This window comes from Roseibium sp. SCP14 (assembly GCF_040329475.1).
Taxonomy (GTDB): Bacteria; Pseudomonadota; Alphaproteobacteria; order Rhizobiales; family Stappiaceae; genus Roseibium.
Genome location: NZ_JBDZYH010000012.1, coordinates 115,343 through 169,792 on the forward strand (window position 1 = coordinate 115,343; position 54,450 = coordinate 169,792).

At 56.6% G+C, this 54,450-nt stretch carries 50 protein-coding genes (1 of these 50 running past the window's edge); 29 read left to right on the forward strand and 21 right to left on the reverse strand.

What is annotated here, in order from left to right:
* Together ABLQ08_RS29975 and ABLQ08_RS29980 are read left to right on the forward strand one after the other, a co-directional pair.
* Positions 1-1,127 carry the 3' portion of an alpha-hydroxy acid oxidase gene (locus tag ABLQ08_RS29975; RefSeq protein WP_352950200.1) on the forward strand. Its footprint begins 31 nt before the window's first position, so only the last 1,127 of its 1,158 coding nucleotides appear in the window; its start codon lies beyond the left edge, outside the window; it ends in the stop codon at positions 1,125-1,127.
* Positions 1,124-2,518, forward strand: a complete 1,395-nt coding sequence (locus ABLQ08_RS29980) for an FAD-binding oxidoreductase (protein ID WP_352950202.1) — start codon at positions 1,124-1,126, stop codon at positions 2,516-2,518. Before ABLQ08_RS29975 ends, ABLQ08_RS29980 begins: the two co-directional genes overlap by 4 nt.
* Before the next feature lie 27 nt (positions 2,519-2,545).
* Here the strand turns inward: ABLQ08_RS29980 and ABLQ08_RS29985 are convergent, their stop codons facing one another.
* The 3 genes from ABLQ08_RS29985 to ABLQ08_RS29995 are packed head-to-tail and all read right to left on the reverse strand — an operon-like array spanning position 2,546 to position 4,368.
* Entirely contained in the window at positions 2,546-3,085 is a 540-nt protein-coding gene (locus ABLQ08_RS29985) for a gamma carbonic anhydrase family protein (RefSeq protein WP_352950204.1), read from the reverse strand.
* Positions 3,082-3,750 (reverse strand): protocatechuate 3,4-dioxygenase subunit beta, encoded by a 669-nt coding sequence (locus ABLQ08_RS29990; RefSeq protein WP_352950206.1) that lies wholly within the window; start codon positions 3,748-3,750, stop codon positions 3,082-3,084. Before ABLQ08_RS29990 ends, ABLQ08_RS29985 begins: the two co-directional genes overlap by 4 nt.
* A 12-nt stretch (positions 3,751-3,762) precedes the next feature.
* Positions 3,763-4,368, reverse strand: coding sequence for a hypothetical protein (locus tag ABLQ08_RS29995; RefSeq protein ID WP_352950207.1), 606 nt, complete (start codon positions 4,366-4,368; stop codon positions 3,763-3,765).
* 77 nt (positions 4,369-4,445) lie between these two features.
* Here ABLQ08_RS29995 and ABLQ08_RS30000 point away from each other — a divergent pair, with 77 nt between their 5' ends.
* The gene (locus tag ABLQ08_RS30000; protein ID WP_352950208.1) at positions 4,446-5,237 is read left to right on the forward strand and encodes an IclR family transcriptional regulator; all 792 of its coding nucleotides are present in this window, start codon (positions 4,446-4,448) and stop codon (positions 5,235-5,237) included.
* A 2-nt stretch (positions 5,238-5,239) separates the two neighbouring features.
* On the opposite strand, the gene ABLQ08_RS30005 is transcribed toward ABLQ08_RS30000, so the two are convergent.
* Positions 5,240-6,124, reverse strand: a complete 885-nt coding sequence (locus ABLQ08_RS30005) for a 3-keto-5-aminohexanoate cleavage protein (RefSeq protein WP_352950210.1) — start codon at positions 6,122-6,124, stop codon at positions 5,240-5,242.
* Position 6,125: 1 nt separating this feature from the next.
* Positions 6,126-7,457 carry an aspartate aminotransferase family protein gene (locus ABLQ08_RS30010; protein WP_352950212.1) on the reverse strand — a complete coding sequence of 444 codons (1,332 nt, stop codon included), beginning with the start codon at positions 7,455-7,457 and terminating at the stop codon, positions 6,126-6,128.
* 107 nt (positions 7,458-7,564) lie between these two features.
* Here ABLQ08_RS30010 and ABLQ08_RS30015 point away from each other — a divergent pair, with 107 nt between their 5' ends.
* From ABLQ08_RS30015 to ABLQ08_RS30050, 8 genes are read left to right on the forward strand one after another with little or no spacing between them, the layout of a single operon-like run.
* On the forward strand, positions 7,565-8,731 hold the full coding sequence (locus tag ABLQ08_RS30015; RefSeq protein WP_352950214.1) for a CaiB/BaiF CoA transferase family protein: 1,167 nt from the start codon (positions 7,565-7,567) through the stop codon (positions 8,729-8,731).
* A complete protein-coding gene (locus ABLQ08_RS30020) occupies positions 8,728-9,615 on the forward strand; it encodes an SMP-30/gluconolactonase/LRE family protein (protein WP_352950216.1) in 888 nt (295 codons plus the stop codon). The genes ABLQ08_RS30015 and ABLQ08_RS30020 overlap by 4 nt, the downstream gene beginning before the upstream one ends.
* Positions 9,616-9,626: 11 nt before the next feature.
* Positions 9,627-10,526 carry a dihydrodipicolinate synthase family protein gene (locus tag ABLQ08_RS30025; RefSeq protein ID WP_352950218.1) on the forward strand — a complete coding sequence of 300 codons (900 nt, stop codon included), beginning with the start codon at positions 9,627-9,629 and terminating at the stop codon, positions 10,524-10,526.
* Positions 10,523-10,822: a (2Fe-2S)-binding protein gene (locus ABLQ08_RS30030; protein WP_352950220.1), complete on the forward strand. Its 300-nt coding sequence runs from the start codon at positions 10,523-10,525 to the stop codon at positions 10,820-10,822. The genes ABLQ08_RS30025 and ABLQ08_RS30030 overlap by 4 nt, the downstream gene beginning before the upstream one ends.
* Positions 10,819-12,240 (forward strand): NAD(P)/FAD-dependent oxidoreductase, encoded by a 1,422-nt coding sequence (locus ABLQ08_RS30035; protein ID WP_352950221.1) that lies wholly within the window; start codon positions 10,819-10,821, stop codon positions 12,238-12,240. Before ABLQ08_RS30030 ends, ABLQ08_RS30035 begins: the two co-directional genes overlap by 4 nt.
* Positions 12,237-13,337 carry an NAD(P)/FAD-dependent oxidoreductase gene (locus ABLQ08_RS30040; RefSeq protein WP_352950223.1) on the forward strand — a complete coding sequence of 367 codons (1,101 nt, stop codon included), beginning with the start codon at positions 12,237-12,239 and terminating at the stop codon, positions 13,335-13,337. The genes ABLQ08_RS30035 and ABLQ08_RS30040 overlap by 4 nt, the downstream gene beginning before the upstream one ends.
* On the forward strand, positions 13,334-14,119 hold the full coding sequence (locus tag ABLQ08_RS30045; protein WP_352950225.1) for an SDR family NAD(P)-dependent oxidoreductase: 786 nt from the start codon (positions 13,334-13,336) through the stop codon (positions 14,117-14,119). The genes ABLQ08_RS30040 and ABLQ08_RS30045 overlap by 4 nt, the downstream gene beginning before the upstream one ends.
* A gap of 14 nt (positions 14,120-14,133) precedes the next feature.
* Positions 14,134-15,336, forward strand: coding sequence for an amino acid aminotransferase (locus tag ABLQ08_RS30050; protein ID WP_352950227.1), 1,203 nt, complete (start codon positions 14,134-14,136; stop codon positions 15,334-15,336).
* A 20-nt stretch (positions 15,337-15,356) separates the two neighbouring features.
* Here the strand turns inward: ABLQ08_RS30050 and ABLQ08_RS30055 are convergent, their stop codons facing one another.
* The gene (locus tag ABLQ08_RS30055; RefSeq protein WP_352950229.1) at positions 15,357-15,719 is read right to left on the reverse strand and encodes a hypothetical protein; all 363 of its coding nucleotides are present in this window, start codon (positions 15,717-15,719) and stop codon (positions 15,357-15,359) included.
* The gene (locus ABLQ08_RS30060; protein WP_352950231.1) at positions 15,716-17,203 is read right to left on the reverse strand and encodes a PLP-dependent aminotransferase family protein; all 1,488 of its coding nucleotides are present in this window, start codon (positions 17,201-17,203) and stop codon (positions 15,716-15,718) included. Before ABLQ08_RS30060 ends, ABLQ08_RS30055 begins: the two co-directional genes overlap by 4 nt.
* 174 nt (positions 17,204-17,377) lie before the next feature.
* Here ABLQ08_RS30060 and ABLQ08_RS30065 point away from each other — a divergent pair, with 174 nt between their 5' ends.
* The 7 genes from ABLQ08_RS30065 (at position 17,378) to ABLQ08_RS30095 (ending at position 24,698) form a co-directional block, all read left to right on the forward strand.
* Positions 17,378-18,118, forward strand: a complete 741-nt coding sequence (locus ABLQ08_RS30065) for an enoyl-CoA hydratase/isomerase family protein (RefSeq protein WP_352950232.1) — start codon at positions 17,378-17,380, stop codon at positions 18,116-18,118.
* Between the two features lie 4 nt (positions 18,119-18,122).
* Positions 18,123-19,706: a CoA-transferase gene (locus ABLQ08_RS30070; RefSeq protein ID WP_352950234.1), complete on the forward strand. Its 1,584-nt coding sequence runs from the start codon at positions 18,123-18,125 to the stop codon at positions 19,704-19,706.
* 11 nt (positions 19,707-19,717) lie between these two features.
* Positions 19,718-21,067 carry an FAD-dependent oxidoreductase gene (locus ABLQ08_RS30075; protein WP_352950236.1) on the forward strand — a complete coding sequence of 450 codons (1,350 nt, stop codon included), beginning with the start codon at positions 19,718-19,720 and terminating at the stop codon, positions 21,065-21,067.
* Between the two features lie 102 nt (positions 21,068-21,169).
* Entirely contained in the window at positions 21,170-22,183 is a 1,014-nt protein-coding gene (gene dctP, locus ABLQ08_RS30080) for a TRAP transporter substrate-binding protein DctP (RefSeq protein WP_352950238.1), read from the forward strand.
* Between the two features lie 66 nt (positions 22,184-22,249).
* On the forward strand, positions 22,250-22,903 hold the full coding sequence (locus ABLQ08_RS30085) for a TRAP transporter small permease (RefSeq protein ID WP_352950239.1): 654 nt from the start codon (positions 22,250-22,252) through the stop codon (positions 22,901-22,903).
* Positions 22,900-24,204: a TRAP transporter large permease gene (locus tag ABLQ08_RS30090; RefSeq protein WP_352950241.1), complete on the forward strand. Its 1,305-nt coding sequence runs from the start codon at positions 22,900-22,902 to the stop codon at positions 24,202-24,204. The genes ABLQ08_RS30085 and ABLQ08_RS30090 overlap by 4 nt, the downstream gene beginning before the upstream one ends.
* A gap of 101 nt (positions 24,205-24,305) precedes the next feature.
* On the forward strand, positions 24,306-24,698 hold the full coding sequence (locus ABLQ08_RS30095) for a hypothetical protein (RefSeq protein ID WP_352950243.1): 393 nt from the start codon (positions 24,306-24,308) through the stop codon (positions 24,696-24,698).
* Between the two features lie 52 nt (positions 24,699-24,750).
* Here ABLQ08_RS30095 and ABLQ08_RS30100 read toward each other — a convergent pair whose 3' ends face one another.
* The 3 genes from ABLQ08_RS30100 to ABLQ08_RS30110 all read right to left on the reverse strand — a co-directional run bounded on the left by ABLQ08_RS30100 (position 24,751) and on the right by ABLQ08_RS30110 (position 27,989).
* The gene (locus tag ABLQ08_RS30100; RefSeq protein WP_352950245.1) at positions 24,751-25,413 is read right to left on the reverse strand and encodes an aspartate/glutamate racemase family protein; all 663 of its coding nucleotides are present in this window, start codon (positions 25,411-25,413) and stop codon (positions 24,751-24,753) included.
* Positions 25,414-25,506: 93 nt separating this feature from the next.
* On the reverse strand, positions 25,507-26,466 hold the full coding sequence (locus tag ABLQ08_RS30105; RefSeq protein WP_352950247.1) for an agmatinase: 960 nt from the start codon (positions 26,464-26,466) through the stop codon (positions 25,507-25,509).
* Positions 26,463-27,989, reverse strand: a complete 1,527-nt coding sequence (locus ABLQ08_RS30110) for an amidohydrolase family protein (protein ID WP_352950249.1) — start codon at positions 27,987-27,989, stop codon at positions 26,463-26,465. Before ABLQ08_RS30110 ends, ABLQ08_RS30105 begins: the two co-directional genes overlap by 4 nt.
* Before the next feature lie 105 nt (positions 27,990-28,094).
* On the opposite strand from ABLQ08_RS30110, the gene ABLQ08_RS30115 reads away from it, so the two are divergent.
* Positions 28,095-28,964, forward strand: coding sequence for a LysR substrate-binding domain-containing protein (locus ABLQ08_RS30115; RefSeq protein WP_352950251.1), 870 nt, complete (start codon positions 28,095-28,097; stop codon positions 28,962-28,964).
* 45 nt (positions 28,965-29,009) lie between these two features.
* Here ABLQ08_RS30115 and ABLQ08_RS30120 read toward each other — a convergent pair whose 3' ends face one another.
* Positions 29,010-29,840, reverse strand: a complete 831-nt coding sequence (locus ABLQ08_RS30120; protein ID WP_352950253.1) for a polysaccharide deacetylase family protein — start codon at positions 29,838-29,840, stop codon at positions 29,010-29,012.
* An 11-nt stretch (positions 29,841-29,851) separates the two neighbouring features.
* The gene (locus ABLQ08_RS30125) at positions 29,852-30,787 is read right to left on the reverse strand and encodes an N-carbamoyl-D-amino-acid hydrolase (protein ID WP_352950255.1); all 936 of its coding nucleotides are present in this window, start codon (positions 30,785-30,787) and stop codon (positions 29,852-29,854) included.
* A 366-nt stretch (positions 30,788-31,153) separates the two neighbouring features.
* Between ABLQ08_RS30125 and ABLQ08_RS30130 the strand changes: the two genes are divergently transcribed.
* The 8 genes from ABLQ08_RS30130 to speB all read left to right on the forward strand — a co-directional run bounded on the left by ABLQ08_RS30130 (position 31,154) and on the right by speB (position 39,538).
* Complete coding sequence (locus ABLQ08_RS30130; protein ID WP_352950257.1) at positions 31,154-32,227, forward strand: ABC transporter substrate-binding protein; 1,074 nt, start codon at positions 31,154-31,156, stop codon at positions 32,225-32,227.
* Between the two features lie 69 nt (positions 32,228-32,296).
* Positions 32,297-33,352: an ABC transporter ATP-binding protein gene (locus ABLQ08_RS30135; RefSeq protein WP_352950259.1), complete on the forward strand. Its 1,056-nt coding sequence runs from the start codon at positions 32,297-32,299 to the stop codon at positions 33,350-33,352.
* On the forward strand, positions 33,349-34,191 hold the full coding sequence (locus ABLQ08_RS30140; protein WP_352950261.1) for an ABC transporter permease: 843 nt from the start codon (positions 33,349-33,351) through the stop codon (positions 34,189-34,191). The genes ABLQ08_RS30135 and ABLQ08_RS30140 overlap by 4 nt, the downstream gene beginning before the upstream one ends.
* Before the next feature lie 11 nt (positions 34,192-34,202).
* A complete protein-coding gene (locus ABLQ08_RS30145) occupies positions 34,203-35,000 on the forward strand; it encodes an ABC transporter permease (RefSeq protein WP_352950263.1) in 798 nt (265 codons plus the stop codon).
* A 31-nt stretch (positions 35,001-35,031) separates the two neighbouring features.
* On the forward strand, positions 35,032-36,462 hold the full coding sequence (hydA, locus tag ABLQ08_RS30150; RefSeq protein WP_352950265.1) for a dihydropyrimidinase: 1,431 nt from the start codon (positions 35,032-35,034) through the stop codon (positions 36,460-36,462).
* A gap of 8 nt (positions 36,463-36,470) precedes the next feature.
* On the forward strand, positions 36,471-37,610 hold the full coding sequence (locus tag ABLQ08_RS30155; protein ID WP_352950267.1) for an NAD(P)/FAD-dependent oxidoreductase: 1,140 nt from the start codon (positions 36,471-36,473) through the stop codon (positions 37,608-37,610).
* A gap of 3 nt (positions 37,611-37,613) precedes the next feature.
* Entirely contained in the window at positions 37,614-38,546 is a 933-nt protein-coding gene (locus tag ABLQ08_RS30160; RefSeq protein WP_352950269.1) for an ornithine cyclodeaminase family protein, read from the forward strand.
* Positions 38,543-39,538 carry an agmatinase gene (gene speB / locus ABLQ08_RS30165; protein WP_352950271.1) on the forward strand — a complete coding sequence of 332 codons (996 nt, stop codon included), beginning with the start codon at positions 38,543-38,545 and terminating at the stop codon, positions 39,536-39,538. The genes ABLQ08_RS30160 and speB overlap by 4 nt, the downstream gene beginning before the upstream one ends.
* Before the next feature lie 39 nt (positions 39,539-39,577).
* Here the strand turns inward: speB and ABLQ08_RS30170 are convergent, their stop codons facing one another.
* Positions 39,578-40,840: an N-acyl amino acid synthase FeeM domain-containing protein gene (locus ABLQ08_RS30170; protein ID WP_352950273.1), complete on the reverse strand. Its 1,263-nt coding sequence runs from the start codon at positions 40,838-40,840 to the stop codon at positions 39,578-39,580.
* A gap of 275 nt (positions 40,841-41,115) precedes the next feature.
* On the opposite strand from ABLQ08_RS30170, the gene ABLQ08_RS30175 reads away from it, so the two are divergent.
* Positions 41,116-42,051: a ThiF family adenylyltransferase gene (locus ABLQ08_RS30175; protein ID WP_352950275.1), complete on the forward strand. Its 936-nt coding sequence runs from the start codon at positions 41,116-41,118 to the stop codon at positions 42,049-42,051.
* Between the two features lie 367 nt (positions 42,052-42,418).
* Here ABLQ08_RS30175 and ABLQ08_RS30180 read toward each other — a convergent pair whose 3' ends face one another.
* From ABLQ08_RS30180 to ABLQ08_RS30215, 8 genes are all read right to left on the reverse strand, one after another.
* The gene (locus ABLQ08_RS30180) at positions 42,419-43,111 is read right to left on the reverse strand and encodes a GntR family transcriptional regulator (RefSeq protein WP_352950277.1); all 693 of its coding nucleotides are present in this window, start codon (positions 43,109-43,111) and stop codon (positions 42,419-42,421) included.
* 94 nt (positions 43,112-43,205) lie between these two features.
* Positions 43,206-44,711: a tripartite tricarboxylate transporter permease gene (locus tag ABLQ08_RS30185; RefSeq protein WP_352950279.1), complete on the reverse strand. Its 1,506-nt coding sequence runs from the start codon at positions 44,709-44,711 to the stop codon at positions 43,206-43,208.
* 80 nt (positions 44,712-44,791) lie between these two features.
* The gene (locus ABLQ08_RS30190) at positions 44,792-45,301 is read right to left on the reverse strand and encodes a tripartite tricarboxylate transporter TctB family protein (protein ID WP_352950280.1); all 510 of its coding nucleotides are present in this window, start codon (positions 45,299-45,301) and stop codon (positions 44,792-44,794) included.
* A 24-nt stretch (positions 45,302-45,325) separates the two neighbouring features.
* On the reverse strand, positions 45,326-46,327 hold the full coding sequence (locus ABLQ08_RS30195; protein WP_352950282.1) for a Bug family tripartite tricarboxylate transporter substrate binding protein: 1,002 nt from the start codon (positions 46,325-46,327) through the stop codon (positions 45,326-45,328).
* Between the two features lie 62 nt (positions 46,328-46,389).
* On the reverse strand, positions 46,390-47,418 hold the full coding sequence (locus tag ABLQ08_RS30200) for a Gfo/Idh/MocA family protein (RefSeq protein ID WP_352950283.1): 1,029 nt from the start codon (positions 47,416-47,418) through the stop codon (positions 46,390-46,392).
* Between the two features lie 3 nt (positions 47,419-47,421).
* Entirely contained in the window at positions 47,422-48,456 is a 1,035-nt protein-coding gene (locus tag ABLQ08_RS30205) for a Gfo/Idh/MocA family protein (RefSeq protein WP_352950285.1), read from the reverse strand.
* A 451-nt stretch (positions 48,457-48,907) separates the two neighbouring features.
* Positions 48,908-52,612 (reverse strand): putative Ig domain-containing protein, encoded by a 3,705-nt coding sequence (locus ABLQ08_RS30210; RefSeq protein WP_352950286.1) that lies wholly within the window; start codon positions 52,610-52,612, stop codon positions 48,908-48,910.
* 332 nt (positions 52,613-52,944) lie between these two features.
* Complete coding sequence (locus ABLQ08_RS30215) at positions 52,945-53,640, reverse strand: hypothetical protein (protein WP_352950288.1); 696 nt, start codon at positions 53,638-53,640, stop codon at positions 52,945-52,947.
* 222 nt (positions 53,641-53,862) lie between these two features.
* On the opposite strand from ABLQ08_RS30215, the gene ABLQ08_RS30220 reads away from it, so the two are divergent.
* Positions 53,863-54,135 carry a hypothetical protein gene (locus tag ABLQ08_RS30220; protein WP_352950289.1) on the forward strand — a complete coding sequence of 91 codons (273 nt, stop codon included), beginning with the start codon at positions 53,863-53,865 and terminating at the stop codon, positions 54,133-54,135.
* Positions 54,136-54,450 lie beyond the last annotated feature (315 nt).

Below are 54,450 nucleotides of genomic sequence, written 5' to 3' on the forward strand. Positions count from 1 at the left end.
CCGATCTGGCGCGCAAGGCAAAACGGCGCATGCCCCACTTCGCCTGGGAATATCTGGACAGCGGCACCGGAGCGGAACGTCTTGTCGACGAGAACCGCTCGGCGTTGGACGCGATCAGGTTTGTCCCGGACTTTTGCAAGGGCGCAATCGAACCCGTGCTTGAAACCGAGCTGTTCGGGAAGACTTATTCGGCGCCGTTCGGGATTGCGCCGGTGGGTATGTCGGGCCTGATGTGGCCGGGAGCCGAACTCATCCTGGCGAGGGCCGCACGGGACAGGAACATTCCCTATTGTCTCAGCACTGTTGCCTGTGAAACGCCTGAAGAGGTTGCTCCGCTGACAGGAGGCAATGCCTGGTTTCAGCTCTATCCGCCACCTGACGCGCAGATCCGCAAGGACCTGGTAGGCAGGGCATGGTCCGCCGGGATAACAACACTTGTCGTCACGATTGACGTTCCTATCGGCAGCAGACGCGAACGTCAGTTGCGCGCCGGACTGACGGTTCCGCCACGCATTACTCCGCTGACGCTTTGGCATGTTGCCAAGCGGCCTGTCTGGGCGCTGGCAACGCTCGTCCACGGTCAACCCCGATTCAGGACACTGACGCCGTATTTCGACGCGTCCGAATTCAAGTCCGCAGGAACTCCCGTGGGCCGGATTGTCGGCGGGCGCCCGGACTGGAGCATGATCGAAGAGATCCGAAGCCTCTGGCAGGGCACCTTGATCGTCAAAGGCGTGATGTCCCGAGGGGATGCGGAAAGATCGGTTGCCTGCGGCGCCGACGGTCTTGTGGTTTCAAATCACGGTGGACGACAGTTTGATGGCGGACCCTCTGCGATCTCCCTGGTTCCCGGCATTCGGGAGCAGGTTGGGGACCGCTGCAAGATACTGTTCGACAGCGGCATCCGGGGTGGGCTTGATGTTGTGCGGGCACTTTCCATGGGCGCCGATTTCTGTCTCCTCGGGCGCGCGTTCCTTTATGGCGTTGCCGCGCTTGGCGCACGTGGCGCAGCGCATACTTATGACGTGCTTCGGGAGGATCTCCGCAACAACATGATCCAGTTGGGGGCCGGATCCATAGCGGATCTGAAGAACCAAACCCGCTGGCATATGGAAGAAAAAGCATGACGCAATCCAACATCCTTGATGCCCTGAAAACATGTCTCGGTCCCAATGGTTGGGTGTCTGCCGAAGACAGCGAGCAATTCGTCAGCGACATTCTAGGCAAGGGCGGTGAGTGCCTGCTTGTGGCGCGCCCCCAATCGACGGAAGAAGTGGCTGCGCTCGTGAAAATCTGCGCGCAGTCAGGCATTGCGATCGTGCCGCAGGGGGGCAACACGAATGTGTGTCGGATGGCAGTGCCGCTGGAAGGGCAAAGGGTGGTTCTTCTATCCCTCTCGAGGATGAACCGGATCGTTGCCCTGGACTCCGGCGCAAATACCGCAACGGTCGAGGCCGGTGTTCTGATGGAGACACTTCAGAACGCTGCAAACGACGCCGATCGCGTGTTCGCACCGGATTGGGGTGCACGCGGTACGGCGACGGTCGGCGGGGCTGTGGCCACCAATGGCGGTGGTTTGAATGTGCTTCGATATGGTACGACCCGCGAACAGGTCCTGGGAATGGAAGTGGTCTTGCCGGATGGCTCTGTCTGGAATGGCATGCGGGCTCTGATCAAGGACAATTCGGGCTACGATCTCAAGCACCTGTTCATCGGATCGGAAGGTACACTCGGGATCATCACCAGGCTGGTTTTCCGCCTGCATCCACGCCAGCCCGTTACGCAGTCGATGATGGCGGTTCTGTCCGACATGACCCGGCTGACCGAATTTTTCGACCTGGCGCGCAGTATCGGCGGGCAGGACCTTGCCGCCTTCGAACTGCTGCCGGGACTTGGCGTGGAAAAGGCGCTGGAACGCTATCCTGACCTCCAAAGACCTCTGGAAACACGGGCCGATTGGTTCCTGCTGATCCGGTTCGCCGGACGTGAGAGCGTCGAGGAGCCCCTGATGCGATTGTTCGAGCAAGGTTTTGAAGCCGGTATTCTGAGCGATGCGGTGTTGTCCAGCTCCGGTGCCCAGGAACAGAACCTTTGGGAAATCCGCGAGCAGATGATCCCGCACCAGTATTTCAGGCAACCCCTACTGAAATGGGATGTCTCGGTGCCGACCAACCGGATTGTTGATTTTCTGCTTCAGGCCGAACAGCGCGTCAAAGAGGTTGAGCCGGACGCATTCTGCTATGCCGTCGGGCATGTGGGCGATGGCAATATCCACTACAGTGCCTTTCCGCCACTGGGGACCGAAGACAAGGTCATCAGCGAGATCTACGATGAGGTCGACGCGCTGATCTGGAGCATGGATGGATCGATCGTTGCCGAACACGGGGTCGGGTCAATCTTTGCCGAGCGCATGCGGCGGCAGAAGAGCGGTGTCGAATACACGATGATGCAAACGGTCAAGCAGAGCTTCGATCCACAGGGCATCATGAATCCGGGCAAGTTGCTGAAAACCGACTGAGTTGCGAAGGTTTTCGGCTCCGGGCGGTCAGAGCGGTTTTAGGGCGGTCTTGAACCGGTCCTTGTTCCAGCGGTATTTTTCGGCGGAGCGGGCAAGGCTCGCAATTGCTTCGTCCGACAGCGAGCGTTTGACCTTTGCCGGCATGCCGATAACAAGGCTGCCGTCCGGAACGTCCATTCCCTCTGTGACCAGGGCCCCGGCTCCGAGCAGGCAGTTTCGTCCGATCCTGGCGCCATTCAGCACGGTGGCGCCCATGCCGATGAGGGAGCCGTCGCCAATGTTGCAGCCATGCAGCATGGCCTTGTGACCGATGGTGCAGTTGCTGCCGATCACCAGCGGATAGCCCGGGTCGACATGACAGACGCAGTGCTCCTGCAGATTGCTGCCGGCGCCGATCGTGATCGGCTCATTGTCACCGCGCAGCACCGATCCCCACCAGATCGAAACGCCGGGTTCAAGGGTCACCTGACCGATCACGCGGGCATCGGGTGCGATCCAGTAATCGCCATTGACGGGCAGGCTGGGTGAATGATCACCCAGCGCATAGAGGTTGGACAATTCGCTCATTCGAAATAGGTCGCGTTGCGCCCGCCGACGACGATATCGAACTGGTAACCCAGATCGACATCAATGTCCGGCGTCTCGTATGGCTTGCCGATGTTGCGTTGGAAAGCGTCGCCCATCAGGATCGCCATCGGGTCGGATTCATTGCTGGCTTCACCCGGAAAGTACATCTGAGTGATCAGACGCGAGGAACCGCCGCTGATCGACAGGTGGATATGTTTCGGCCGCCAGCGCCCGATGTCGGGACGCGCCAGATAGGCGCCGGGACTGATCGTCCAGAAGCGGTAGTTGCCGTCGTCATCGGTCAGCACCCGCCCCATGCCGAAGAAATTTTCATCAAGCTGCAGGCCGGACTGGTCCTCGATATGGCGATAACGGCCATGGTGGTTCGCATTCCAGATCTCGATCAGGGCATTGCGGACCGGCGTGCCGCTTTCGGTTTTCAATGTGCCGGTCACTTCGATCGGACTTCCCGTAGCGCGCGGCCGGTCCGGCGAAATGCGGGTCAGATCCCATTCGTGTGCGCGTGTTGCGTAGCGGGCAGGTACGAAAGGAACGAAACTTGCGCGGGCTGCTTCCGGGATCAGGCGCAAGCGCTGGCGCGGCGTGCGCTGATCGGAAGTGTTGTCAGTCGGACCGATGCCGATTTGTCTACCAAGTTTGGTCATGTCTGCCTTCTCTCAGCTTTCCAGATCGTCGAAGAACGGGGTCTCGCCATCACCGGCCATAATGATGTCGAACAGATAGACTTCGGCTCCGTCGGCCGTACGGCCATCATGTCTGGCCATCAGTCGTTCCCTGTCGCCGTCTTCGAGCGCGCCCAGCAAGGGATCCGTGTCGTTGGCGTCCTGACCGGCAAAGAACATCTGCGTGACGATGCGATTGATGCCGTCGGAGAAGATCGTGATCGTGATGTTGGGCGCTCGGCCTTCCGCTGCGCCGGGCAGGATCGTGCGGAACGAGTATTTACCGCTGGCGGACCGCAGCCGTCCGTAGCCGTTGAACCACGGGTCGATATCCGGATGGTTTTCGGTTGCCGGTGTGCAATAGATACCCTTTGCATTGGCCTGCCAGAATTCCATCACCACGCCATTGGCAAGATTGCCGTGCCGGTCAAGAACGCGCCCGCGCAAGATGATGTGCTGTCCGGCGGCGCTTCCAACCACTCCAGGATCGACACGCGTCAGGTCCTCGAGGCTTTCGTCCCGGAAATAGATCGGGAAATAAGGCCCGCAGGTGTCCTCGTTTGTGGGCAAAAGCGTATTTTGCCCATGATGTTCCGTCATGTTGCGTCCTCCATTGCAAGTCAAATGTTTTGCATATAAAACGTTCGAATCTGCCAATGAGAGCGATCGAGCCACGAATGACCGAATCTCCCAATCATAATGTCTACTTTGTGCCAGGGCTTCACCGCGGCTTGCGGGTTCTTGAAATCCTCGGTGCCGCGGATGAGCCGATGTCCTTGAGCGAAATCGCCCGGGCCATGGATCTCAGCCGGTCGTCGGCATTCCGGCTGGTTTACACGCTTAGGCAGATGGACTTTCTGAAAGAGGCGGAACAGAAGAACACCTATACCCTGGGCGCGCGTGTTCTGAACCTGGGCTTTGCCTATCTCAATCAGCTGCCGATCACATCCATCGCCCGGCCGCATCTTGCCGCGCTGCGGGACAAGACCGGCGTCAGCACTCACCTGAGCGTGCTGGAAGGACATGACGTCCTGTATCTCGGCAGCCATCAGGCCCGAAGCGGCTTCGTATCGAACATGGCCACCGGCACTCGGACACAAGCCTATGCCTCCGCCATCGGATGGTGCCTCCTCGAGGCGTTGTCCGATGAGGAGCTGGCAACGTTTTGCGACGAAATTGAAATGAAACCGTTCACCGAACACACGCCGACCTCCCCTCAGGAACTGCAACAGAAGATAGGAGAGGTGCGTGACCGCGGTTATGTGATTTCGCGCGGTTTCCGGGATCCGGGGGGATCCAGCGTTGCGGTGCCGGTGCGCGACAGCACCGGCAGGGTCGTTGCATGCGTCAACATTTCCGGCCCGGATTCCAACTTCGATTTCGACAAGATCGAAGATTTCTATGTCCCTGAAACCAGGTCGACCGCGCTGCAGATTTCGCGCGAGCTGGGATATGCCGGTCCTGTGTGACATCACGCTTCCCCGTTGATGCCGAGTATGCTGCGGGCCTCCTCGGGTGTGGCAATTGATCCGCCCAAGCTGTCTATGATGGAAACAGCCTTTTCAACCAGTTGCGCATTCGAGCTGCAATGTTCGCCCTTGCGGATATAGGCGGTATCCTCCATGCCAATCCTGACGTGTCCTCCCAGAAGAAAGGCCTGGGCAAGCATCGGAAAGGCCATGCGGCCGATGCCGAAGGCTGCCCACTCGGTGTCTTTCGGCAGCTGGCCTGCCAGGTAAGCCATGGTCTCGGGATTGGCGACCGCTCCAAATCTCACGCCCAGCACCATCTGCACCATAAGCGGGCCTTTCAGAACACCCCGGGCAAGAAAGTCCTTGACCATGTGAAGGTCGCCGCTGTCGAAGATCTCGACTTCCGGCTTCACGCCGGCTGCGTAAATCCTCTCCGCCATGATCCCGACATTGCGGGGGCTGTTGATGACGCTCGCCTTGCCCGACCACATGGTGTTGAAATCCAGGGTGCAGATTTCCGGCCGAAGCTCCTCCACGTGGGCGACGCGTTTTTCAGGAGGGCACAAGGTAGAGCCTGGAGCCGCAACTCGCGGATCGTCGTCGGAAGGAACGAAACGTCCACCTTCTCCGGTGGTCAGGTTGAGAATGATGTCTTCGTTCTTCTCGCGGATGCGCTCAACCAGTTCCCGGTAGAGATCCATGCACATGGATCCCTTTGCGGTTTCCGGGTCACGCACATGGAGATGGGCAATCGAGGCGCCTGCCTTGGCGGCGTCCAGGGTTTGCACTGCAATCTCTTTTGGCGTAACCGGGAGATGCGGGCTGATTTCCGGGGTCATCAGATTGCCGGTGATTGCCGCTGTCAAAATGGTCTTGCGTCCCACGTCAGTTCTCCAGGACTGCTGTTACCGCGTCTGCCAGCGTCGCGACGATCAGGTCGATCTCTTCGTGTGTCGATGTGTAGGACGGCGCCAGAAGGACATGGTCGCCAAGCGTTCCATCCGCACAGCCCTGGGCGGGATAGGTCATGACGCCCCGGTCAAGTGCTTGCCTTTGTATGCGGCCGGCAAGGTTCCGGTCAGCCGGGAACGGGGTCTTTGTATCCTTGTTCTCGACCAGTTCGACTGTCCAGAAAAGGCCGCGCCCGCGAATATCGCCGACATGGGGATGCTGCCCGAAAGTGCCTTGCAGCGCTGCACGCAGTTTTTCACCCATGATACGGACATTCTCGAGCAGACCGTCGTCTTCGATGACTTTCTGAACCGCCAGCGCGCCTGCGGTCGCGATGGCATGGGACATGTAGGTGTGGCCGTTCCAGAGCCTTCCACTGCCTGTTTCAATTGCGGTGACCACCTTTTCGGCGGCCATGACGGCGGCAATCGGCTGGTAACCGGCCCCTAGTCCCTTGGCCATGGTGGTGATGTCGGCGCTGATGCCTTCCTGTTCAAGCGCGAACAGACTGCCCGTGCGGCCCATACCGCACATGACCTCATCGGCAATAAAGAGAACTCCGTGCCTGTCGCAGATCTCGCGGATGCGTTTGAAATAACCGGCTGGCGCAGGCTGCGTGCCAAGCGATGCGCCGATGACCGGCTCGGCCACGAAAGCCATGACGGTATCCGGTCCTAACTGGCGAATGCGATCGTCCAGCAGGTTGGCCATGCGCAGCGCGAAGCTCTCTTCATCCTCATCGCCTTCGCGAAGGCGGTATTCATACGGCGCGTCGATGTGATCGACGTCCATCAGCAGGGGCTGGAAGGCCGCCCGGCGGGTCTTGTGGCCGCCGGTGGCAAGAGCGCCGAGAGTATTGCCGTGGTAGCTCGGCATGCGCGCAATGACCCTGGTGCGGGAGGTTTCACCGCGTTCAAGGTGATACTGGCGCGCCAGCTTGAGCGCGGCCTCCATGGCCTCCGAGCCGCTGCCCAGGTACATCACCCTGCCTTCGCCGGTACCTTCAGGTGCGCGACGGATCAGGAACTCGGCGAGCTCTTCAGCAGGCCCATTGGTGAAGAAGCTCGTATGGGCAAAGGCGACGCCGTCCAGCTGCGCCTTCAGCGCGGCGCGAATGGACGGGTTGTCATGTCCAAGACAAGACACCGCCGCGCCACCGCAGGCATCCAGATATCTGCGGCCGGACGAGTCGATCAGAAAGTTTCCCTCGCCAGCGACAACCGTCGGCAATGCGGAATTCAGAGTGCGGTGCAGAACGTAGGTCATTTGTTTTCCGTCTTGCATATGGAACGATGTTTTGTATATTAGACAAAATTCGAATGTGCAAGCGGCGTTTGGACGCGGTTTGGAATTTAGACAGACAAAGAGGATCTATGGCCGGCGCCCTGAAAGACATAAAAGTTCTGGACGTGACCCATGTTCTGGCCGGGCCGTTCTGCTCCTATCAGCTGGCTTTGCTTGGGGCGGATGTCCTCAAGATCGAGTCTCCGTTCGAGCCCGACTGCGCGAGAGGCCGGGGGCCGGACGACAAGGCGAATGCTGCAGGACTGGGACTCAACTACCAGGTTCAGGCTAGCAACAAGCGGGCCATTGCCCTCGATCTGGCGGACGCACGCGGACGGGATATCCTGTTGCAGCTTGTGCGCACTGCCGATGTCTTTGTCGAAAACTATACAACGGGTGGGATGGCACGGCTGGGACTGGGCTACGAAACCCTCTCGGAGATCAATCCGGCCCTGGTTCACTGCTCCATATCCGGTTATGGCGATACCGGCCCGAACGCTGGCAAGGGCGCCTACGACAACGTCATCCAGGCGGTTAGCGGCACGGTTGCCCAATGCGGGGGTATCAAACCCGGCGTTTCCTTTGTCGACTACAGCACCGGTTACTCCGCAGCGTTCGCGATCGCGGCAGCGCTGGTCCAGCGCGGAACCACCGGGAAAGGCTGCCATATCAGCGTGTCGATGCTGGAAGTCGCCATGCAGATGATGGCGCCGGAAGTTGCCGCCGCCCAGCACCCTGCTGATGTCTCGCGTCGCAGGGAAGCCGGAATCTCCGACTATGAGACTGCCGACGGGCGGTTGATGCTGGGCGCATTCCGCCCGCAGCAGTATCGCAGACTGGCGGCATTACTCGAACAGCTGGGAGTGGCTGTTCCCGAGCTGGAAGATATTCGGTCCTGGGAAGATGTCTGGAGTGTTCCGGACGACGTTCGAAATGCGCTTGCCGATGTTTTCCGCACAAGAAAAACGGATGACTGGGTCCGCTGCCTTCGAGAGGCCGATCTCCCAGCAGAACCCGTACAATCCCTGTCCGAGGCAGTGCAACATTCCCAACTGGTGGCGCGCGGTTACTTCCAGGCCAACCCTCAGGACGCAGACTCTACCCTGCCACTGACCGCATTCCGCATGAGCGACGGTGGACCGGAACTTTCGTCAGCACCGCCACGTCACGGTCAGCACAGCAGGGACGTCTTGCGGGAGCTCGGACTGGACGAAGACCGTATCCGGGAACTTGCCTCAGCGGGAGTTGTGCGATGATGCGCGATGCCCCGATTTTGGTCGCTGACCTCTTCGCGAATTTGCCCGATGACTTGCGGCACAAAGGGGAGCCTTCCGTCTGGGCGAAGATGACCAGGCCTGGTTTGCAGATGCATTCCTTTCTTGAGGGCGCATTCTTTGACGATGACAAACATCTCTGGCTTTCCGACGTCCCTTACGGGCGCGTGTTCCGCGTTTCTCCGCAAGGGCAGTGGGAAGTCATGCACAAGATCGACGGTGAACCGCACTCCATGCGCATTGCACCCGATGGCCGGCGAATGGCTGTCGACTACAGGCACGGGCTGGTCGAACTCACCGGTCCGGACAGCTTTGAAGTTCTCACTCAGGGTCTGCCGGATCAGCCCTTTCTGGGGCTTTCCGATATGTCCTACGGGCCTGACGACACCCTCTGGTTCACGGACAGCGGCAGAACGTCTCTCAGCGATCCGGCAGGCAGGGTCTACTGCATGCGGCCTGAAGGCGATCTGCGGCTGGTGCTGGACTGCGTTCCCTATTCCAACGGCATCTGCCTGTCGCCGGACGGAGCCTGGGTCTATGTGGCCGTAACGCGGGCGAACCAGATCTGGCGCCTTTCCTCCCGATTGCCGGCAACCGGCCAGCCCATGGCCGGTGTCTTTCTGCAGCTGTCCGGCGGGCTTGGGCCTGACGGCCTGGCGACAAACGGCAAGGGGCAGCTGGCTGTCGCGCAGGCACAGGCCGGCCGCGCCTATGTCTTCGATGGTCTGGGCGATGCTATTGCCGAAATCAGGTTGCCGCAGGGCCTCTGGACCACTTCAGTCACCTTTCATCCCGACGATGATGCTTTGCTTTTCATCACCGATGCCCAGCACGGCGCGGTGTTTACCTGCCGAATTCCCGAATGACGGAGACCGAGATGAATAAGGAAGACCTGCACGGCTACGTGCCCGCCATTGCCACGCCTTTCAACGAGAAGGGCGAGATCATGGAGGATGCGTTTGCGGATCTGTTCGAGTTCCTTCTGAGCCGCGGGGCGACCTGTATTTGCATTGCTGGTGACAATGGCGAGAGCTGGGCGCTGTCTGCTGCCGAACGCGGACGGCTCGTGAGGTTGGCAAAAGACGTTTCCAAAGGCCGTGTGCCGGTCATGATGGGGATTTCAGCGCCGACGATCGAAGCCTCGCTGGCCTATGTGCGGGCAGCGGAGGACAACGGGGCGGATGTCCTTCTGTCCATGCCGCAGACCTATGTGTTGAAGGCGTCCGAAGCGGAGCTTATGGGTCGTTTCGACAAGATCTCGGCAGCGACCGCGAAGCCGCTTGTGCTTTACAACTCCCCCCGCCGAATGGGCTTCTCTCTGACCGTTGATCAGACCGAGCGGCTGCTCGACAACCACAATGTCATCGGCATCAAGGAGTCTCAGCGCGACTTCTTCTATCACACCCATTTGCTGGAGCGCCTCGGCAACAGAATGTCCGTGATGACTGGGCCTTGTCATTACATCATGCCTGCCTTTGCGCTTGGCGCCGCCGGGTTCATTGCCACAGGTCCGGAGTTTACCGATCTGCTGCCATCGGAGATGGCGAAGGTCGGTAAGAGCACACCGGATGCAACCTATCGAAAGGCGCACTATCAGCTGACGGTTCTCTATGAGCTGTTGATGGGGACCGCGACCTGGCCTGCATCGTTCAAGGCTGCGCTGAACCTGATCGGGCGGCCTGCGGGCGTCCCCCGGGACCCGGTCCTGCAGGCAACCGAGGCGGATATCGACAAGATCAAACGCACCTTCGATCAACTGGGGATCAATTACAGATGATCCGGCTCGTCCCCGATCAGTCGCGTCAGGTGGTGCGTTCGGAGAAGGTGGAAATCACCTTCGACGGACGGCCTGTCCAGGCGTATCGCGGTGAAAGCGTCGCCGCGGCGCTGCTGAGGGCCGGGCATCTGCGCCTTCGCAATGCGCCGGTAGACGGTGCTCCGCGCGGGACGTTCTGCTGCATGGGCCTGTGCCAGGAATGTGTTGTGAAGATCGAGGGTTCTGTGACGGAGAGTTGTCGATTGGCTGCTGAAAACGGACTGGCTGTGGCTTCAATCGACTGCGGTCCGTTATGAACGCCACCTATGACATTGTTGTTTTGGGTGCCGGACCCGCTGGCGCCAATGCGGCCCTGACCGCCGCCAAGGCAGGGGCAAGTGTTGCCCTGATCGATGAGGGGACGCAGCCCGGAGGTCAGGTGTGGCGCCCGAAGAGCGCTGCCATTGTCGAGGCCCCTGTGACGCCGGAAAGCCGTTCGGGAGATGCACTGCGCAAATCTGTTGCGGGAAGCGGCGTGACCCTGATGCCCGGTGCGCGGCTCTGGCAGATAGAACGTCCTGAAACGGTCTGGGAACTGCAGGTGCTTGCTGGAGAGCGGAACGTCCCGCTTCGGTCAAAGGCACTGGTTCTGGCGACCGGTGCACGCGAATATGTTCAACCCGTTCCGGGCTGGACCCTTCCGGGTGTTGTCGGGCTTGCCGGAGCGACGGCCCTTTTCAAACAGGAACTTATGGTGTCGGGGACTAATACCGTTGTTTCCGGAACCGGCCCGCTGGTTTTCTATGTGGCGAGCGAGATCCGCCGGCTTGGTGGAACAGTCGCCGCCATCGTCACACCGAACAGTCGGAGAGACTGGCTGGGAGCCTTTCCCGCCATGCTGCAGCGCCCCGATCTGCTGGCACGCGGTGCGCGATGGATTACGGATCTGATGTTGGCCGGTGTGCCTGTTCACTGGCGCCACGCCGTGACGAGCGTGACCGGTAGCGATCGGGTTACGGAAGTCTGTTTTCGAAAGGTCGGTGCGAACTGGTCTCCGGACGGCGCAGAACAGATGGTCAAGGCGGACAGCCTGTGCCTTGGCAATGGTCTGATACCGGCAATCGAAACCGCACAGCTGGCCGGTGTTCCGGTCCGTCATGCACCTGAGCTGGGAAGTTGGGTGCCTGAGACAAATGAGGATGGTTCGACCCCGGTTCCAGGCCTGTTTGTGTGCGGGGACGGAGCGGGCATTCGTGGGGTGGCGGCTGCGGAAGTTCACGGCAAGCTGACAGGCAATGCGGCGGTGAGCTGGGTTGCAGGACGAAACCCTAAACCAGACGCGAAGCTGGTGGATGTTTACAGGAAGTCGGCGCGCTTCGGCCTGGCCATGACGGCACTCAGCATTCCGCGGTCGGGGCTGCAGGCCCTGACAACAAGCGAAACCGTTGTCTGCCGTTGTGAAAGCCTCACACAGAAAGCAATTCGTGATGAAATCGCTTCCGGCGCGGGCAGCACCAATGCAGTGAAGTCGGGACTGCGCTGCGGCATGGGCCCCTGCGGTGGCAAATATTGCCAGACCGCGGTTGCCCGAATGATTGCCGCGATTGATGGACGTGCCGACGCGGAAATATCGCCCCCGACACCCCGTCCACCTTTGAGGCCGGTGCCGGTTTCGGCCCTGGCCGGTGATTTCGACTATGGAGATCTGCCCATTCCGAAGCCGGCTCCGCTATGAGTGACCTGTTCGATATCGCTGTGATCGGAGGCGGCATCATGGGATGCGCCGCAGCCCTTCAGATGACCTCTGGCGGCATGAAACCCGTTGTGCTGGATCAGGGGGACCTGGGGCAGGGCGCTTCCGGGGTCAACGCCGGAACGCTCAGCCTGCAGATCAAGCGAGTGAAGCTCATGCCCTATGCGCTCAAGGGCCATCACGAGTGGGAGCGCATGGGCGAGGCAGTCGGTTTTCACAAGTCCGGTGGCTACACGCTGGCGTTTACAGAGCGCGAAGCGAACCTTCTGCACGAGCGTCAGCGGCTCAAGGCCGAGGCTGGAGCTCCGATCCGGTTTGTCTCCACCAGCGAGTTGCGATCAGCCGAACCCAATCTGACCGGCAAGGTGCTTGCGGCAAGCTATTGCCCGGAAGACGGCTATGCCAATTCGTCCCTGACGGGACAGTATTTCCGTGGGCGTCTTCGGGCCGAGGAAATTCCTTATCGTGAGAGGAGCCCGGTGACGGAAATCTCCCGCAGCGAAAGTGTGTTTCACCTGTCCACACCACTGGGAGAAATTTCGGCGAAGCGGCTTCTTCTGGCCACCGGTGCCTGGTTGAAACCCGTGGCCGCCTTGCTTGATGTGGATCTGCCGGTGCGCGCCCGCATCAACACGGTGTCTGTCACCGAACGCATGCCGAAGCTCACTTCGACAGTGATTGGTCATGCCACAGGGCTCCTGACAATGAAGCAGAAGACCAACGGCACGGTTCTGATCGGTGGCGGCTGGCAGGGCCGGGGAACTCCGCAGGAGGGACGCGGTGAGGTCACCGCCGCCACGGTGATGCCCAATCTTGCTCTGGCTCAATATGCATTGCCGAAACTGGCAAAGGCGCGCGTTCTGCGCAGCTGGACCGGGTTCGAGGCAAATGTGCCGGATTTCTATCCGTTGGCAGGAGCTCTGCCGGGTGTGCCCGACGCCTTTGTCCTCGGATGTGTCCGGGGCGGCTACACCATCGGTCCCTATATCGGGAAGCTGATGGGCGATTTCATTCTGGGCCGTGAGCCCGAACTGCCCCTGTTTGATCCGGGGCGCGATTTCAACGAGGAAACGATATGAGTCTGATCTCGACCGATCACTGCCGCCTGGACGGCAAACTTGCCGTTGTCACCGGTGGCGGCAGCGGTATCGGCGAAGCCACTGCAAGGGTGTTCGCCGATGCCGGTGCGACGGTCGTCGTCGCAGGACGTCGACTCGAACCGCTGCAACGTGTCGCCGAAGGCATTGGCGGTCACGCGATTGCCTGTGATGTCTCGGATCAGGTTCAGGTGCGCGCGATGTTCACCGAAGCGCTGAAGATAACAGGCCGGGTCGATATTCTGTTGAACAATGCCGGTGGTCCCGGTCCGATCGCGCCGGTTGCCGAAGTGAATATGGCGGACTGGGTTCAGTGTATGAACATCAATCTCGTGGGGGCCATGTACTGCCTGCAGGAAGCCGCCAGGATCATGGGGGCGCAGAAATCCGGTTCGATCATCAACATGTCCTCGCTGATGGGTATTCAGGGGTATCCGATGCGCTCTGCCTATGTGGCTTCCAAGTTTGCGCTGATCGGCATCACCGAAACCATGGCGCGGGAACTCGGACCAGTGAATGTGCGGGTCAATGCCCTGATGCCCGGCGCGGTTTCCGGCGAAAACATGGACCGCATCCTCAAACGGCGCTCGGAAGCCGAAGGCCGTCCCGTTGAGGACATCGAACGAGAGAACTACACGGATGTTGCCGCGCTCAAGCGCTGGGTAGCACCAGAAGAAGTCGGGCGCGCGGCGCTCTATTACGCGTCCGATCTGTCTTCTGCGATCACCGGAGACAAGATGAAGGTCGATTGCGGACGGTTCTGAGGGAGTGGCCGATCATGTTTGAACGCATCGAAAGCCGTGGTGTCGACAATCTGCTGAACCTGATGCAGGCCTTCCGTGCCGACACGAGGCAGCACAAGGTTGATCTCGTCGTCGGGGTGTACAAGGACGAGCACGGTCATGTTCCGGTCATGCAAGCTGTGAAGGGAGCTGAGAGGCTTCTTCTGGAGCGCGAAGACACGAAGGGTTATGTCGGCATTTCCGGCGATCGCGAGTACCGGGAACTTGCGCCTGGATTGGTGCTGGGGGAAGAACGTCAACGGAGCGTCGCGGAGCGGCTGGCATGCGTTCAGACACCAGGTGGGACAGGGGCGTTGAAAGTTGCCTTTGATTTCCTGAATTCGATCGATCCGGGAAAACGCATCTGGCTCAGTACCCCGACCTGGGCCAATCATGTTCCCCTGGCTGAGGATGCAGGGTTGATCGTTGACAGGTATCCCTACTTTCGCCCGTCGGACAGGGGATTGGACTTTGAGGCGATGATGTCTCATCTGGTCGCACATTCCCGCGCCGGCGACTTCATTTTGCTTCATGCCTGCTGTCACAACCCGACCGGTGTCGACCTGTCGCTGGACCAATGGAAAATCGTCACCGAATTCGTTGTTGATCGGAACCTGCTTCCAATTGTCGATTGTGCCTACCAGGGTCTAGGCAACGGTCTTGACGAAGATGTCGCCGGGCTTCGCTACATGGTGGGCAAAGTGCCCGAAATGCTGATCGCCAGCTCGTTTTCCAAGAATTTCGGCATCTACCGCGAACGTACCGGAGCGCTATGTGTCCTGACGAACACCTCCGGAGACCTTGGGCAGGCATTGCAGGCGGTGGAAACGGTGGTGCGGTCGAATTATTCGATGCCGCCAAGTCACGGCGCGCGGATCGTTGCAACCATCCTCCGGGACGCCGAACTGAGGCAGGCCTGGGAGAGCGAACTCACACAGATGCGTCAGCGGATCGCACAGTTAAGGGAGGATCTGCTAATCAGGCTGCAAGAGCGCCACCCGGCCTTTGATTACTCGTTTCTGGTGGAGCAAAGGGGAATGTTCTCCTTTACCGGCCTGTCTCCGGAAAATGTCCGGAAACTGAAAGAAGATTTCGGTGTCTACATGGCCGGGGATGGCCGCATCAATGTCGCCGGGCTTAGCCCTGCCAACCTTGATCTGGTGGCAGACGGTTTTGCCCAGTTCCAGGACTGGTTCTGACAGGTAGCCGGGAGCATTGATCAGTTGATCTGCTCATCTTTCCCCATGCCCTGGTCGACATCAGTGCCCGGGACGTCACCTTGCGGGTCGAAGGTTACAGGGCGGCAGCCTCGTTGAAGACCATTTGCCCGTTTGACATCGACAGTCTCGACCCGGGTGAAGGCAAGCGAACGATCCTGGATAGCGGACAGGCTGTTGTTACCTGCCGTGTGCGGGACTGCTACGACGTTGAAGTCTTTCGCTCCTACGCTCCGCATATTGAGAGCCTGCTGAGCCTGCACGGCCCGGATGCCGTGTGACCGGCTCCGGACAAACCGGTAAACCGGTAATGGGCCGCCGACGGGCGATCCGGTGCTCCCGGGTGTCAGAACCCGGGAGCTCATCGCTTTGCTTCGGCGACCGCTTCGGTGAACAGATCAATGCCTTTGGGAATGTCGACGACGTCAATCAGTGAAAAGCCCAGCCGAATGAAAGCGCGGTTGAGCCTGGGATCGGAAAAGGCGTTGCCCACGGTCTCGAACACCACACTCTTTTGTGTGGCCCTCTCCAGCAATACATGTGAATCTACACCGTCGGGCAGGCGGAACCAGATGCTGCCGCCGCCATAGACCGGTGGGGTCGAATGGCCGGGAAAGTGCCGTTCCAACTCCTCGTACATGACCGCGCATCGCTCGCGGTAGATGTTTGTTATGTTCGCAACGAGTCGGTCGAAATACCCGCGTTGCAGGAAGAGTGCGACGGTGCGCTGATTGTTCACGGGCGGGTGGCGCAGCATGTGGTGCCGCAAGGCCCGTGCTTCTGCGATGAATTCCCTGTCGGCAACGAGGTAACCGATACGAAGGCCGGGCATCAGGGACTTGGTCAGGCTGCCGACATGGATGACATTGCCATGACGGTCCAGGCTTTTCAGCGCGGGCGGCGGGGTCTTGTTGAAGCTGAGCTCAGCCTCATAATCGTCCTCGATGACGAATATTCCCTTTTCCGTTGTTTCCGCCAGCAACTGTTGGCGGCGGTCCATCGGCATCGTCACATTGGTTGGAAACTGGTGGCTGGGGGTGACGAAGATACTTCTCAGATTTTCATCCAGATCCCCGGCGATGAGACCGTTCTCATCGATCGGCAACGGTTTGGGTTCCAATCGCTCGATATTGGCGATGTTGATCACATCTGGATATCCGGGGTCCTCAATCCCGATCGCTTCGCCCCGGCGATGGAGGATCTTGATCGCCAGATAGAGTGCCATCTGTCCGCCGATTGTCACCAGCACCTCGTTGGGATGGGCATTGATGCCCCTTCGGAACAGGCATCTCTGGATGAGCTTTTCGACCAGTAGCTCGTCGTCAATGCTGGAGTAGTCGGCCGCCCAGTTGCGAAGTTCGATGGCATTGACGGAGTCGCGCACGCATTCGCGCCAACTGGTGATCGGGAACAATGACGGATCGACCAGGCCACAGATAAACGGAAAACGATAGCGCAGAAGTGCATCGGCCGGCTTCACGACACGCTCCATGTTGAAGCTGCGCTTTTCGAAGAATTTCCGAAAGTCGACTTTGGAGGCGGCGGCTTCAGGTTCCGTGTCGGATATCTTCAGCTGGCCGGGACTGTTTCTATCCTTGATTGCATCCGGGTTCACAAAGAAGCCGGCCCGCCCCTTGGCCAAAACAAATCCGTCACTCTTGAGCGCGTCGTAAGCCAGCGTGACTGTGGTGACGCTTACGCCGAGGTCCCTGGCCAGCTTCCTGATCGACGGTATCGGGTAGTGGATCGGGAACTGCCGATTGACGATCGCGATCGCCAGTTGGCGCCTGATCTGGGTTTGGAGGCTTTCACGAGAAGTGCGGTCGATTGAGATGATGTTCTCGAACATGTTTTCCCGCTTATTCCTTAAGCTTTTGATTCTTATTGGTTTGTTTTTGTATTTATCGATTTTTCGAATTGTATCTAAACGTTCCGGCGAAATCCATAAAGATAGCGGGCAAGGGAGTTCCGGTGCCCGTTCCACATTGTGGTGGGCACACGGTCATCAGTTGAGGAGAAGAAGATGGCCATACGTTTTGGCGTTGATGATGGAGTTGCCACGATAACTCTGGACCGCCCCCGCCAGCGCAATGCGATGAATGCCGAAATGCTCAATGAGCTTGAGAAGGCGGTCACCGAAACCGGGAACACAGACGACATCCGCGTCCTGCGGATTGCCGCAGAAGGTCCTTCCTTCTGTGCAGGCAGCGACCTGACCGAACTCGGCAGCATGACTGTTGAGCAGATGTGTGACGTCGAGGCACGGAAAGCAGCGCTGTTGCGGAGCCTGTCATTGCTGACAAAACCGGTCGTCGCTGCCGTTCAGGGCTACGCTGTGGGCGGGGGCGCATTTCTGGCAGCGGTCTGCGATGTGGTCGTCGTCGCCGAAAACGCCAAACTGCGCTGCATGGAAGTGCCGAACGGCTGGATCACGCCGTGGGGGATCCACGCCCTCAATGCCCGGCTGTCCCCGCGCGACGCTCAGCGGGTTTCCTGGGGATACGAGTTTCTGAGTGCCGAAGACGCAATCCGGATCGGCTTGGCGGATCATCAGGCAAGCGTTGAAAACCTCGAGGGTTACTCGGCAAAGATTGCGGAGGAGCTTGCCGCGCTGCCTGCAATCGGCGTGAGCGCGACGAAGGAATTCTTCCTCGAAAGAATGCTGGGTCCGGGAGAGATCGAAGATGCCCGGCTCAACAACCTGTTCCGCCTGCATTGCTCGCAGGGATCAGCACAAGAAACATTCAAGAAGTTTGCGAAGTAACGTCATGTCCAAATTTTGCACGCTCGAGGAAGCCCTTTCCGTCATCAATCCCGAAGATTCGGTTGTTTCAACCGGTGTGATCGGATGGATCACCCCTGACGCCCTGCTCAAAGGGGTTGCCGACAGGTTCGAGGAGACCGGCTACCCGAACAATCTGACCTTCTATTTTCCCTGTGGGACGGGTGACGCCATGCATATTGGCGGGATGGATCATGTTGCCAAAAAGGGCCTCATGAAGCGTATCGTCGGCGGTTCCTACCTGAACCCGGTCCATCCAGTCACCGGCGAGCGGCCCAAGCTGATGCAGCTTATCCAGGCGAATGAAGTCGAAGCGTACAGCTGGCCGATTGCAACGACGATGCTCTGGCTGCGCGAAGTGGCGCGCGGCACGCCGGGCTACATGACCAAGACCGGGATCGGCACCTATGTCGATCCGGATCTCCAGGGCGGCCGTTTCACCCCCTCAGCAGAAGAGAACCTTGTCGAGAAAATCGAGTTCCGGGGAGAGAAATACCTCTTTTACCCCACGCGTCCGTTGCAGGTCGCCTTTCTGAGGGGGACTTCGGCGGATGAAAACGGGAATCTCTCATTCGAAAACGAGGCCCTGGTCTCGTCAAATATCGGTATCGCAATCGCCGTAAAGGCCTGCGGTGGAACCGTGATTGCGCAGGTTGAGAAAAAGGTGCCGCTCGGATCGCGGATGGCGTCCGACGTCAAGGTGCCCGGCTCCCTCGTCGACAAGGTCGTTCTTGTCGAAGACCAGCAGTTCGTGACGAATATCGAGCGTCCTGTGGCGGCCTATCTCGGCGGTAAACCGACGCCACCATCCGAGCTTCCCAAGCCGGCACCGGGAGCCGACAAGATTATTGCCCGGCGCGCCTCGATGGAAGTGCGAGAGCGCGAGCTTTCCATCTTCGGGTTCGGGGCCTCGGGGGACGTCCCGCTTGTCATGGCGGAAGACGGCAAGCTCGACGACGGCAAGATGTACAATTACGAGTTCACGACCGAGCATGGCAGCTTCGGAGGGGTGGTGATGAGCGGCTGGCAGTTCTCGGCCAACATCAACCCGGAAGCATTGCTCGACGGGCTCACCCAGTTCGATGTGATCGAAGGCGGGCTTTGCAAATTTGCCGCTTTGGCCTTTGCCGAATTCGACAGTCACGGTTCGGTCAATGTGTCCAAATTCGGCAAGGCCAATCCCGGATCGGGCGGCTTCGTCAATATCGCCCACAACGCGGAACGCCTTGTCTTTACCGGAACATTCACAACCGCCGGTCTGAAGACTGCGGTCAGCGACGGCAAGCTGTCGATCACGCGCGAAGGCAGGGTCCGGAAGTTCGTGAACACTGCCCAGCACATCACTTATCTGCTGAAAGAAGGCGTATCTCAGCGTCGACAGAGTGCAAGGCTGATTACTGAACGTGCGGTCTTCGAGGTGACCGAAGAAGGTCTTGCATTGATCGAGATCGCTCCCGGAATTGACCTGCACAAGGACATTCTCGAGCAGATGGAGTTCGAGCCGGTGCGGATCGCCGACCCGCTGCCGCTGATGGACGCTTCCCTGTTTGTCGAAGATTACCAGGAATAGGGGAGGTCCCGATGCAGTGGAAGGAAACGATCAAGACCGATCCGGGACACGACTATCCGGTGATTGCGGATGTCGACGTTCTGGTCGTCGGCGGTGGTGCCGCGGGTGTGGCTGCGGCTGAGACAATCGGCCGGAATGGCAACAGTGTGCTTCTGGTCGAACGTTACGGTTTTTGCGGTGGCGGTGCCGTTGCGGGCCTGTCCGGTACGATTTGCGGCCTGTACATGTCCACGGATGCCCACAATGCGGTTCCCGAACAGGCTGTCTTCGGTTTTGCGGACCGGTTTTTGCGCCGCATGATCGATCTTGGCGGGGTCACCGGTCCGATCAGGTACGGCAAGACCTGGACCGTTACCCATGACCCGCTGGTTTGGCGTGAAGCCGCGGACGGGTTCCTTCAGGATGCCGGCGTTCAGATCCTCTATCACTGCCAGGTGGTCGGCGTCATCATGGATGGTGATCACTTCCAAGGTGCAATCGTCAACTCGAAATCGGGTTTCGGTGCTGTTCACGCGAAGCGGATTGTCGATGCCAGCGGTGATGCGGATGTCATCTACCGAGCAGGCTTGAAGACGTCGAAGGGGCGCAATGGCGTCATGCAGAACCCGACCATGATCTTTCGGCTGGGAGGGGTCGATGTCCACGCGTTCAACGAATATTGGGGCGATGATTCCATCTCGCCGAAGAAGGTTATCGATCAGCTAGTCGATGCCGACCCTTCAGGGAGGACCTTGCCTCGCAAAAAGATCTGGATATTCAACACGACCCGGCCGGATGAGCTGATGGTCAACTCGACCCGCATTCTGGGCCGCGACGGACGTCATCTGGATGTGACCGACCCGGTTGATCACACGGAGGGGGAACTTGCCGCTCGAGAGCAGGTCAGGGTCTATCAGAATTTCCTACGTGAAAATGTCCCCGGTTGCCGGGACGCCTTTGTCGTGGATACCGGCGTGGAAATCGGCATTCGCCAGACACGGTCTATCGCAGGTGTAAAGACCCTTTCAAACAAGCATGTCACCAGACGGCTGAAGGTCTCTGACGGTGTCGTGCGGTCTCCGTGGCCGATTGAATTGCATTCAGGCGAAAGACCTTATGTGGAGTGGTTGCTCGATGATTATTACGAGGTGCCTTACGGCACGCTCGTACCGGAAGTCGGCGAAAACCTGATCGTTGCGGGACGGTGCCTCAGTTCGGAACACGAGGCCCTGGCCTCCTGCAGGGTTACTGCTCAATGCTTCGGATACGGCCATGCTGCTGGAGCTGCAACGGTTCGCTCCCTGAAGACGGAGCAACGGTATCGCGACATTGCCGGGGAGGAAGTGCGTCAGGCCCTGAATGAGGATGGCGCCGGCCTCTAACTGAATTTCGCTCAACTGACTGGAGGACAGAGCGGAGCCTTTTCCGTTTGGCGGAAAGGGAACGGCGCAACTATGCGCAAAATCTAAAATGGGAGAAAACTCATGCTTTCCACCACACTCACTAAGCTGCGCACCGTAGCGGCTTCAGCAGCGGTCAGCGTGGTCGCCCTGACAGCTTCGCAGGTTCATGCGGCGGAGGACTTCATCTTCGCGCATGCAATGAACACCGACCATGTGTTCCATTCGCTTTCGGGACGTTTCATGGAAGGAATTGAAGGATCGGGTGTCAGTGTTGACTACCATCCCGGTGGTGATCTCGGCGATTGGACGTCGCTTTTCGAGCAATCCATGCAAGGTGTTGTTCCGATGACGTTGACCTGGGGCGCTTCGGAATTCGATCCGAGACTGGACCTGGCCTATCTCGGATATGTCGTGTCCAACTGGAAAGAGGCCAGGGAGCTCTATGGACCCGGCTCTCCGATGCTCGACGTCTACAACTCGATCCTGGAAAACCTGGACCTGCATGCGGTCGGCATCATTCCGACGGATTTCGGCTCCGTGGTTATCCGCAAAGGGGTCGGCGCAGTGCCGGTCAACCTGCCGGAAGATGGCAGTGGTCTGAAGATCCGGGTTCCCGGTCTGCCGGTTGCTGTTGAGCGGTTCAACAATTTCGGTTTCTCGGCAGTCCCGATACCGCTATCCGAGGTCTATACCGCGTTGCAGCTGGGAACGGTTGATGCGCGCTCCTTCTCCACGGCGGTCGAGACCTACCAGCTGCGTGATGTGCTCGAAACCAACATTCTGACAAACGACTACTTCGAGCATGCCTTCTGGCTTGTCAACAAGAGCTGGTGGGATGGCCTGGAGACCGCAGACAGGGAAAAGCTGCGAAGCGTCATCGACGCCACCATCGAATTCGCCTGGACCGAAGCGGAAAACAAATCCAACGAGTTCCTGCAAAAGGCGCGCGATGCAGGCATCAACGTCGTTGAGTTGACCGACAAGCAGCTTCAAGCGCTGAAGGACATTACTTACCAGAATGAATGGCCCGCCATGGAAGAGACACTCGGCACCGAAGTCATGACCCAGGTACGTGAAGCCGTTGGCGTCAAATAACTTCAAGAACCACCGTGAAAGACCGGGCTTCTGGCCCCGGTCTTTCCACTTTTGGGAGGAGTTGTCATGCCGGAGCGCATTTCAAAACAACATCCAAGAAATCCGACCGAAGCCGGGGCGTCCTTCATCTACGATCCCGAAGTCGAGGCACTCGAGCCGCCCGAGCATGTCACGGCCATCCCGGAAGAGCCGAAAGCAGGCTTCTATGGACTGGTCATGAGACTGGAGGCGCGGTTCGAGCGACTTCTCTTTGTTGCGATCGTGCTCGCCGGAATAGGCCTGACCGGGCTGATGTTCACGCAGGTTTTGCTGCGCTACGTCTTTCTCTCACCGTTTGTCGGGATTGAGGAACTGGCCCTGTTGCTGGGGGCATGGGGATACTTCCTTGGACTTGCCTATGTCACAAGAAATGGCGAGCACATCCACGGTGGCATTGTCACTCTGCTGACGAAAGACCCCCAAGTCGTCCAGGGCATCCGCCTGTTCATGTCGCTTGCCAGTATCGTTGCCTGCGTCATCTTCGGCTACTACGCGTCCAGATACGCGGTGTTCGAGATCGAGAAGGGCCGGATGAGCTCGTACATGCGCTGGCCCAAGGGACTGTGGTCTTCCTCGATGATTGTCGGTTTTGCCGGAACCATCTTCTATCTCGTATTGCAGGCGCTCAACCAGTTCGTCGAGCTCCGCCGGAGTGCCGGCGCGAGGGAGGTGACATCATGACCATCTTCCTGATTTCTCTCCTGATCATCGTTGTCCTGCTGCTGGCGGAGATGCCGATTGCATTTGCGTTCGGAATAGGAGCCCTGATCTTCGGCCTTGCATCCGGATCGAACGTTTCATTCCTCATTCCATATGCCTACCAGACGACGCTCAGCTTCGCTCTTCTGGCGCTGCCGCTCTTCGTTCTTGCCGGAACGCTGATGGCCGAAGGGGGCATTTCCGACAGGTTGCTCAACTTCGTCAATGCCTTCGTCGGACGCCTCAAGGGTGGTCTGGGAGCCGTGACGGTGATCACCTGTGCCCTGTTCGGCGCGATCTCCGGCTCTTCCTCGGCGGCAATCGCCGCAATCGGGCAGATCATGATCCCGCGCATGGTGAAGGAAGGCTATCCGGTCGGGCATGCAACCGCGCTAGTTGCCTGTTCATCCGTGCTTGCGCTGATGATCCCGCCGTCAATTCCCATGATCGTGTTTGCCGTTACCGGCGGGCTTTCCGTCGGAGCTGCATTTCTATCGACAGTCATTCCCGGAATTCTCCTGGCTCTTGCCTATGTCGGTCTGAATTTCTGGTTCTTGAGAAACAACGACACAATCACTGTCGAGGAACCACTGCCGGTTCGTCAGGCTGTGAGAAACGTTTACTCCAGCGGACTTAGCGCCTTCTGGGCTCTATTGATGCCACTGTTGATATTGGGTGTGATCTACTCCGGCATTGCTACACCAACGGAAGCTGCGGCAATTGCATTGGTCTATGCAGTCGTGGTCGGATTGTTCATATACCGTGGCCTGACCCTCAGGAACATACCTCGGGCGATCGTTCGAGCGGCCATCACGACAAGTTCGATCATTGCAGTGCTGTTCTTTCTCTTCGTCATGAGCCGCGCAATGATCCTGCAGCAAGTGCCGCGGGAAGTTGCGGACGCTCTGCTGACACTCACCGACAACAAGATCCTCATCCTCCTGATGATAAACGTGATCTTGCTTTTGATCGGTATGATCGTGGATGACGTGTCAGGCAGTGTTCTGGCAGCAATTGTTTTGCTCCCGGTCGCTACTGAAATCGGTGTGCACCCAATTCATTTCGCGGCGATCGTCGGGACAAACCTTGGGCTTGGCAACGTCTCTCCGCCCTGTGCCCCAATGCTCTATATGGCCGCTGGCGTCAGCAAGTTGACCCTGGACAAATATGTCGGGATCACGCTGAAGTTCCTACTACTCGGCCATCTGCCAATGGTGCTCATCGTCACCTTCATTCCCGAACTGTCGTTGGCTCTGCCGCGGTGGATCATGGGTATTGCGTGACGAGCTGCGGTACTTGCAGTCTCTCCCTACAAAGGGCGTTGAATATGTTGCTTCGAAAGCCCTTGAAACCCCGGAAAACAGGTAAGGGATATGGCGTCGAGATGGCTTTTCTCGACGCCGCCCCGCCAAATCAACTTCTGGGTTTGAACGAACGTACGTACCGTCAACACTTGGCGGCCGCGCTGGAAGCAGTCCTAAATGTTATCTCCAGCGAAGAAGAAGAGATCGTTCCATGGCAAGAGTTGTATCGGATTCAAAGCTTTGAGATTAAGTGGTCGCGTCCGAACCCTTTTCTGTTCACGACGTTCATCTATTTCTCATTGAACGAGCTGGATGTGAACGGAGCATCAATTGGAATGTCAATTCTGGGTCATGACCAAAAATTGAGCGTTGGAAATGCAATGTGCGAAATTCAGTTTCACGTCGATGACGGCGATAAGGGCGAGGGACGTATTCCAGCTGCAACGAGCCTTCGAAAGCACTTTGGCATTTGAGCGCATCAGGCTCGTGGTCACCAAAACCAATCGACTGGCAAGTCTGGAATAATTAACGGTCCGGCGCGCATCCTTGCGCGACAATCCCGATTGCCATCGCGGTCGCCGCAATAACCGGGTCGATAACAACCTTGCTCAGCTCTTGCTGAATTGCTTTTCGGTGGGCTGACATTCCAGCGCATCCGAGCACGATTGTTTCCGCGCCCTGTTCGACCAAGGCACGGCTGGCCTGCAGAAGGCGGTCTCTCAACTCATCTGAGCGCGTCATCTCGACGACTGGAATGTTGACCGCCTTCAGGCCCACACAGCGTTCCATCAAACCATGAGAGCGAATGAGGCGAAGGTCCGCATTGAGCGCCTCGTTCGATGTTGAGATCACGCCAAACCTTTCGCCGGTGTTCAATGCGGAGCTCAGACCGGCTTCACAAATACCAATCACTGGCTTGTGCGTGACCTCCCGCGCCGATTGGACCGCCGGATCGGCAAAACATGCGATCACGAAGGCGTCGTAGCTTTCGTTGCATTCGATCACCTTGCTGCAGACCGGATCTATGACCGCGTCGATATCCCGTTGAGTTTCAATGCCCAATGGCGAGGAAACCAGACTGATGCAATCAATGGCGACGCCGCCGCCGAACCTGAGAGGAGCGACGGCCTTGTCCATTTCGTCCGAGAATGCCGCATTGCTGTTGGGATTGATAACCAGAATACGCATTGTTGTGAGAGCCCTTGTGTACTTGCCACGTTTCGTGGCCGGTCATTTCGTCAGAAATCTTTGAATTGATACCGGTGAGGCAGACCAAGCGGCCTAGTCATAATATCCCGCGCGCACCGTGGCTCCGATGAAATTACAGATGAGACGTTCTGCGTGAACCAATGTTGTTTTGCCGACATCCATGTTGGGAGCGATCTCGACAAGATCCATGCCAACAACACGTCCTTTGCCGACAAGTCCGTGGATCAGTTTGTGAATTTGTACCCAGTTCAACCCGCCCGGAGTTTGCGAAATGACACCAGGCATTATCGTCGGATCCAGTCCGTCCGCATCGATGGTCAGATAATAGGGACCTCCGTCCGGAATACGGTCCAAGACAGCCTGCATTCCGATGTCATGCATTTCATAGGCACTGATCAGGTCAGCTCCCCTGGAACGGGCAAATTCGACTTCACCCATTCGGGCGCTGCCGATACCTCGCAGACCGATCTGCACAATCGGTCCAATCCAGTCCATCTCCGAAGCACGGCGGATCGGGCTGGAATAGCCATTATGCTCGCCGTTGATCTCGTCGCGCCAGTCAATGTGGGCGTCAACCTGGACGAGCGTGACCGTTTCTCCGATTTCTTCCAGAGCACGAAGGACGGGAATTGGAATGCCGTGGTCGCCGCCAAGGGAAATCAACGTTGCACCTGACCGGAGGATCTTGCGCGCGGCCTGTTCGGCGTTTTGGTAATGCGCGGCATGATCAGCCATGTCGGCCGTTACGTTTCCGCAATCAACGATGTCGATGTCCTGGCCATCAAGCAAAGGGCCTCCCAGATCGAAATCGTAATGTTCGAGCGTGTAACCGATATCTTCGGCTGCCTGCCGCAGGGCGTCCGGTGCGCGGCTTTGGTCATTGGCCATGATCTCCGGGTAGTAGGGCATGCCGAAAGGAATGCCCAGGATCGCTATGTCAGCCTCCAGCCCGTCCAGATCCGTCTGCAAGGGAAAGTTCAGGAACGTGCTCGAAACACCCGAAGGAGCCGTGGTGAGTTTGTTCGCCGTCATGAGCCTCGTTTTTCTGTTCTGATTGCACCCGAAAGATGCCGGCTGAAACCGAGGTCCTGTGCCAGAGCCTGGTTTGCCGATTGCATGTAAGCAGGAAGGAGGACCTGGGCCGCCACGTTCGCCGCATCACGAGCGGTACTGTAGCGGTCCCAGAGATCATGGATCTCGGTGAGGATGGCGTTCTCGTCGATGTGTTTCAACCGGCCGTCTTCCATGACGATCTCGCCCGCAACAATTGTTGTTCTGACCGATGCTCCGGTCTCCGCGCCGACAAGATGCCGGGACAGCTGGTTCAGCGGCGCGTAGAGCGCACCACTTGTGTCGAGCAGAATGATATCCGCATCCTGTCCAACCGCCAGCCTGCCGGCAGTTTCACGCCGCATGGCGCGGGCGCCTGCCGTTGTCATCGCTTCCAGCAGGATTTCCGGTCGCGGCCACCTGGAGCAGTCGACATCTGCGAGCGATTGCAACAGCATTCCGATCTTTGCGTTTGTCCAGAGATTGTTGCCGTCATCTACCGATACTTCATCGGTCCCGAGAGCGATTGGAATACCCCGCTGAAGCATGTTTGCCATGGGCATGACGCCGCTACCCAGTTTCAGGTTCGAGACCGGGTTGTGAGCGACGGTCGCTCCGGAGTCCGCGAGCAGATCCAGATCCTCTTCGTTCAGCCAGATCGAGTGGATTGCAACCAGACGTTCATCGAGAACGCCGTGGTCATGGAGATAGCGAACCAGAGATTTGCCGTCCCTATGATGTGAATGGACCGCCTGCGTTTTCGTTTCCAGCAGATGCGTATCGAAAGAAACATTCTTCCGGCGGGCAAGATCAGAGAGGGCGCAGAGTGTATCCGGGTCGACCCGGTGCGGGGTTGAGCAGGATGTATGAACCGTTAGCCGGTCGTTTTCACTGCCGTGCCATTCATTGAACATTGCATGGTAAAAGGACAGAATTTCCGCCTGATCTGGCCATTTGGCCCGTTCCATTTCCAGGCGCTGTTCTGCGGTCAGATGCTCCCGTAGATAGGGAATCTTAGTGAATTCGAGCACGTTGGGAATGCCGAAGCCAACAGAGGCGCGCAAGCCGGCGGTCCGGTAAGCTTCAAAAATCGCGCCCGCATTATCCGGTGTCGGATCGCCGAAAAAATGAACATCATCGCGCACGGCGACAACACCCTGACGAAGCATGTCGATCGCGGTCAACATCGCGCGCAGATAGTACAGTCGCGGAGAGTGTGAAAAATCGTCCAGGGGAGCTTCGAGCAACATGTAGGGTTCGAGCGGCAGACCGGGGACTGCACCGCGCATGAATGCGCTCGAGGAATGGATATGCGCATTGATCAGCCCGGGCATGGCCAAGCGGCCCTTGCCATCGAGGAAGTTTGTGTCTGCAGTTATTTCCGCGTCACCTGCAACAGGGCCAATCGCTGCTATGCGGCCGTTTTCGCAAACGATACGACCTTTGACCGGTTCAGCCCATGTAGGGCTAGCAAGAATACGGACGTTGTCGATTATAAGCTTCATTGCGGTTCTCTGGACTTTGACGACAATTTGTACGAAGAAAATATCTCACATACAAACGAATTGAATTACCAAGATCAGTGAAAATTTTTCACACTAGGAGTGCTGATGAACCGTTTGCCACCCATAAATGCCCTACGGGCACTTGATGCCGTCGCACGACACGGTCGCTTTACAAAGGCCGCCGAGGAATTGAACCTGACACATGGTGCGGTAAGCAAACAGATCCGGCAGCTGGAAGAAATATACGAGACAAAATTGTTCATTCGAACGGCGTCCGAAGTTCGTTTGACTTCGGACGGCGCGCGCATTCATCGCACCACTGCCGAGGCTTTGAAAACGATCTCGGACACTGTCACAGAAAGGCAAAAGGACGATCTCGCCGGTGATCTGAGGCTTCTGGTGCCGCCAGCCTTTTCTGCCTACTGGCTGATGCCGCGTCTCACTCAATTCGTTGAGCGCTATCCCAACATTTCCTTGCGAGTGCAGACTTCACCTGAAATGATTAAGGAACCTGATGCCAGAACAGACGTCACAGTTCGCTACGGTCGCCCCAACTGGCCGGACAAGAATGTCACTTTGCTGAAAAACATTTCTCTTTTCCCTGTCTGCAGCCCAAAGCTGACGGTTGGACGTAACCCGTTGACAAAGTTGGCGGATCTGAAGCGATTCACGCTCCTGCATGAAGACGATGGGGAGCTATGGGCAAAATGGCTGGTTTCTGCAAAGTCGGGCATGCAGACTGGCAGTGCGAACCACTATATCGAAGACGTGCATCAGCTACTGGTCGCCGCGCGCGAAGGCCTGGGTATCGCTTTGGGGGACAATGTAACGTCTCGCCATTTCCTCGGGAGCGGCGAATTGATCCGGCCCTTCAGGAACACGATCAGGTCACCATACTCCTACTACACCATTACTGGTCAGAAACCGACACAGCGGGCCGCTGCATTTCTTGAGTGGGTTTCTACTGTCGAATAGTCCGGTCACGAGACTGGAATGTGTAGGTGACCGGACTATTCACGCCTATTTCGCAGGATGCGCCATCCCTGCGGCAAAGGCCTCGGCGATCTGCGTTCCGGTGGCGAACCAGACATCCTGTTGTTCACGCATATAGGAAACGATGCGGCGCAGCAGCATGTTCCGCGCGGGTCGACCTGAGATTTGCGGATGAAGGGTGAAGTTCACCAGTCCGCCCCACTCGTAAAGCGCGTCGAACTCCTCTTTCCAGACCTGAAAGATATGATCGTTGGTCAGGATCGTTGATTGCTCCTGAATGATATAGAGAGACAGCGCTGAATCGTCGAGCTGCCAGTGGAACGGCAATTCGATCGGTCCGTCAGTCCCGTCCTCCAGCTTGTGACGATAGGGGACGTAGTCATCGAGCATGCCACTGTTGTAGAGAAAGCCGCGATCATGAACGAGCTGGATCGTCCTGTCGCTTGAGGTCGCAGCCGGTGCGCGATATCCCTTCGGGACAACGCCAACGCAACGCTTGAGGGCGGCTAGCCCCTGATCCATTTCCTCAATCTCTTTTGCGGGGTCTTCAGGATCGATCCAGACATGCATGTGTCCATGATGTCCGACTTCGTGCCCTTCTTTGAGCACAGCCTCAATCGCCGCTGTATGGTTTTCGACGGTTGAGCCGGGAACATAAAAGCTTGCTGGAATCTCGAAATCGCGAAACACATCAAGCAACTTGTAAATGCCGCGCTTTGGTCCGTAAGCCCCCTGAGACAGGATTGACGGTTTGCGATGCGCGCTCGCGTCTTCTGAATACCAAAGCGATTCCGCGTCGAAGTCGCACGTCAGCATAACCGCGCAACGTGCGTTGTCAGGCCAATTGAAATCCACCATGAAACAATCCGTTATTTTTGCGGCGTTATCGGGCCAGCGGTTTCCACGATCAGCCCGTAATGTTCCGGGCGCCGATGCAGGCCGAAGTTGAACAGATCTTCCTTGTAGGGCAATCCCGCATCCAGGTCGCATTTGTGTACGATGACTTCGTCCCCGAGCGTCGACGTCATAGCGACAATTTCACCGGAAGGAGCGACGATGCAGCTCTGTCCGATCATTTTCGAACTCTCTTCAATGCCACATTTGGCCACTGCGACCACCCAGGTGGCATTCTGGTGTGCTCCAGCTTGCAGAACCAGGTGGTTATGGAAGGATGCGAGCACGTCGTGGTCGAAATTGTAATCGATCCCGACGGGCGTGTTATAGCCGATCATGATCATTTCAACGCTCTGGATCCCCATGCAACGATAGGTCTCGGGCCAGCGCCTGTCGTTGCAGATCGCCATGCCGATCCTGCCACCAAACCCTTCAAAAACGGGAAAGCCGAGATCGCCGATTTCAAAGTACCGTTTTTCAAGATGCTGTGCCGGCTTGTCCCAGAGCTCGCTGTTTCCGGGCATGTGGATTTTCCGGTACTTGCCGATGATCTCGCCGTTCTTGTCAACGAGGACTGATGTATTGAAGCGGCGTTTTCTACCGCCCTCGTTGACGATTTCGCAGTATCCCAGCTGAAAACCGATGCCAAGTTTCCTGGCTTCGTCGAAAAGTGGCTGAACATCGGGACTGGGCATCTCCGTTTCGTAATAGCTGTCCAGCTCTGCCTCGTCCTCGATCAACCAGCGCGGAAAGAAAGTGGTAAGCGCGAGTTCCGGATATACGACGATGTCGCAGCCCCAGTCCTTCGCTTCGCGCATCATCTTCAACAGCCTGGCGACAACACAGGTGCGGTCCTCATCCCTTGCGACCGGACCCATTTGCGCTGCTGCGACTTTTACGAACCTAGCCAATGTTCACTCCTGATCGTTTGCGACACCGTGACTTCAATGCACCCCGGAGACCGAAGTTTCCCTGCCAGACTTGGCCGAAGGATCACCAGCAGACAAACGAATTTGTTGAACAGGAGTGGTGAAAATGTTTCACATTTAAATTGGATCTTTGGATCCTTAGTTGTGTCGGTTTGAGAATCTCTCATAGTTTAAAATGCTTAGGAGCATAAGAGAATTCTGCATAATCAAGATGTGAAAAAAATTCACAACTAATGTGTGTATCATTCGATTGCGGCATCGTCGGTTTTGCAGCACCGTTAGCTTTGAAAATCTTGTGTGCTTTCGCGTGAGGAGCGTCTGAATTGCACTCAATAAGCGGAGGGAAACATGACAATCAGCCGACGTAACTTTCTGAAAACGACTGCAGTTGCCGGCAGCGCTCTTGCCTCGCCTGTATACCTGCGGCGGGCTTGGGCGGACGAGCCACTGGTGGTCGGGTCGTTTGGCGGCTATTTCGAGGATTCCATTCGCGAGAAAGTCCTGCCGAAGTTTACCGAAGCGACCGGGATCCCTTCTCGCTCAGTCCCGACGTCCTCGGGTACCTCCTACTATGCCGGGATCCGCCCCGCTGTAGCGGCCGGAGACCCGCCAATCGATGTGGGCATGACCGGGGGCGGGGAGATCATCCGTTTTGCAGACATTTTCCATCGTTTTGATCCGTCAAACGTTCCTAACGTGAAAAATCTCGGCGACAAGTTCGTTGCCCGTGGAAAGGATGAAAAGCCCTACGCCACCGCCGTGCTGTCCTGGTATTCCACGTTTGTCCAGAATACCGACTATTTTCCGGATCCCATCAAGTCCTGGGCGGAGATCTGGGACTCGAATTTCAGCAATTCGCTGGGTTGGACCGAGGACATCACCATCAGCGGGCTGCTTGAAATCACCCAGGCGACTCATTTTGCAGGTGAACACCTGTTGGCAACCCGCGAGGGAGCTCGCGAGCTGATGCTGAAAATCGCGGAACTCAAGGAAAACGTCACGCTCTGGTATCGCGATGAAGGTCAGTTTCAGCAGGGGCTGCAGTCGGGCGAAATTCCGGCCGGTCAGTATTATCATGATGTGACACAGATCATGATTGCGGACGGCTTCCCGGTGATCTCGGTCTTCCCGAAGGAAGGCGGTGTGATCGACTTCGGGTCATGGGGTATCCTGAAAGGATCTCCGCGGACGGATGCGGCCGAACAGTTCCTGAACTATTGCTGCGATCCGCAAGTGCAGGGTGACATGAGCCGGGCGATCGGTACAGCGCCGGTTGTCTCCCAACAGGCGGCTGGAATGAGCGACGAGGAGTTCGCAGCCGTTTCATCACCGATCCCGCCCATATTCGTTGACTATGACTTCCAGGTCCGGGAAGCGGATTGGACAACGGAAGAATGGGCGAAAATCCTTTCGGGCGCATAACGCCGATTGAACCAGATGGAAGCCCCGCCCGGGCGGGGTCTTTCTCCCATCCTGTCGACGGGGGTCGCTTTGACCGAACTCATACTAAGCAATATCGGCAAGAAATTCGGCAGTTTTACTGCGGTCAGGGAAGCCAATCTTCGTCTCGACGACGGTAGTTTCGTGTGCTTCCTGGGGCCATCTGGCTGCGGCAAGACGACCTTGCTCCGTTTGATCGCAGGACTGGAAATACCAACGGCTGGCGAGATCCTCGTTGACGGCGCAGATATTACGCGGCTGCCGGCGCACAGGCGCGAGATCGGCATGGTCTTTCAGTCCCTGGCGCTGTTTCCGCATCTCAACGTCGAGGAAAACGTCGCCTACGGCATGCGTCTGCGCAAAATGCGGAAAGATCAGGCGCTTCGAAAAGCACGCGAGCTTCTGGAACTGGTGAAGCTGCCCCATATCGCAAAGCGGGAAATTACCGAGCTGTCCGGTGGACAGCGACAGCGTGTCGCCATTGCCAGGGCCTTGGCGCTTCAACCCAAGCTGTTTCTACTCGATGAACCGTTGTCGGCGCTCGATGCCAATCTGCGTGAAGAAATGCAGGTGGAATTGAAGCAGCTGCAGCGGCGCCTCGGTGTGACCACCGTCATGGTGACCCACGATCAGAGCGAGGCAATGACCGCGGCAGATGTCATCGTGGTGATGAGCGCGGGCAGGATCGAACAGATCGGTCATCCCCTCGACGTATATCAACATCCGGCGAACAGGTTCGTGGCCGGTTTCGTCGGAGCGAACAACCTGATCGACGGTGTTCGGATCAAGGATGCCACGTCCGTCGAGTGCTTCGGTGAAAGTCTGCGGGTCGAGCACATGCAAACGGATGTACAGGCCGGCAGCGACGTGACCTTGTCTATCCGTCCGGAGGATGTGGAACTCACGGAAACGACGGACGGGGAGAACATCGTCCGTGGACAGGTCAGCTTCGTCCGCGACCTCGGGTTTGAGGTCGAGGCCTATGTCATGGTTGGCGACGTTCGTCTGACCGCGAAATGGATGCCGAAGGCCGATCCGACCATCAGGGAAGGAGACACGGTCGGCCTGTTTCTGGATCCGTCAGACATCAGGGTGCATCTGTCATGAAACCGGACAGGAAAGACGCCGGGTTGAGGGCGGCGCTGCTGTCTTATCCCACCGCCTTGCTGGTGTTCGCCTTCGTCATCCCGATGGGCATCATGTTCGTCAGCTCGTTCTATCACCGGACGGAAACCTACTACGAACGCGGGTTCGAGCTTACGCATTACCTGCGCACGTTCGACTGGCTTTACATCAAGGCCATGTGGACGACGGTGAAGCTGTCGACCATCGCCGCGACCATAGCCGTGCTGCTTGCATTTCCTTTCACATATTTCATGTCCGGCTATTCCCGGCGGGTGCAGACTGTGATCCTGGTCGTTGTTCTGGGGGTGCTTTCCCTGTCCGAAGTGATCGTTGCCTTTTCCTGGTCGAACGCGCTTTCGCGTCCGGCGGGGATCAGCAACTTTTTCGTCTGGCTGGGATTTATGGAGCGGCCTGCGTCCTGGGCGCGCGGTCTTCCGGCAGTTCTGATTGCCCTGAGCTACTTTAACCTGTCGATCGCCATTCTGATGCTTTATCCGCACTGCACGCGTCTGGATCCGTCCTATGTCGAGGCCGCGCGCACGATGGGAACTTCGCCGGCGAGGTCGATGTTCAAGGTCGTCATTCCCATACTTCGCAAACCGTTGATCGCGACCTGGATCGTCCTGTTCGTTTTCACCATGGGCGCCGTCGTGACACCGCAATGGCTCGGCCGGCCGGATCAATGGATGCTGGCGGTGCATATCAGCAAGCAGGCTGTCGAACTCGGCAACATTCCCTTCGCGTCCGCCCTGTCGATCGTGTTCCTGTTGGTCACAATCGCCATGGTGCTCGTCGCCAACCGCTTTGCCGACAAAAGCTAGAGGGCAGACTAATGTCGAAACTGCTGAAAGCTGCCTATTGCTCCGTCTTCCTGCTGATCCTGATGATGCCGCTCTTCATCGTGTTCGGCGTTTCAATGAATGCCAAGAAAGTATTGTTCTTTCCACCACGCGGCGTGTCGTCCAAATGGTACTCGGAGCTCTTTCTAAATCCGCAATGGTACGAGCCGCTGATCACCAGCCTGGCTGTGGCGGTCCTGACCGGGCTCCTGGCACTGTCTGTGGCTCTTCCGGTCGCCTATCTGTTGTGGCGGTACGGGGTGTTCTATGCAAGAGCGCTGTTTGCCCTGGGACTTCTGCCTTTCGCGTTTCCGCCGGTCATCACGGCAATGGGGATGTTGCTACTTTGGGTAAGCACTGGGCATACCGGTCAAATTGAAAACGTCGTCATCGGACACGCGGTCTTTCTGCTGGCGCTGCCGCTGACGATGATTTCGCTGGGTTTTGAATCGATCAGCAAGGAAGTCCTCGAAGCAGCCGAGACCATGGGAGCAAACCGCGCGCAGGTATTCCGGACGGTCGTTTTGCCGATCATCACTCCGTTCCTGGTGTCGAGCTTTGCCTTTGTGTTCGTGCTTTCGATGAACGAATTCGTCATTTCCTTCTTTGTTGGACAGTCGCGCATCGTCACCCTGCCGGTGCAGATCTTCTCGAGCCTGAGGGGAGGGTACTCGCCCACCATCGCCTCTGCTTCGGTTCTGTTCATCATGCTGTCCTTCATCGCCTTTGGGCTGATCGGAATATTCGGCAATCTTCCCAAGCTTCTCGGCGCCTATGAGCGTCAGTCCTGACAGCGCTGCTGCAGAAATCCCGAGGTCTCACATGAGTTATGATCTGATCGTCAAGAACGGCACCATTGCAACGGCATCCGATACCTATCGCGCGGATATCGGTGTACGCGGCGGCAAGGTGGTCGCGATCGCCGAAAATCTGGAGGACGCCCGCGAAACGATTGACGCAACCGGTCTGTTCGTTCTCCCAGGAGGTGTCGAGGCGCATTGTCATATCAACGAGCCGCCGATCGGCAAAGTTGAGAGTGCAGACACTTTCGAAACCGGGTCGCGTTCGGCCGCCTGCGGCGGCAATACCACCTTCGTTCCCTTTGCTAACCAGGCGCGTGGACAGTCGCTGCTGGAAGCGATCGAGATCTACCATGCTCTCGCAAATGGTAACTCCTACATAGACTACGGGTTTCACCTCATCGTTTCGGACGCCACGCCAGATGTGATCAATCGGGAACTGCCGCAGGCGATCAAGGACGGGTTCACCTCGTTCAAGGTGTTCATGTGTTACTCGGACGTGATGATCGATGATCGTCAAATCCTGGATGTGCTTCAAGTGGCCCGGGAGCAGGGTGCCCTCGTCATGGTTCACGCCGAAAACGATCACTGTATCTCGTGGCTGGGTAACAGGCTGACCGAGCTCGGTGAAACCGAGCCGAAGAACTATGCCAGGGCCCATGGCCACGTGGTCGAACGCGAAGCGACCCATCGTGCGATTTCATTGTCGGAGATCGTCGATACACCGATTCTGATCGTGCATGTTTCTTCGGCCGAAGCGATGGAACAGGTGCGTTGGGCGCAGAGCAAGGGGTTGAACATTCACGCCGAGACCTGTCCGCAGTATCTGTTCTTGAAGGAAGAGGATTTCGACCGGCCGGGCTGGGAGGGAGCGAAGTTCATCTGTTCGCCGCCGCCGCGGGAGGAAAGCAATCAGGGCAAGCTTTGGCAGGCGTTGAAAAACAATGTGTTCGATGTGGTTCATTCGGACCACTGCCCGTATTCCTATGAGGGACCGGCGGGCAAAAAGTATCATGAGCATGAAGGTGGACACCCGCATTTCTGTCACGTGGCGCCCGGAGTACCAGGGATCGAGGTGCGCCTACCGCTGATGTTCAACGAAATGGTCTCCAACGGTCGGATGGACATCAACAAGTTTGTCGCACTGACGTCGACAAACGCCGCGAAGCTCTATGGCCTTTATCCGCAGAAAGGCACGATTGCCATCGGTTCCGATGCAGATTTCGCGCTCTGGGATCCGGCCCGCGAAGTCGAGATCAGGCACGAAAACCTGCACGACGGCTGCGATTACTCCCCCTATGAGGGCACAAGGGTCAGGGGCTGGCCGGTCCGAACGGTCCTGCGCGGCCGGACAATCTGGAATGACGGCGAGATAACGGGTTCTCCCGGGGAGGGGAACTTCCTACCGCGCAAACTGTACCAGACGCCGCTCAAAACCAAGGCTGCGGAATGAGCGGAAAAATGTCCGGTATCTTTGACATCGCAATCATCGGCGGCGGTATCGCGGGAGCTTCCCTTGCTTACTTTGTCGCCCCCCATCGCAGCGTTGTCCTGTTCGAGCAGGAGACCGCGCTCGGGTATCACGCCACCGGCCGGTCAGCCGCGGAATATACGCGCCGGTTTCATTCACCGGCCGTCGGCAGGTTGACCGATGCCAGCTATGACTTCCTGACAACCCCTCCCGAAGGGTTCACCGAAACGCCCTTGCTGCACCGGCGCGGTAATCTCCTGATTGCAGGTCATGAAAAGGCGAAGATCTTTGAAAGGACATTTGCTTACGAAAACGAAAATCCGCCCCAAAACGGCTCTCCAATTCGGCGCCTGACAGTTGAGGAGGCGGTGGAGATGGTCGCCTTCCTGGATTCGGACTATGTGTACGGGGCGTTTTTCGATCCCGACTGTTGGGACATCGAAGTTGAAAACCTGCTGCAGGGTTACGCCAAGGGCGCCAGGAAGCAGGGGGCGGAATTTCGCAATTCGAGCAAGGTCGAGACCGTCACGCGAAAGCAGGATCATTGGGAAATCAGAGATGGCGAGAGGATAGCCCGGGCACGTATGGTCGTGAATGCTGCCGGCGCCTGGGTTGATCCCGTTGCGGTGCTCTGCGGCGTACCGGGGCTGGGCATCGTGCCGCATCGGCGGACTGCCATCAATGTGAAGGTGTCTGGTCATGACCTTTCGAACATGCCGGAAGTGAATGAAATCGAGGAGGATTTCTATTTCAAACCGGATGCGGGGCAGTTGTTCGTCAGCCCCGCCGACGAAACGCCGATGGAACCGCACGACGCATGGGCCGACGAAATGGATATCGCTTATGCTGCCCACTATCTGACCGAATGCACGACACTTGAAATTACCCATGTTGCGCATAGTTGGGCCGGATTGCGGACTTTCGCGCCCGATCGGCTGCCGGTGGTCGGGTTTTCAGAAGCCGTCCCGGGTTTTTTCTGGTTTGCCGGACAAGGCGGTTTCGGAATTCAAACGTCACCTGCTCTGGGACAACTGGCAGCCGCGGCGCTGACCGGATCAGATTTGCCTGAAAACCTGATGGCTGCCGGCGTTGATGTTGCCGGATTTCTCCCTTCCCGGTTTGGAGCCTGATCAATGAAAATTCTCGACGCGGCAGCGACCGCTGCCGCTTTGCCTTATCCGATGGTCATTGACCGGATGGAAGCCCTGTTCTTGGAAGGACTGAAGGCTCCGGATCGTCACCATCACACCATGCCGAAGCCGAACGAAACGGATGCAACGCTGCTGTTGATGCCCGCCTGGTCGGAAGATGTTGGCTGCGTAAAGGTCGTGACCGCCACACCTGGCAACAGCGTCCGGGGTTTGCCGGCGATCGCCGGGTCTGTTCTGGTATTCGACCGGGAAACCGGGGCGCATCTAGCGCTGCTGGACGGTGCCACACTGACGGCCCGTCGGACCGCGGCCGCCTCTGCTCTGGCCATTCGCCATCTGGCGCCCGAGAATGCGGGCAAGCTGTTGCTTATCGGTGCCGGCAAGGTGGCGGCCCAGATCCCGGATGCCTTCCGGGCCGTGCGTCCTGTTGATACAGTCAGAATCTGGGATATTTTTCCCGAAGCTGCCAAAAGCCTGGCTGACGAACTTTGTGCTCGAGGCTGGAATGCCGAACCGGTTCCGGATCTCGAACATGCCGTGCCGGAGGCCGATATCGTGTCGGCGGCGACATTGGCGACCGAGCCCTTGCTCAAAGGCAAGTGGCTGCGCGAGGGCCAGCATGTCGATTTGATCGGTGCGTTTACCCCCGCCATGCGCGAGGCCGATGATCTTGCCTTGCAGCGGTCGCGCATTTTCGTGGACACGCCCTTTGCTGCGGTTGAGGCCGGTGAGCTGAAGACGCCGCTCCAAACCGGTGCGATCACTCAGGACGATATCAGAGGAGACCTCTACGAAATCTGCAAGGGGGAAGCGACGCGCGAAGGCGATGATGAGATAACGCTGTTCAAAACCGTTGGAAACGCGATTATGGACCTGGCTGCGTCCATAACCGCAGTCGAAGAGGGAATGTCATGACGCGAGTTCACAAGGGCGATCAGGCATTTGACCACGAGGGGCTCTACGGCACGGAAACCGAGATGCCGTTTTCGGGAACCCGCAGTTTCATGCGCCGCAGGCTGTCCAGAAATCTGGATGGTGTCGACTACGCGGTCATGGGCATTCCCTATGATCTCTCCACCTCTGGCCGGAGCGGGGCCCGTTTCGGTCCGGATGCGATTCGTTCGGCGACGTCTCAGCTTAGTTGGGGCGAGGTCTGGCCCTGGAATTTCGACCCATTCGACCGTCTTGCCGTCGTGGATTACGGTGACGTGTTCTATCAACGTGGCCAGCCGCAGGAGATGCTGACGAACGCCTATGATCAGGCCTTGCATGTTCTCAAGACAGGAACCAGGCTGATTGGCATGGGGGGTGATCACCTGACAACTTACCCGCTTTTGAAGGCTCACGCCAAAATCCATGGACCGATGGCATACATCCAATTCGATGCGCATCGCGATACAGCAGATTCAAGCTTCCTAGATCACGGATCCTTTGTTCACTATGCGATGAAGGAAGGTCTCATAGAGCCGAAGCGATCAATTCAGATCGGTATCAGAACCCATTATTCTCACGAGGACGACATCACGGTTCTCTACCGTCCCTGGGTTCGCGAGCATGGAATCTCGGCGCTGGCTGCGGAAATCAGGCGTGTTGTGGGAGACGGACCTGTCTACATGTCGTGTGATATAGACGCATTCGACCCTGCCTTTGCTCCGGGCACCGGCACACCGGTTGTCGATGGTCTGCAACCTAACGAGGTCATCGACACGATCCGGGCTCTGTCGACCACGAACATCGTGGGCATGGACGTTGTCGAAGTGGCCCCGGCTTACGATCATTCCGAACGAACGGCTTTACTGGGAGCTTCGGTCATTCTGGAGCACCTTTGTGCTGTTGCTTCAACTCGAAAGTGTCTGGGAGAAATTGAAGTCAGGAGAAAGGTACATACAAAACATTTGTCAGGATAAGCTTTGTCTGTGACCGCAGGTGGACACCTTGCCAATTCTCTAGGCGGTTCGAGACAAGGAGGCGTTAGTGAAACGCCGTGGACGTTGAAGGCGCGGGTCTTTGACTCCTGACACCAATCCAGCTTGCAGCAAGTCGACAAGTCTTGGCCTGGAGACCAGTTCAAGCATGGATATCTCGTGGCCGCCATGAAGGAAGTCCGGCCGTAACTCGATCCACGTCGTTCCCCCGTCGACAGTCGGAACCGCCAGCTTTCCTCCTCCCATCAATGCATAGGGATTTCTGGCTGACAATGAAATGCGATTTCCATCCACCCGGCGCAGCAAAACCGGCACGTAACTCTCTGTTGAAAGATACATGTTTGTTGCGATGTTCAGGTCAAACAGTTGTGTCTGAGACCTTGATCCGCAAATTTCAAACGCGACGTCATATTCCGGCGTTGCATAGTGCCGCCTGAGAAAGGCGCGTTCCGCAGGTGAAAAGGAAGAGGCCCCATTTGCGTGTCTGCCCAACAGACTTGTCAACTGCCGTGGCGACCAGCGATTTCCTTGATAAGTCGCAGGCACTTGCGTCGGCATCTGAAAATTGTCGAATTCCAGTTCAAACAAGTATTTATAGAGATCTTTCTCGCGGGGTGCGCCGTCATAAACAAGCGCATATCGATCCGTCACCGTAATCAGGTCGAGATGTGCGCCAATTGCGGGAGCCCCATCCACAAAATCGTATGAATTAATGACTTCATCACTGATCCGGTTGAACAGGAGTACCGCCTCGTAAAACTCGATGTGTTTGGGATTGCATGTGATTACACAGTCGTGAATGCGGAGTGTTTCACGAACGAATTTGAACAGGTACTTGATCAATGAAAAGATCAGCTCTCCATGCCTGGATCGGTATTTCGGATGAACGGTAAGCGAGGATATTTCGCAGACTCGCCTGTCCCAGGCCAGATAGTCGTCGAGAGAAAAAATCTTCTCAATCGGAAGGGCCTCCAGCGACTTCACAACAATAGTCGTTGTCGCAACGACGTTTTTCCCCTCCTTTGCAATGAGCGTATAGCAGGAGGGAAGGGTGTGGTAAGGCGTCAGTCGAATTCCGGATCCATCAGAACGCATATAGCCCGCCGCCGTATAGGCTTCATAGAGGATTTTGCAGGCCTGAATGAGTTCTCCCGTGGTCTCTGCCAATTTGAAAATAACACCATCCGGTGGTGCTAACCGGAGTTTCAATCGCCGCCTGTGAATGGCATGCCGTCGATTTTCCTTCCTTCGTTCGTGTTCAGGATGCGTTTCCAGACTGCTCATTGACTGACCCCCACAACTGTAAGTGTCGTCAGTTACAAACGGTAGAAATAAATCTTTTACCTGCTAAAAAAATACAAATTTACTATTTGATTAGTAATAGCAAATTTAGTTATTTTTTATTACTATTTGTATTTACTTAATTCTGTAAATATATCCATTTTTTTCGATTCAGTTTTTCTTTGCTTAAAATTCAGGAGCTAGATCTCTATTGCGCCTCCACTGCCTCTTTCAACTCTTATGCGCCATCGCTTACTTAACTTTCCGAGGAGAACTCAATGACCACTTCCCTTGCGGTTCCAACAGAACCTGAAGTGCAATCACCTCGTGAATGTTCGCACTCGCTTTTTTCCTATGATGAAGCATTTTCCCGAAATCTGGGTTGGTTCACGGAGCAGGAGCAGCTCACCTTACGGAGCAAACGGATAGCGATCGCTGGAATGGGCGGTGTCGGTGGATTCCACGTCACCACACTTGCGCGACTTGGTGTCGGCGCATTTCACATTGCCGATTTTGATCACTTCGAACTGGTCAACTTCAACCGGCAGGCCGGTGCGAACATGAGCACGTTGTCCAAACCGAAATCAACAACGATGGCGGAACAGGTCGAAGACATTAATCCCGGCGTCGATATTCGCATTTTTGAAGACGGCGTAACCGACCAAAACGTCGATGCCTTTTTGGCCGGTGTGGATCTGTTTGTGGATGGCTTTGACTTTTTTGTGCTTGAGACAAGACGAAAGGTGTTCGCACGCTGTCGAGAATTGGGGATTCCCGCGATCACGGCCGCACCACTCGGTATGGGCACCGCGTATCTTTACTTCAAACCGGACGGCATGAGTTTTGAAGAGTACTTTCAGTTTGAGGGCGAGGACGAAATCCAGCAGTACCTCAAATTCCTCATAGGTCTTTCACCCAAGGGGCTGCACCGTGGAGCGCTTGTTGATGATACGCGAGTAAATTTGAAGGAAAAACGCGGCCCTTCAACTGTAATCGGATGCCAGCTTGCGGCCGGAGTTGTCGGAGCGAATGCCGTCAAGATTCTGCTGGAGCGCGGGCCGCTTAAACCAGTCCCCTGGTATCACCAGTTTGATGCCTATGAAGGAAAGTTCGTAACCAAGCGCTTGCCAGCCGGCAATCGAAATCCCTTACAGCGATTGAAGCTGGTGATTGCCAGGCGACAAATGCGCAAGATGTTGTCCAATGACAATTGATGTCGGGACGTCAGGATGGGCAACCGGATCGAACACTATTGAGCAGGAGAGAGCGAACTCACCGAACTTGATCCAGAACCGGGTTTGAGCAAAGACCGTCGACCTGAGACGGGGAGCATATTTTCACTTTTTCCAGGCCCGGCAAAAGCACGCGATTAGCGTTGGCGAAACTGTCTTTCGCCGGGTGCCATCGTCACAACGGTCTCGCAAAAAATGGATTCCCAACAGGCCTGGAAATACCTTGCCAATCATATCCTGTATCAGTGTTGGTCATGTGCTCAATCCAAGCCGACAGAATCCACCTGAGAATCATCCATCTGTCAGGCCTGCTTGCCGCGGGAGCGACATGCGTCCGTTAGATGAGTAATCAGTCTTCGAACACGTCCCGGATGGCATTGACGTGCTGACTGATTACCCGCTCCGCTTTCTCGAAATCTCCGCACTGGCAGGCGTCAATCAACTCCAGATGTTCTGCGAACGCGCGATGGATGCGTTTGGGATTTGCTTTCATCAGCGAAAGGCGGGCGCGGTCGGCATGCCCCTTCACTGAAAGGGCCAACCGCCAGGCGGCAGGGATCTCGGCTATGTATGCCAGTTGCCTGTGAAATTCTTCGTCGGACCTGAAATAGGTCACGTAGTCGTCCTTGCGAACCGCGATCCTCTGAACGGCGAGCAGGGGCTCGAGCTCACCCAGATCAGCCTTGGTGTCGCACAGGGCACGAACCACCTCGCGCTCCAATGCCCGGCGAATTGTGATGCCTTCCTTGATCAGGTCGTTGTCGACCGACGCAACGACCGAGCCGACCTGTGGACGGCTGATGATCAATCCTTCACTGGCAAGTTTCTGATAAGCTTGACGCAATGGGGTTCGACTAACTCCCAGGGCTTTGGAAAGCTCAGGCTCGTTGATCTGCGTATCAGGGGGAAGATGTGAAAGAACGATCGCCAGCCGAATGAGTTCATAAACCTGGGGGCCTATCGGCCTTGTGCGGTCGATGGCGTCGGCGTCGAGTGTGTCCAGCAGGTCCAGTTGCTGTGTATCATTCCTCGGTCTTGGCATTCCTGTCGATCTTCCTCCGGTCCCTTTTTCCAATCGCAATGGGCGGTCCGAAGCCTTTTACATTGTAAGGCCTGTGTTGAACAAACCTCCGTGCCTAGTTTTTCGTGCCGCGACGCTCAAGTCTCAGCAAGCGGCGAAAGGCAGGAATGCCCAGTGCGATCGTCAGAAACGTGAGTATCATCAATACTGCGCTGATCGGTCGTGTGTAAAACGGTTCCAGTGAGCCGTCTGACAGAACGAGTGCGCGGCGCATGTTCTTGTCGAGCAACGCGCCCAGAACCAGGCCGAGAACGATCGGAGCCATCGGGAACTTGAGCTGGCGAAGCACGAAACCGATGATGCCGAAGAACACCATGACAAGTATGTCGAAGGGACGGCTGGCGAGTGAAAACGAGCCAATGGTGCACAGCACGAAGATAACGGGATTCAGCCGTTCGCTGGGCACCTGCAATATCTTGAGCATCGGTTTCGTCAGCAACAGGCCGAAAACGGTAATTGCGAGTGCCGCATATAGAAGCGCAGCCGCGACGTCGTATATCACGGTAGGACTCTCGATCATGATCAAGGGACCTGGTCTGACCCCGTGAATGATCATGGCGGCCATGAGGACGGCGGCTGGAGCCGATCCGGGGACTGCGAGTGTCAGGACTGGAATGATGGCGCCGGGTACTGCCGCCGAGTTGCCGGTCTCGGCCGAGAGGAGGCCTTCTTCGGATCCCTTGCCGTATTTGTCCCGCTCCTTGCTTGATCGCTTCGCCAGAGCATAAGAGACCCAGGCGCCGATATCTTCCCCCACGCCCGGAATGATGCCGATGAATGTTCCGGCAAGCCCTGAACGCGGAACGGTCAACCAGTATTTTCTGAGCTTGGAAAAGGGAGGCAGCATTTTTCCTGCCACCTTGGACAATTGAAGCTTCTCACCGGACGCCATCACGGTAAGGATCTCTGCGAAACCGAACACGCCGACCATCGCCGGGATCAGATTTATGCCGCCCGACAACTCTGTAACGCCGTAGGAAAAACGCGCATAAGCATGAATGCTCTCTTGTCCGACCATGGCAAAGAGCAGGCCGAGAATACCCGCGATCCATCCTTTGAGCGGATCGTCGAACGCGGTCAGGCGGCCGGAGATCACAATGCCGAAGACGGCCAGCCAGAAAAACTCGAAAGCTCCGAATTGCAGCGCATAGTCCGCAAGCATCGGTGCCAGGGCAACAAGGCAGGCAACGCTGAGAACGGTGCCCAGGAAAGAGCCGATTGTCGCCAGCCCCATGGCTTCGCGCGCCCTGTTGGCTTTCGCCAGTGGAAACCCGTCCAGCGTCGTTGCCGCGCTTGCGGGTGTCCCTGGCATGTTGAGCAGGATCGCGCTGCGGCTACCTCCAAAGATCGTACCGACATACATGCACAAGAGGATGACGATCGCCGACGGCCCGTCCATGTGAAATGTCAGGGTTGTGAGCAGGGCCACTCCCATCGTTGCCGTCAGGCCGGGCAGCATGCCGATGAAGATACCCAGAAGTGTCGCCCAGGCCGTGTTGAAAAGCTGACCGGGCGTTGAGGCCGCGATCAAGGCGTCGGCGAGATTGGCAAGTCCGTCCATATCAAGTACCTGATGCCTGGGCCTGATCAGGCGCAGGTTCCGTGAGATGGTCTTCTGTTTCTGACCACCGGTTTGGCGCTTTAGGGAAGACGGACAAGAAACAACTCCTGGAACAGCAACGTTATCGCAGCCGAGGCGCCAATGGCGATGAGCGCCGAGGCAAGAAGTCGGCCCGGCAGTTTCGCCGGTTCAGGGTCGGGAAAATGTTCGAAACCCAAAATGAAGGTAAAGACGAACAATCCCGAAGCCAGCCAGAACGGGATGACACCGACCAGAACGATCGCATAGGTGACGCATAGCGCCATTGCCCAGAAGATCCGTTTGCGGGAACGCGCATTTGTAAGGATCGCGAGCATGTCCGCTTCACCAAGCAGTGCATCTGTTTTGCGGAATGCCAGAAGAGCGCCGGACCCTGCCAGTGCCATGCCAAGGATGCCAGGTGTCAGGCCCGGTGCTTCATACCAGTGCGATCCCAGCTCGGTGTAGTCCGGCATCGCCAGGCTTGCCGCGACCACCAGCAGGCCGAGGACAATGAATATCCATCCTGACAGGCGGTCGGCCCAGGCGTTACGCGATGCCGGTTGTTTCATCTTCCTTTCACCTTTCTGATTGGATCAGGGGCGTGCGATGCCGATACTGTCCGGACTGACTGCGCCTTTGCCACTGTCGAAAAGCAGCCAGGAATTGACCTGAATGGATGGCCAGACGCGTTCCTGGGCGTCTTCACCGGTGTGGACCGCCATGACCGAACCCTTGTTTGTCGTGTACTCCTTCAATGCTTCCGAGATTGCGATGTCGCTCATCCAGACTTTCTGAAGAGTGTCGACAACGTCATCGGGTACCCCTTTGGGGACGAAAATGCCGAAGTAGATCGGAGTGGGCTTGAATTCCGGCAGCCAATTGGTGATCGGTGGGATGGTTCCCACACCCGGCACTTCTATAGCTTCGTCGGAAAGAACGGCCAGAGGACGCAGACGCTTGCCCTTGAGCATCTCGATCTGTTCAGTGATCAGCTGGCTGGTTGCAGCAGTCTCACCCGATACCGTTGAAAGCACAGCTTTGGCGCCACCGTCATAGGTGACATGCTTGTACTTGCCGCCTGCACTCTTGATGATGGATTCCATCGCTGAGTGGCCCGCGGAATTGACACCAGAAGTGCCGACAGAAATGTTCTTGCCCGCTTTCAGCCCTTCAAGAAAGGCGCCCATATCAGCGATATCCGAGTCCGGATTGACGCTGATGACGTTGACCAAGGCTGAATTCAGAAACAGGTGCCAGTCCTGGATCTGCGTGTCGAGCTTTCCGGTCACCTTGTATGTGCCCAGATCCTTCGCCGCGCCGGCTGTCCAGGTATAACCATCCTTTGGGGCGTCAAGTGTTGCCTTTGAGCCGATTGATCCGGATGCGCCGGGTTGGTTCACTACCACGACCTTCTGGCCGAGCGGTTCCTCAAGTGCGCCGGCAACGACCCGGGTCACCTGGTCGGTGGCACCGCCGGCACCCCAAGGCACGATCAGCTTGATTGGCTTTTCCGGTTTCCAGTCGGCAGCAATTGCCAGATTCGTTGACGAGGCTGCGACGAAAGCTGCCGTCAGCATGGATTTCAGAAATGTCATTCCACTTTCCTCCCTATGCGAAATGAAAAGAATGTGGCCGGCAGCGCCTTGCTGTCCGGCCGTCAGGTCTCCTTCAGATAGCCACGGCGTTCTGCCTGTTGCTGCGCCTTGATGGCCAACTCGGTGACGGAGAAAGTGTGAGCCTGTGCGCAGGCTGTTTCTGTTCGATCCCTCACGTCCCGCGCGAGGTTGACAAAATAGGGCAGGTCGGCCTCGCGGCAGTCCACGTATTCATTGTCCTGACCGTTGACCAGGAACAGATGGTTCTCCCCCGGTCGGCCGTTGATATCGACATATTTGCGTAGCTCTACGTATCCCTCGGTGCCGAGGATAAAGAGGCGGCCGTCGCCCCAATTTGGCAGTGCGTCGGGTGTGTACCAGTCAAGTCGGATGTACGCCTGCGCCCGGCCGGCGTGCAGGTTCAGTTCGCCGAAATCCTGGAAACCAGGCCGGTCCGGATTGTTGAAGTTGCCAATGGCTGAATGCGCGATCCGCGCTGTCTCTTTGCCGGTGAAATAGAGAAACTGGTCGATTTGATGGGTGCCGATATCACCCAGGATACCGCCGTATCGGCGCTCATCGAAAAACCAGTCGGGTCGCAGATGCGCGTTCAGGCGGTGCGGCCCAAGGCCGATGGTCTGAAGGACTTCGCCGATGCGTCCCGCCCTGACAATTTCAGCGGCCTTCGTGACGGCGGGAACTTCGAAGCGTTCGGAGAAGTCCACCGACCAGATGCGGCCTGTTTTCGCGACGACACGCCTGATCCGTTCCAATTCTTCAAGAGTGATACAACCGGGTTTGTCCAGCATGATGTCTTTGCCGTGACGCATGGCTTCGATCGCCAGGTCAGCCCGTTCGTGGGGTGGGACGGCGATCAGTACAAGTGGAATGGATGTGTCCTCCAGAATGCGCCGAACGTCGTCGACACGGGGAACATCGGGAAAGCGTCTCTGAAAGCCGGCAAGAGGCTGCGGTTCTCCTTCCGTCCAGAAGGATGCGAACCGGCAACCCGCGGCGATCATGCCTTTTGCCATTCCGAATATGTGGCGATGGTCCAGGCCTATGGCGGCGAACTTGAATTGTTCGGGCATGATTTACTCCTCTGCCGGCAAGACGGGAATACGTTTGCCCTCTCGAGAAGATTTCGTCAGTGCGTCGATCAGAGCGTGCACCTTCAAACCGTCACGGCCGCAAATTCTGGGAGATCGGTCTTCCCGGATGGCGCGGGCGAAGTCCGCAATCAGATCCTTGTGCCAATCGCAGGGAAATGCCATCGGGTCGGCACCGCCGCCGGATCCGGTGAGTTCTCCCACGTCTTCGGTCCGGCCGTCACGCCAGGTGACGGTCAACCTGCTTCCGACAAGCGACGCTGTTCCAAGTGTTCCGTCCAACACGAGACTTTCCGTCGTCCCCGGATAGGTCGCCGTCGTCGCCATGACGGAACCAATTGCCCCGTTGCGGAAGCGGATGCCGCCGGTGGCAAAGTCTTCTGCTTCAAGATCATGAAGCGCTGTTGTTGCGCAGAACGCCTGAACGCTTTCAGCTTCTCCTGTAAGGCTCAGCATCAGATCCAGAACATGGATGGCCTGACTGATGAGCACACCACCACCGTCGCGCGCGAACGTCCCGCGTCCGGGAACGTCGTAATAGGATTGATCGCGCCACCAGGGAATGACGGCACGGACGAGTGCGATTTGCCCGAGTTCAGCATTGTCGACCAGTGCCTTTAATCGTTCAGCTCCGGCGCGGAAGCGGTGTTGGAAAACGACGCCATATTTCACGCCGGCGTCTTCGCAGATTTTTACAAGCTCCCTGGCCCCGCCAATGGTCCGCTCAATCGGTTTTTCGGTCAGGATATGCTTGCCTGCCCTGGCAAACAGTCTGACGAGGTCGGTGCGCTGATCCGGTGGGGTGATCAGGATGACGCCTTCAATGTCTTCGTTGTTCGCGATCTGCTCGGCACTTTCGAAAACCGGCCATCCGTGTTCGGCTGAAACCTTGGCTGCTTTTTCCTGGCTCCGGTTGAAGATGCCGCAGACATGAACCTGTTCGGAAAGAAGGGACAGCGCCTCAATATGCGGTTTTGCAGCCATTCCTATGCCGACGACAGCAATGCGGACAGGATCCATGTGAAGCTTCCCGATTGAAAAACACAAATACTTGTATCCCAGTATTCCAATGATGGCAAGCTACAAGTCGGGCTTCCGGTCTCATGCGCCTAGAGGTGCTGCCTGCTCGCACACGATGATGAAATTCTGAAAGAAAACGGATTTGATAGGAAAGAGCTGAAACGCCAAGGGGGCATTAGCCGTTCTTGCATCTCCAGATGAACAGCTGCTGGCGAGCAACTGGATCGACCGACCAGGAAATGGATCTAAACGCTGGGCTTATTTGCAAACTTGCTGAACGTGAACATCTGTTGGGCATCATGACACGAAAGTAGTGCAATTGTCCGACTGATAAGAACATACCATGAACACAATCGTATGATCAAAGGTTCAGCAATCAGAAAGTCACCAAGCAAAATGGCGGCCGTTTGGGCCGCCATCTCGTTAATTCTGAGTTTGAACTGAACTTCACTTAGACGAAATTGAAGTCGTCTTGGTGCAGTTGCGATACGACAACGTTATCCAGCTTGATACTGGTATCGCTGTCGATGGTCAGATAGGTGTGCGTTCCATCGTCTGAGGCTGCAGCAATGACGCTCTGGAAATCCGCGAACAGTGCAGTTTCGAACTGGAGCACGTCGTCCGTGCCGCTTCCCGCGGTGAAATCGACAACAGTGTCGTGGCCGGTTTCTCCTGCTCGGAAAACAAAGGTGTCGCTGCCAGCTTCGCCGACCATCCAGTCGTTCCCGGTTCCACCGATAATCGTATCGTTTCCGGAACCGGCAAAAACAGTATCGTTGCCCGCTTCCATCTCGATCGTGTTGTCGGCATCAGAACCATAGATGGCGTTGTTTCCTGATCCGGCCTTCACATGTTCAAACGCGCCTTGTGCCAACGCATATTGCCAATCGTTGGTACCGGTGAAGACAATGGTGTCGATGCCGTCTCCACCTGAATACCAGGTGTCATCGGAATCGGCGTAAATCGTGTCATTGCCACCTTGCCCCTGAAGGCTATCAGCCCCGGCACCGCCATAGATGATGTCGTTGCCGCCACCGGCCTGAACAAAATCGTCTCCGTCTTCCAGATGGATTTCGTTATCGTCGTCAGTGCCCCAGATCTTGTTGTTTCCAGAGCCTGCATAAACGTTCTCAAACGCACCCTGAGCCAGGGCATATTCGAAATTGTCCGTGCCGAGATACACAAGCGTGTCCGTGCCAGCTCCACCCGAGAACCAGGTGTCATCCGCATCGGCATAGACAGTGTCGTCACCATCTTCCCCTTGAAGGGTGTCCGCTCCGGCTCCGCCGTAGATGATGTCATTGCCATCACCCGCCTGGACGAAGTCGTCACCATCTTCCAGGTGGATCTCATTATCTCCGGTGGTGCCCCAGATCTTGTTGTTGCCGGACCCGGCATAGACCTTCTCGAACGCACCTTGAGCCAGTGCGTATTCAAAGTTGTCCGTGCCAACATAAATAAGCGTGTCTACGCCACCGTCTCCCGCAAACCAGGTATCGTCGGCGTCGCCATAAACCGTGTCGTCCCCTTCACCGCCATTGATTACGTCGGCACCAGCTCCGCCAGTGAGCGTATCGTTGCCGCCGAGACCGTTGATGGTGTCGTCGCCGGCAAGGCCATCGATGATGTCATCACCACTGGTGCCGGTCAGCGTGTCGTTTCCGCTTGTCGGTCCCGACGCTTCAATGGTCAGGTCGAAAGCTGCCTGTGCCGACAGGCTGCCGTCAGAAGCCAGGATCAGCAGCCCCAGCACTCCGGCCGTGCCTGCCGGAGGGGTGCCGGTAAAGGTTCTCGAACTTGCATCAAAGGCAAGCCAAGACGGCAATGCGGATCCGTCGGACAGAGTGGCACTGTATGTCAGTGCATCGCCATCAACATCGCTGAAGGTATCTGCCGGCACCGAGAACGACCAAGAAGCATCAACCGAAGCAGCCTGATCGGAAACTGCATTGGCGACAACCGGGGCGTCGTTGACCGGATCAACAATTAGGTCGAAAACGTCTTCCGCACTCTCAGTTCCATCGGAAGCAACTACCTTGAGCGATAGCGTACCATTGTAATCCTGAGGAGGAGTTCCTGAGAAAGTCCGTGTGTTGGCATCAAAGGACAGCCAGGCGGGAAGACCAGAGCCATCAGCAAGTGCTGCGGTGTATGTCAGGGCATCCCCATCAACGTCGGAGAAGGTATCTGCCGGCACCGTATAGCTCCAGGTCGCATCTTCGGCGCTATTTTGGTCTGCAATCGCATTCGAGACAATCGGTGTGTCGTTAACCGGGTCAATCACCAAATCAAAGAGATCTTCCGCGCTTTCAGTTCCATCGGAGGAAACGACTTTCAACGATACTGTGCCGTTGAAATCTTGCGGAGGTGTCCCCGAGAAGGTCCGGGTGTTGGTGTCAAACGACAGCCAAGCAGGTAAGGCAGAGCCATCGGCCAGTGTCGCGCTATAGGTCAGCGCATCTCCATCGGGATCGGAGAAAGCATCAGTCGGAACCGTGTAACTCCAGGCACTGTCTTCCGCACCGCTCTGGTCCGCAATAGCGTTGGAAACAACGGGTGCATTGTTTCCTGGGGTTCCAGCGAGCGCCAAATCATAAATTTGACTTTCAGTCCAAGAAACTGCGTCTTGATAGTCGTTTGCCCGTGTCCCTGTTACGGTGATCCCTTCAATTGAAGTGTCGGTGCTGCCAGCCAGGAATTGGTCTTCAACAAGGATTGTCTCTCCGGTCGACAGGATAGTGACCAGAAGATCCTTATTATTGGCACCCGTCATTTGAAGAGCAACATCACTTGCACTGAGACCAGTCAGCTTAAGTGTGTCTTCATCTGAACCAGAGCCACTTTCCCGGATCGTGTCGGCACCATCTCCCTTGCTGAAGTTGTAGCTGTCGTCCCCCGAGCCGCCGAGGAGCAGGTCGGCACCGCCGCCCCCACTCAACCAGTCATTTCCTGCGTTACCGTTCAGGGTGTCACCACCACTCCCACCGGATACGTAGTCGTTTCCTTCACCTCCTGAAACGGTGTCATTACCATCTCCACCGCTGACATCGTCGTCACCATCTCCACCCGAGACTTGATCGTCACCTTCATCCCCACGCAAGGTATCTCCTTCAGAAGTTCCAATCAGGATGTCATCGCCGTCCAAGCCATTATAGAATACACCTTGACCGGGCGCGCTTGGTTGAAGGTCGGGCGTATCGTTTCCGTCAGTTCCACCACCTCCTGACGGCACATCAAAATTGAAGTTTCCATTCTGAAAATCTTCAATGATCACCGTTGCAACGTATCCAGTCCAATAGGCGTGGATGTTCGATCCGTATTCGGATAGGTGATAAGCAACCATTACATAGAGGTCGCCATTTTCGACAAAGCAGGCGACACCTTCCTCCTCATCGAAATAGAAATCCTTTCCCTGATATGCTGCGTGCCGCAAATCCAAATCGGGTTTGTTCAGTTGGATTTCCAGACCCATACGTTCCAGAAGAATTATTTCACCAGTACCATCAATATCTTTGATACGATCTACGTTATCGAATCTTTCAAGAGTTGAATCGAAATAATATCCGTGACGTTGCCCCTCATAGTCTGTGTATCCTGAAATGAAATCAAAATTTTGTTTTGGGGGATCTACATCAGGAATGTTCTCTGTGTGCTCTGCCCGGTGCACATAGTAAACATCATTGCCAGCCCCACCTTGCAGGTAATCCTGTTCTTCATCGTCGAAGAAAAGCGTTTCGGGACTTGTTTCGCCGGCAGCTACGAGCCCAGCCAGGACGTTGTCTTTTGTACCACCGGATAGTGTGTCATTACCGTCTGCGCCATCGGACTCGTCACCGTTGTCTCCGACCAACCAATCTTTGCCCGTTCCTCCGATAAGGAAATCATTGTCTGAACCACCGAGAAGAATATCGTCATCGGCACCGCCGCTTAATGTGTCATTGCCCTCTCCGCCATAGACCTCATCTTCGCCTTCTCCGGCATCGATTGAATCGTCCAGGTTTCCGCCGCGAACAATGTCGTCATTTTCAGAAGTATGTTCTTCGGTGATAATTCGCGCGAATTCTTCCAGAAGATCATTTGACACACCTGGAAACACGTCAACACCTGGAACATTTGGTGGATAGGCGTTGGCGTCAATGCCTACGGAGTACAGCACCGACGCAACAACCGAGTTCGAGTTCTCCGAAGGAATATCGTAGTCAATTCCTGCATCATGAATTAACTGCGCGACTCGCAACATTGTTTGCCAAACATCATTTGCGTCACGATCACCGAGATCAATAACGCGGCTTCCAAAATCTGCTCGATTTTCTATGGGGCGATTATCTTCCGAGTTTGCAATCGGCACGCCGACTTCAACAATAATATTGCTAAGCCCTGGAGTTATATTATCTTCCGGACCTCCACGAATTACATACTCGGAGCCGGAGTCATCTACAAATACTAAATACAAATGATGTGCTGCATAAGGTATTACATACTTTGCTTCTATTCTAATCTCAGCCACTGGGGTATTCCTCCTCTACGGATTACGGCAACTTCTTCGGGGGAGGAAATTTGGAAAATGGCTGTAAATACGCCGTTTGAGCCACCCGGCACTCTTAGAAAGATTGGCCAAATGGAGCTGCGGTCGATCGTGAAACGTATGGTTTCCGATTTGTGTGAGCCGCGAGCAGGAATAAACTCAACGGAATAATTTTTCCCTAGCGACTGAAAACAGTCGGTCATTCCTTCCCAATCAATGAGGTTGTTTTTCTCAAACTGAGTGACGATCACATCCGAAAGAATGTCCTCAAGCTTCCGCTTGCTGAACGTGAATGCGAGTTTGTTTTTCGGCAGGTATGAACAAGTCTCTTCCGCTAAGCTTGAACCAGTTGCAATGCCGAGAAACAACCATATCGCGCAAAGCATCTGCAAAGAGACACCTTTGGCAAGTCGCAAAGTGGTGGTAAGAAATTTTCTATTCGATGTTTTGTTTTTCACTCTTAACATCAGATAGTTGAAATCCTTACATGACAGAATGCCCCTCGACGAGCGCAAACCGTATTTGTTGCAAGAAAGGTTTGATGGCCACAGCAGGCAGAGGCAGCTTGAGAGAAATTTCAACTTTACATTGCACATGGCGACATAGCTTGCAAATGTTATTTTCTCACCTTTTGGTAGAATTCCGCTTTTCCAGGTCACGATGCTCTCCATTGTCGAGACGCTCATTTCGCAATTCCAATTGTCCAGGGTACGAACGATCAACATCCAACAATAAAACTGTTTGATTGATCGAGTTTGAGGTGTTGTTGGTTAAAGTGAAGAATCCCTATACCAGCTTCGTTCAATGCACAGCTGACACGAGCACATTTCGGCATCCCTCAACACGATAAAGTAGCCAGCGATATATACGGAGGCTACTTTATGTCGAATGACGACTATCATTTCAGTGATCTGACGAAGGTGAACTCAGCCGAGCTATCAAAAGAAGAACGGGCGGAAGCGATAGCTCAGCTGAACGACACCTTTCGCCAAACATTCTCCGGCGGCAAAGTCGTCGGAACACAAAGAATTGGCGCCCTCACCGCCGATGAGCGAACGAGGATCCCCGATGCAGTCCGTGAATTCACTGGCTTCCAAAAAGGGGATAGTCCCTACGGCGAAAGAGACTTCAGCGAGCTGAAAGTTGGGGCCTAACAGATGACGTCGATCTCTGGTCGTTGCGCCCGAAACCTTCGTTCTCAAAGCCTGATCACTATATGTTCCCAAAAGTCGGACAGATTGGTCACTTTCGTGTCGTGACGCCCTACTGTGAAAAAGCTGCTTTTCACACCTGAGACAGGAACTTGCAACAGAGCCGATCACCTTGAAAATAAACATAAAATTGAAAGCGGGTCTCACGAACAGCTTTACGATGACTCTAATATTTAGTACGTCTGCAGAATTGCATGACGAGTTCTTTTTTCTGAAACAAATGTGTTCGATGGGCTCGTTCTAAGGATACGAGCAAAT

Excerpts from the sequence above, each read along its gene's own strand:
- ABLQ08_RS30090 (WP_352950241.1), top strand. The coding sequence starts at position 22,900 with ATGACCATCTTCCTGATTTCTCTCCTGATCATCGTTGTCCTGCTGCTG.
- ABLQ08_RS30050 (WP_352950227.1), top strand. The coding sequence starts at position 14,134 with ATGTTTGAACGCATCGAAAGCCGTGGTGTCGACAATCTGCTGAACCTG.
- ABLQ08_RS30130 (WP_352950257.1), top strand. The coding sequence starts at position 31,154 with ATGACAATCAGCCGACGTAACTTTCTGAAAACGACTGCAGTTGCCGGC.
- ABLQ08_RS30155 (WP_352950267.1), top strand. The coding sequence starts at position 36,471 with ATGTCCGGTATCTTTGACATCGCAATCATCGGCGGCGGTATCGCGGGA.
- dctP (WP_352950238.1), top strand. The coding sequence starts at position 21,170 with ATGCTTTCCACCACACTCACTAAGCTGCGCACCGTAGCGGCTTCAGCA.
- ABLQ08_RS30110 (WP_352950249.1), bottom strand. The coding sequence starts at position 27,989 with ATGAAGCTTATAATCGACAACGTCCGTATTCTTGCTAGCCCTACATGG.
- ABLQ08_RS30035 (WP_352950221.1), top strand. The coding sequence starts at position 10,819 with ATGAACGCCACCTATGACATTGTTGTTTTGGGTGCCGGACCCGCTGGC.
- ABLQ08_RS29995 (WP_352950207.1), bottom strand. The coding sequence starts at position 4,368 with ATGACGGAACATCATGGGCAAAATACGCTTTTGCCCACAAACGAGGAC.
- ABLQ08_RS30175 (WP_352950275.1), top strand. The coding sequence starts at position 41,116 with ATGACCACTTCCCTTGCGGTTCCAACAGAACCTGAAGTGCAATCACCT.
- ABLQ08_RS30085 (WP_352950239.1), top strand. The coding sequence starts at position 22,250 with ATGCCGGAGCGCATTTCAAAACAACATCCAAGAAATCCGACCGAAGCC.
- ABLQ08_RS29980 (WP_352950202.1), top strand. The coding sequence starts at position 1,124 with ATGACGCAATCCAACATCCTTGATGCCCTGAAAACATGTCTCGGTCCC.
- ABLQ08_RS30160 (WP_352950269.1), top strand. The coding sequence starts at position 37,614 with ATGAAAATTCTCGACGCGGCAGCGACCGCTGCCGCTTTGCCTTATCCG.
- ABLQ08_RS30065 (WP_352950232.1), top strand. The coding sequence starts at position 17,378 with ATGGCCATACGTTTTGGCGTTGATGATGGAGTTGCCACGATAACTCTG.
- ABLQ08_RS30145 (WP_352950263.1), top strand. The coding sequence starts at position 34,203 with ATGTCGAAACTGCTGAAAGCTGCCTATTGCTCCGTCTTCCTGCTGATC.
- ABLQ08_RS30180 (WP_352950277.1), bottom strand. The coding sequence starts at position 43,111 with ATGCCAAGACCGAGGAATGATACACAGCAACTGGACCTGCTGGACACA.
- speB (WP_352950271.1), top strand. The coding sequence starts at position 38,543 with ATGACGCGAGTTCACAAGGGCGATCAGGCATTTGACCACGAGGGGCTC.
- ABLQ08_RS30040 (WP_352950223.1), top strand. The coding sequence starts at position 12,237 with ATGAGTGACCTGTTCGATATCGCTGTGATCGGAGGCGGCATCATGGGA.
- ABLQ08_RS30095 (WP_352950243.1), top strand. The coding sequence starts at position 24,306 with ATGGCTTTTCTCGACGCCGCCCCGCCAAATCAACTTCTGGGTTTGAAC.
- ABLQ08_RS30140 (WP_352950261.1), top strand. The coding sequence starts at position 33,349 with ATGAAACCGGACAGGAAAGACGCCGGGTTGAGGGCGGCGCTGCTGTCT.
- ABLQ08_RS30025 (WP_352950218.1), top strand. The coding sequence starts at position 9,627 with ATGAATAAGGAAGACCTGCACGGCTACGTGCCCGCCATTGCCACGCCT.
- ABLQ08_RS30115 (WP_352950251.1), top strand. The coding sequence starts at position 28,095 with ATGAACCGTTTGCCACCCATAAATGCCCTACGGGCACTTGATGCCGTC.
- ABLQ08_RS30075 (WP_352950236.1), top strand. The coding sequence starts at position 19,718 with ATGCAGTGGAAGGAAACGATCAAGACCGATCCGGGACACGACTATCCG.
- hydA (WP_352950265.1), top strand. The coding sequence starts at position 35,032 with ATGAGTTATGATCTGATCGTCAAGAACGGCACCATTGCAACGGCATCC.
- ABLQ08_RS30100 (WP_352950245.1), bottom strand. The coding sequence starts at position 25,413 with ATGCGTATTCTGGTTATCAATCCCAACAGCAATGCGGCATTCTCGGAC.
- ABLQ08_RS30015 (WP_352950214.1), top strand. The coding sequence starts at position 7,565 with ATGGCCGGCGCCCTGAAAGACATAAAAGTTCTGGACGTGACCCATGTT.
- ABLQ08_RS30030 (WP_352950220.1), top strand. The coding sequence starts at position 10,523 with ATGATCCGGCTCGTCCCCGATCAGTCGCGTCAGGTGGTGCGTTCGGAG.
- ABLQ08_RS30200 (WP_352950283.1), bottom strand. The coding sequence starts at position 47,418 with ATGCCCGAACAATTCAAGTTCGCCGCCATAGGCCTGGACCATCGCCAC.
- ABLQ08_RS30105 (WP_352950247.1), bottom strand. The coding sequence starts at position 26,466 with ATGACGGCGAACAAACTCACCACGGCTCCTTCGGGTGTTTCGAGCACG.
- ABLQ08_RS30070 (WP_352950234.1), top strand. The coding sequence starts at position 18,123 with ATGTCCAAATTTTGCACGCTCGAGGAAGCCCTTTCCGTCATCAATCCC.
- ABLQ08_RS29990 (WP_352950206.1), bottom strand. The coding sequence starts at position 3,750 with ATGACCAAACTTGGTAGACAAATCGGCATCGGTCCGACTGACAACACT.
- ABLQ08_RS30190 (WP_352950280.1), bottom strand. The coding sequence starts at position 45,301 with ATGAAACAACCGGCATCGCGTAACGCCTGGGCCGACCGCCTGTCAGGA.
- ABLQ08_RS30055 (WP_352950229.1), bottom strand. The coding sequence starts at position 15,719 with ATGAGCTCCCGGGTTCTGACACCCGGGAGCACCGGATCGCCCGTCGGC.
- ABLQ08_RS30195 (WP_352950282.1), bottom strand. The coding sequence starts at position 46,327 with ATGACATTTCTGAAATCCATGCTGACGGCAGCTTTCGTCGCAGCCTCG.
- ABLQ08_RS30170 (WP_352950273.1), bottom strand. The coding sequence starts at position 40,840 with ATGAGCAGTCTGGAAACGCATCCTGAACACGAACGAAGGAAGGAAAAT.
- ABLQ08_RS30060 (WP_352950231.1), bottom strand. The coding sequence starts at position 17,203 with ATGTTCGAGAACATCATCTCAATCGACCGCACTTCTCGTGAAAGCCTC.
- ABLQ08_RS30045 (WP_352950225.1), top strand. The coding sequence starts at position 13,334 with ATGAGTCTGATCTCGACCGATCACTGCCGCCTGGACGGCAAACTTGCC.
- ABLQ08_RS30010 (WP_352950212.1), bottom strand. The coding sequence starts at position 7,457 with ATGACCTACGTTCTGCACCGCACTCTGAATTCCGCATTGCCGACGGTT.
- ABLQ08_RS30000 (WP_352950208.1), top strand. The coding sequence starts at position 4,446 with ATGACCGAATCTCCCAATCATAATGTCTACTTTGTGCCAGGGCTTCAC.
- ABLQ08_RS30020 (WP_352950216.1), top strand. The coding sequence starts at position 8,728 with ATGATGCGCGATGCCCCGATTTTGGTCGCTGACCTCTTCGCGAATTTG.
- ABLQ08_RS30185 (WP_352950279.1), bottom strand. The coding sequence starts at position 44,711 with ATGGACGGACTTGCCAATCTCGCCGACGCCTTGATCGCGGCCTCAACG.
- ABLQ08_RS30205 (WP_352950285.1), bottom strand. The coding sequence starts at position 48,456 with ATGGATCCTGTCCGCATTGCTGTCGTCGGCATAGGAATGGCTGCAAAA.
- ABLQ08_RS29985 (WP_352950204.1), bottom strand. The coding sequence starts at position 3,085 with ATGAGCGAATTGTCCAACCTCTATGCGCTGGGTGATCATTCACCCAGC.
- ABLQ08_RS30120 (WP_352950253.1), bottom strand. The coding sequence starts at position 29,840 with ATGGTGGATTTCAATTGGCCTGACAACGCACGTTGCGCGGTTATGCTG.
- ABLQ08_RS30220 (WP_352950289.1), top strand. The coding sequence starts at position 53,863 with ATGTCGAATGACGACTATCATTTCAGTGATCTGACGAAGGTGAACTCA.